We start from the raw sequence: 57,152 nt of genomic DNA on the forward strand, positions 1-57,152 counted from the left end.
GGTGTCGGCGCCAAAATAGTCCCGAATGCCCATGAATTCCAGCTCTTCCGGATCCGCCAGTCGATAGAGATCGAAGTGATAGACCTGCCAGTCGGCCAGTTCATAGGGCTCCACCAGGGTATAGGTCGGACTCTTGACCTTACCTTGATGGCCAAGCCCTTGCACCCAGCCGCGGGTCAGGGTGGTCTTGCCGGCCCCGAGGGCGCCGTGCAGAAATACGGTAGTGGCCTGCTGGCACGCCTGCGCCAGACGGCCACCCAGTGCCACAGTTGCTGCCTCGTCCGGCAGTGTCATCATCAAGGTTTTTGCCATGTTCTTCTTGTTACTTGTTACGGTGTCGGATTGACCAGACGGCGGATCCAGGGCAGCAGATCCGATGCCAACATGCCCCGCTCACCCTCGGCGGCGGCCAGGTCGGCGGCCTCTGCGTGGATCACGGCCCCCAGTCGCGCGGCCATGCCGGCAGACCAGCCCTGGGCCAGGAGGGCGGCGATTATACCAGATAACAGATCCCCCATGCCGCCACTGGCCATGCCGGGATTGCCTTCGTCGCAGAGGCTGATGCACTGGCCATCGCAGATAAGCGAGCCCGCCCCCTTGAGCAGCACGACGCCGCCGTATCGCTGCTGCAGCCGCGATACGGCGGCGAAACGATCCGCCTCGACCTCGGCGACGGCGCACCCCAGCAGGCGGGCCGCCTCCCCGGGGTGGGGCGTGAGCACCCAATTATCCTGATGACGGGGTGCCTGCGCCAGCCAATTCAATCCATCGGCGTCCAATACCAGGGGCCCGCTGGCGCTGAGGTGGTGTTCGAACTGGGCCCTTCCCCACTCATCCTGACCGAGCCCGGGCCCCAGCACGCGCACCGTGGCCCACCCCTCGTCCGTCCCGGCCGGGCATCCCATCAGCTCAGGCTGCACCAGGCTGGCGGGGGGAGAGTCCGGGTGCTGGCACAGTCGCACCAGACCCGCCCCCGCCCGCAGGCAGGCCTGTCCCGCCAGCAGTATGGCCCCCTGCATCCCCAGGTTGCCCCCCACCAGCAGCACCCTGCCGTGCTTGCCCTTGTGAGCCGAGCGGGGACGAGGGGTGAGCAGACTCTTTAGGCGGGGATAATCCAGGCGCTCGGCGGCGGGCACCAGGCCGGCCTCGGGCACCACCCCGAGGGGATCCCAGTCGAGCTGGCCGACGCCGTCCACCCCGTCGGCGGTGAGCATACCCTGCTTGATGCCGATGAAGCTGAGGGTGCGGGTGGCGTGCACCAGGGCCCCCATGGCGCGGCCGGTGTCGGCATTGAGCCCGGAGGGGAGGTCCACCGCCAGAACGGGGGCATTCAAGCCATTGATTGTTGCGACGATCTTTGTCATTGGCGAGGAGAGGGGGAGCTGGACACCGGTGCCGAGCAGTGCATCTATCACCAGATCCGGCGCAGGGAGCGACGCCCCCTCGAGCGCATCGGCCATCATCACCTCTCCTCCTGCCGCCAGCCACTCGTCGGCGGCCCGCCTGGCATCCCCTCGGAGCAGGCCTGGCGCCCGGGCGGCGATCACCAGAGGCTCGAGACCGAGTCGACGGGCGAGGCGGGCCAGCACATAGCCATCCCCCCCGTTGTTGCCCGGGCCGACGAAGATCCACCAGTGGTGACTCTGGGGCCAGTGATGGCGGGCATAGCTGCACAGGGCGGCACCGGCCCGCTCCATCAGGGCGTAGAGGGCTTGCCCCTCACGCTCGGCCCAGCGCTGCTCCATCTTGCGGATCTGTTCGGCCCGCCACAGGGGCTGTGCTAGACTGATGCCTTGTTTTTTGCCGATAGCGTCCTCGATACCCTCTACCATGACGGCTCCCCACCTTCATCATCCACTGGCCTGGCGCCTGGCCTGGCATATGGCGTGCCATGACGGCGCACGGCCCTCGTCACGCTCGGTGCCACGGGCGCCATGCCGCTGCCAGCAGGCAGGTGAGGCACAATGACGGCCGCCGAACTCGCGCAACTGGCCCACGATATCAAGCTCTGGGCACGGGAGCTAGGATTTGACCAGGCCGGCATCACGGACACGGATCTCGCCCTCGAGGAGCCCAGGTTGCAGGCCTGGCTGGATGCGGGCCATCACGGCACCATGGATTACATGGCGCGCCACGGCATGATGCGGGCCCGGCCCCACGAGCTGCTGCCGGGCACCCTGCGGGTGCTGTCGGTGCGGATGAACTATCTCCCCTTCGAGGCGGGCTTTGCCGCCACTCTGCGCGATCCGACCCTGGGCTACATCAGCCGCTATGCCCTGGGGCGCGACTACCACAAGGTGCTGCGCAACCGGCTCAAGCAGCTGGGGGAGCGCATCGAGCAGCGCTGCCAGGCGCTGTTGCCATCCACGCAGGAAACCCCGGGGGAGTGGCGCCCCTTCGTCGACTCGGCCCCCATACTGGAGCGCCCCCTGGCGGCCAAGGCGGGGCTGGGCTGGGTGGGCAAGCACTCGCTGCTGCTCAACGAGTCGGCCGGCTCCTTCTTCTTTCTCGGGGAGCTGCTGGTCAGCCTGCCGCTGCCCGTCGATGCCCCGGTGGAAAAAGAGCAGTGCGGCAAGTGCGTGGCCTGCATCAACATCTGTCCGACCGGCGCCATCATAGCCCCTTACGTGGTGGACGGGCGGCGCTGCATCTCCTACCTCACCATAGAGAATGACGGCCCCATCCCGGAAGAGTTCAGGCCGCTGATGGGCAACCGCATCTACGGCTGTGACGACTGCCAGCTCATCTGCCCCTGGAACCGCTATGCGGATGCGAGCCCAGAGCCCGACTTCAGCCCGCGCCCCAACCTGCACCGCCCCCCCCTACTCGACCTGTGGCAGTGGTCGGAGGCGGCATTTTTGAAGCACACCGAAGGCAGCCCCATTCGCCGCATCGGCTATCAGCGCTGGCGCCGCAACCTAGCGGTGGCGCTGGGCAACGGCCCGGCCAGCAGCGATGCCATGGCGGCCCTGCAGCAGGCGCTTCCCGGCGCCGAGCCCATGGTGGCCGAACACATCGAGTGGGCGCTGGCGACCCTGGCCGCGCGCCAGGAGAAGGAGAACAAGAAGACCCGTTTGCTGATCCGCTGCATCGAAAAAGGCCTGCCGGATCACGCATAAGCGATCTGGCCCTTGCCGGATGACAGCACTTTTTTCATGCTCTGCCGACCATTGACCATAGGCACAATAAAAGGAAGATTCGGATGCAGATGTTGGGAGTAGATATTGGCGGCTCCGGGATCAAGGGCTGCCTGGTGGACACCGAGACTGGCGAACTGATTGGCGAGCGCCACCGCATCGCCACGCCGCAACCGGCCACCCCGGCCGCCGTGGCGCATACCCTCAAGGCGCTGGTCGAGCATTTCCAGTGGAAGGGCCCCGTGGGGTGCGGCTTCCCCGCCACCATCCACAACGGCATCGCCAAGAATGCCTCCAACATCGACAAGAGCTGGATCGAGACCGACGCCGCCCACCTGTTCGCCGACGTGACCGGCCTGCCCTGCCACGTGCTCAACGACGCCGACGCGGCCGGGCTGGCCGAGATGCGCTTCGGCACGGGCCGGGATCGCAAGGGGGTCATCATCCTCATCACTGTGGGCACCGGCATCGGCACCGCCGTGTTCGTCAACGGCCAGCTGCTGCCGAACACCGAGCTGGGCCACCTCATCCTGGAAGGCATGGTGGCGGAGCACTACTGCTCGGATGCGGTGCGCAAGCGCGAGGATCTCTCCTGGAACCGCTGGGGCAAACGCTTCAACAAGTATCTGGCCCGCCTCGAGTTCCTCTTCTCCCCCGATCTCTTCATCCTGGGAGGCGGCAGCGCCGCCAAGCTCGACAAGTTCATCGACCGGATCGAGACCCGGGCCCCCCTGGTGGCGGCGGCCAACCTCAACCAGGCCGGCATCATAGGGGCCGCCCTCTACGGTGCGGCCCGGCAAGAGGGCTGACCCTCCCCGACAACGCCGCAAGAGGCCCGAGCCGGGCCTCTGCCATGGCGCGCTAGAGATCGTCGAGCCGATGGGCTCCGTGCACCAGCCGGGTCAGCCGGGATTGCGCCATGGACGCCAGGGAGCTCAGCAGTGCGGCCGTGTCCGGCGTGGGGCACTCCCGGGCCAGGCGCCCCAGCTCGCCAACGAGTTTCTCCTCCTGCCGCGACACCAGGGCCACTATCTCCTCGGGCTGGGCACCGGCGGGCAGCGCCAGACGCTGGCAATCGGCCAGCAGATCCACACCGAATCCCTGATCAAGCCAGGTCTCCTTGACCCCGCGCCCCATCTGCTCCCGATAGTCGTGCAGGTGGGCCGCCGCCGCGTCCTCCCGCCCTTGCAGATAGGCCAGCAACATCCGGCTGCGCTCCCCATCCACCTGGGGGATCAGGCGCCCGTAACTGCGCCCCTGCTGCTGATGCAGTTGTTCGAGGTAAAGCATCAGGTCCTTGATCTGTTGAAATCGCATCTCTGCCTCCTCCTGCCGTCCACCTCCTGCCAGTATAAAAAAACGCCGTGCCCTTCCCGGATAAAAGCGGTCATTTTTTGTTCTACATCAAAGGGATGGGAAAGAAAAAGAAGAAAACGAGGAGAAAGGGGCAAAGAGATTTCTCCCTGTCATGCCGGCAACTGGCCGCCAGCGCCCAGGGAGAGGTCGTGAAAAAAACGGGGGAATCATCGAGTTAAGGAGAATTATCCAGGTTATATTCGGAAGGGCAATCTCAAGTCAGAATCTAATATTGAGGCTGTCGGTTTCCCCCTCTTTCCTTAGTCAGCGAGCGGGAATCCTTATCCATTTTTTAGACGTCTAGACGTAGAAACATGCGTTGACACAGCCATCCGGACATCTTAGCATCATCCTCCATGATGGCAGAGCAACCCAGTGAAACCTCTGCCCAATTCACCCGCCTGTAGCGCCCTGTGCTTTAAGGCTGTTAGCACGGAAGAATCCATGATTAAGTTGATCGGTCTCAACAAAGTCTACGGTAAAGGCAGTGACGCCGTGCACGCCCTGCGTGACGTGAGCCTGCATGTGCCACAAGGCAAGATCTTCGGCGTGATCGGCGCCTCAGGTGCCGGCAAGAGCACCCTTATTCGTTGCGTCAACCTGCTGGAGCGCCCCACCGAAGGCCAGGTCATCGTCGATGGTCAGGATCTGGTGGCTCTGAGCGAGCGGGATCTGACCCAGGCTCGCCGCCAGATCGGCATGATCTTCCAGCACTTCAACCTGCTGGCCTCCCGCACCGTGTTCGCCAACATCGCCTTCCCGCTGGAGCTGGCGGGCTGGAGCAAGGCGCAGATCCAGGCCCGGGTCGACGAGCTGCTGGCCCTGGTCGGGCTGGAAGCCCGTGCCCACGCCTATCCGTCCGAGCTCTCCGGTGGTCAGAAACAGCGCGTCGCCATCGCCCGCGCCCTGGCACCGGCCCCCAAGGTGCTGCTGTGTGACGAGGCCACCTCGGCCCTCGACCCCCAGACCACCCGATCCATCCTGAGCCTGCTCAAGGAGATCAACGTCAAGCTGGGGCTCACCATACTGCTCATCACCCACGAGATGGACGTGGTGAAGGGGATCTGTGACGAAGTGGCCATCATCAGCGACGGTCGCCTGATCGAGCAGGGAGAAGTGGCCTGGTTCTTCAGCAACGCCAAGACCCAGCTGGCCCGTGACTTCATCCACTCCACCATCCACCTGGAGGTACCCCAGGAGTACCAGGACAGGATGAGCAGCGAGCGGGTGGCCAACAGCTATCCCCTGGTGAAGCTCGGCTTCACCGGTGCCACCGTCGATTCGCCGCTTATCTCCGAGGTGAGCCGCCGTTTCAACATCGACATCAGCATACTGAGCGCAGACATCGAATACGCCGGTGGCGTCAAGTTCGGCTTCCTGCTGGCGGAGCTGTTCGGGGACGAGGCCCAGTGCGAGGCCACCCAGCAGTTCTTCATCGACAACCACATTCAGCTGGAGGTAATGGGCTATGTCCGAAGCAATGACTAATCTGCTGCGCCCAATCCTCGGCGACTCAGCCATCTTATCCAGCTGGAGGTAATGACTCATGTCCGAAGCCATGATTAATCTGCTCATCACAGCCCTCGGCGACACCCTGATCATGGTGTTTGCCTCCGCCCTGTTCGGCTGCCTGCTCGGCCTGCCGCTCGGCGTGGCACTGCACGTGACCAAGGCGGGCCAGATCCTGGCCAACCCGCTGCTGAACAAGATCCTCGGCATCGTCGTCAACGTCGGCCGCTCCGTGCCCTTCATCATACTGCTGGTGGCCATCATTCCGCTGACCCGACTGATCGTCGGCACCAGCATAGGCACCATAGCCGCCATAGTGCCGCTGACCGTGGGCTGCATCCCCTTCATCGCCCGTCTGGTGGAAGGGGCCCTGATGGAAGTGCCGGACGGCCTGCTCGAAGCCGCCAAGGCCATGGGTGCCAAACCCTTGCAAATCATTGCCAAGGTGCTGCTACCCGAGGCCCTGCCCGGGATCCTCAACAGCATCATCATCACCCTCGTCACGCTGGTTAACTACTCCGCCATGGCCGGTGCCATCGGGGGGGGCGGCCTGGGCGATGTGGGTATTCGCTACGGCTACCAGCGCTTCGACCCTACCGTCATGCTGGTCACCGTGGTCATTCTGGTGGTACTGGTTCAACTCATCCAGAGCGCGGGTGAGCGCCTGGTCAAACAATGTGATCATCGTTAATCGTCGATTTCTGACAGGAGGTTTTTATGAAATTGGGCATTAAATCCGCTGCGGCTGCGCTGCTGGCAACTCTGGTACTGGTCGGCTGCGGTCAGAAGGAAGAGAGCAAGACCCTGAAAGTCGGCGCCATCGCTGGCCCCGAGACCGAACTGGTCGAGACCGCGGCCAAGGTGGCCAAGGAGAAATACGGCCTGACCGTCGAGATCGTCACCTTCTCCGACTACGTCACCCCGAACGTGGCCCTGAACGACGGCAGCGTCGACGTCAACGCCTTCCAGCACAAGCCCTACCTGGATGCCCAGATCCGTGATCGCGGCTTCAAGCTGGTGCCGGTTGGCAACACCTTCGTCTACCCGATCGCCGGTTACTCCAAGAAGATCAAGGCCCTGTCCGAGCTGAAAGACGGTGCCCAGATCGCGGTGCCGAACGATCCGACCAACTTGGGTCGCTCCCTGATCCTGCTGGAGAAGCAGGGCCTGCTGAAGCTGAAGGAAGGCGCCGGTCTGGAAGCGACCGTGCTGGACATCGCCAGCAACCCGCGCAACTTCAAGATCGTCGAGCTGGAAGCCGCTCAACTGCCCCGCTCCCTGGAAGATGTTGATCTCTCCATCATCAACAACACCTTCGCCGGTCAGATTGGCCTGACCCCGACCGAGAACGGCCTCTTCGTCGAAGACAAGGAGTCCCCCTACGTCAACCTGATCGTTGCCCGCGAAAACAACAAGGACGACGAGAAGGTCAAGGAGTTCGTCCAGGCCTTCCAGACCGACGAGGTCTACAAGAAGGGGACCGAGCTGTTCAAGGGCGGTCTGGTGAAAGGTTGGTAACCACTCACTCTGTAAAAAAGGCCACGTCAAGCGTGGCCTTTTTTTTTGCCCCCGTTATCATAGCCAGAAGCACGGCAACACGAAAAAACAGAACAACAATGAAGAAATGGTATCTGGCCTACTGCAAACCCAAGGAAGAGGCCCGCGCCCGCGCCCATCTGGCGGCTCAAGGCGTCGAATCCTATTACCCCATGGTGGAAGTGGAGAAGCTGCGGCGTGGCAAACGGGTCCCGCAGCGTGAACCCATGTTCCCCAACTACCTGTTCATCTACGTGGATCTGGAAGTGGTGACCCCGGTCACCCTGAAGTCCACCCGCGGCATCAGCCGTATCATTCACTTCGGCAAGGAGTGGAGCCCCGTCAGCAGCCAGCTGATCTACCGGCTGATGAGCCGGGACGACAGCGACGAGGCGCGCGCCAGCTATGCCCGCCTGCCGACGCAAGGGGACAAGGTATTGATCGAATCCGGCCCCCTGGCCGGGTTCGAGGCCATCTATCTGGAGCCGGATGGGGAGAAGCGGGCCATCCTGCTGGTCAGCCTGCTCAACCAGGAGACCAGCAGCAGCTTCGATAACCAGGCCTTCCGGCGGCTGGACTGACCAGGATTCCTGCGTCCGGACCGAGCCGGCAGCGAGAAGCGGCCTATGCCTGCTGGCCTGCCTGCTCAACCAGGAGACAAGCAGCAGCTTCGACAACCAGGCCTTCCGGCGTCTGGACTGAGTCGGCAGCGAGAAGCGCCCTATGCCTGCTGGTCAGCCTGCTCAACCAGGAGACCAGCATCAGCGTCGACAATCAGGCCTTCCGGCGTCTGGACTGACCCTCACCAAACGTTGCTGGCGAGAAGCGCCCTATGCCTGCTGGTCAGCCTGCTCAACCAGGAGACCAGCAGCAGCGTCGACCATCAGGCCTTCCGACGTCTGGACTGAGCCGGCAGCGAGAAGCGCCCCATACCCCTGCTGGTCAGCCCGCTCAACCAGGAGACCAGCAGCAGCGTCGACCACCAGGCCTCTCGATATCAGGCGTGAAAACAAGCGGGGCAGGCCCATAGGCCTGCCCCGCTTGGCTGTCACCCCTGCCTTGCTCAGGCATCCAGCTCGAAGCGGCTGATGGCCGCGGTCAGCTGGCCCGTCTCCCGGGTCAGCCGGGCGGCGATCAACTCCCCCTGCTGGCTGTGTTCGCTGGACTGATGGCTGAGTCCGGCGATCTCCTCCACAGTGCCCGCCACCTCCTGGGCCACCCTGGACTGCTGCTCGGTCGCGGTGGCGATGGCGGCGAGCTGGCCGCAGAGATCCTGCACTAGCGCCGACATGGCCGCCAGGGTCTCGGTGGCCGAGGCCACGGCCCCCCTGCCCTGCTCCACCAGCAGGGTGCCGCTGCCCACGGTATCCGCGGTCTGCCGGGTCTGCTGCTGTATGCTGGCGATGGTCTGGTTGATCTCCACCGTCGACTGGCTGGTGCGGCTGGCCAGCTGGCGCACCTCGTCCGCCACCACGGCGAACCCCCGCCCCTGCTCCCCGGCGCGCGCCGCCTCTATGGCGGCATTGAGCGCCAGCAGATTGGTCTGCTCGGCAATGGTGGCGATCACCTCGGTGACGCGGCCCACCTGCTCGCTCTGGCTGCTGAGCAGCGTCATCGCCTGATTGGCCTGGGTGATCATGGCGGCAATCTGCGCCATGGTGCTCCCCATGCGGGCGAGGGCCTGCTCCCCCTGCCTGGCCTGCTGCTCGGTCTGCCGCGCGGCCCCGGCCGCATCGGCGATGTTGCCCGCCACGTCCCGGGTGCTGGCGGACATCTGCTCTATGGCGGCCGCGACCGTATCCAGCCGCTGATTCTGACTCGCCAGATCGTCCACTATGGCATTGGTAGTCTGGCCCACCTCGCGGCCGGCCCCTTCCACCTGCGCCACCGCCCCCTGGATCTCCCCCACCAGCTGGCGCAGCTGGCTCGACATCCGGTTGATGGAGCCTGTCAGCCCGCCCAGCTCGTCCTGGCGCAGCACCGGCAGGGGCGCACTCGGCAGGCGGCCATCGGCGACCTGCCCGGCACGGTTCACCAGGCTGGCGATGTCGCGGGTCAGGCGGCGGCTGAACAGCAGGGCCACCAGGGTGCCGAGCAGGATGACGCTGGTGGTCGCCAGCAGCAGGGTGCGGTGAATGGCCTGACTGGCACCGGCCAGCTTGCCCGCTATCTTGTCCACTTCTCCCCGGGTCTGGGTCACCTGATTCGCCAGCTGATCGGCGAGCCGGGTCAACGCAGGTTCTATGTCGGTGGCCATCAGGTGGTTGGCCTGATCCCAGTCCGGCGCCTGCCGCCTGGCGATCACCTGCCCCACCAGCTCGGCAAAGGGCGCAGACATCTCCTCGAAGAGCGTCCACAACCCCTTCTGCGCCTCGGTGAAGTTGGCCTGCTGCTGTGTCAGCTCGGCCACCCGCTGCAGATGGAACTGGTAGTAGTCCTGGTACTTGTCGCGATACTCCTTGTCCCCCGAGATGAGGAAGTCACGCAGGGCGGAGAGGGCATTGGCCAGCCCGTTGTAGGCATCCCCCACCTGCTTGAGCAGCAGGCGGCGATCGCCGGGCAGTGCCTCCTGGGGGGTCGCCACCTCTTCGTTGGCGATGGATTGCAGCTGATCGAGGGCCGCCTCCGCCAGGGGGCCTGCCTCCAGCAGCATCAGGGTGTGGGCCGGCAGGTTGTCTTCGGTATGGGCCAGGGCCCACACCTTCTCCTGCGCCCCCTTGAAGCTCTTGAGGGACCGGGTCAGGGCGGGCGTGAATCCCTGCTGCTCTATGGCGTGCCAGGCCTGCTCCCACTCCTGCTTGATGCGCGCACCTTGCGCGGGATCCTTGCCGAGGATGAGGTAGGCCCGCAGGGAGGAGACGGTGGCGATCAGGGCCTTCTGGCTCGCCTCGTCCCGTTGCAGGGCGGGTAGGGCCTGGGCCAGCAAGGCCTCCTGGGAGGCTTCAATCCGGCCTAGCTGATGGTAGACAAGGGCGGAGGAGAGAATGATGAGCAGGTTGATAAAACAGAAGCTCAACAACAGCTTGCTTGATATTTTCATGACCATCCTTGTGTCGCAGGGGCATCCTGCCCTTGATTAGCGCCCGATCAATGCGGGCAATCGTTCGCGCCAAGTGTCATGCCAGACGAGCAACTCCTCGCGTGGCATGGGGCGTGCGGAGAAGAATCCTTGGCACTGATCGCACCCCAGCCTGGCCAGTAGCAGCCAGGTGGCCTCGTCCTCGACCCCCTCTGCCACCGATTTTAACCCCAACTTGCGCGCCAGTTCGATACTGGATTCGATGATGGCGAGGCGGGAGGGATCTTCATAGCAGCGATCGACGAAGGATCTGTCCAGCTTCAGCTCGGTGAACGGCAGCAGGGCGAGCTGCTGCATGGAGGAGTAGCCGGTGCCGAAGTCGTCGATGGAGAGGCCGAAGCCGTGCATCCGCAAGCGGGTCAGCACCTCCAGGGACTTGCCGAGATCCTTGACGAAGGCGCTCTCTGTCACCTCCAGGGTGATGAGCTCGGGGTTGATGCTCCAGCGCTGGCAGTGATTGAGCAGGGTATTGCACAGATCCCCCTCGATCAGCGACGTGGTGGAGAGGTTCATCGACAGGTTCAGGGAGAGCCCCGTCTTCTCCCACAGGTGGCCGTCGCGCAGTGACTTGCCGATGATCACCTCGGTCAGGGGATCCATGAGCCCGTTGTGCTCCGCCAGCGGGATGAAGCGGGCCGGCGAGATGAGCCCATACTCGGGGTGCTGCCAGCGGGCGAGCGCCTCCATGCCGACCCACTGACCGTTTTCAAAGCTCACCTTGGGTTGATACCAGGGCAGCAGCTGGTCCTGCTCCAGGGCCCGGCACAGCTCATCCAGACTCAGGCTGTGGCCGTCCTCCTCCTGGCTGCGCGCCTGTTGGGGCTGCCAGGCGCCGATCAACTGGGCGATCTGCTGATGGCTGGCGGGTTTGTCGATGCGCCCCAGCACCTGCAGGCCGTAGGCACGGCTCATGCGCAGCACGGCGTCGACCACATCGTCCTCCAGTGCGCTGCACAGCACTATGCCGCCGCGAAAGCCACCGAGGGAGAGGCGACGCAGCAGGGCCATGCCATCCATGCCCGGCATCCGCAGATCGCAGAACAGGATGTCGACCTGGTGGTGCTGGCACTGGGTCAGCGCCTCCTCCCCGTCCTGGGCTTCCAGCAGGTTGCCGTAGCCAAGCCCGCGGATCTGGTGCATCAGGGCCTTGCGCTGGAAGTTGTGATCCTCCACCACCATGATCGCCAACTCATGCCGTGCACTATTCATCGAGCCATAACTCCATTTCACCTCTGATAGAGTCCATCAATGCCTGTACCGTCTGGACCAGCTCGTCGAGCCTGTCCAGTTGCTTCAACCTGGCCGCCGCCTCCAGCTGGGCGGCCTCGGTCGCCAATGCCTGCTGCCCCACCATGCGGGCGGCCCCCTTGATGCGATGCGCCGTCTCCACCAGCGCCTGGGTATCCTGCCGGGCCAGGGCCTGCATCATGTCTTCGCCATCCTGGCGGTTCGCCTCCAGATATTCGCTGGCCATGCTGCGCGCCACCCCCTCGTCACCAAACAGGGTCAGCCAGCATATTCCGGGAGCCTGAACCTCTGCTTGCCGGGGGACTACTGCCTCCTGTTGCGGGCTGGCCGCCGGTAGCCAGCGAGCCAGGGTCTGGCGCAGGGTTTCCAGGCTGTAGGGCTTGAACAGCATGTCGTTCATGCCGGCCTCCAGCATCTGCTGGCTGGCCTCCTCAGAGGTGTCGGCGGTGACGCCTATGATGGGCGCCTCGTCACCGGCCGCCCGCAAGGTGCGCGCCAGGGTATAGCCATCCATCACCGGCATGTGGCAATCGGTGAGCAGCAGGGCGAACTCCTGCCCTTGCCAGGCGCGCAGCGCCTTCTCCCCATCATCCACCACCTCGGGCTCTATGCCGAGGATGGCGAGCTGGCGGGTCAGCAGCGCGCGGTTGACGGGATGATCGTCCGCCACCAGCACCCTGCCCCTGAGTCGCTCGCCCTCCATCTGCATCGGCTGGCTCGACCGCTCGCTCGACAGCTGGCGGCAGGTCTCCAGCAGCAGATCCGGGTAGATGGGGGACTGGCCGATCCGCCACCAGGCGTCACTGCCCATGCGGCCACGCAATGCCTCATGGGGGGAGAGTACTATGCCCTTGAGGGAAGATTGCTGCAAATGCTGCAACCAGCCACTGCCAAGGGCCTGCTCCAGGCGGCTCTCCTGCGCCAGCAGGTAGCCCTCAAGGGGATGACGCCACTGCTCGGCACTCATGGGGTGGAGCGTGGCGCCGAGCTGTTCCATCACGGCTTGCAGCACCTCGTCCTCCCCGAACCACCACCAGTGCTGACCCGCCAGCGGCGGGGCATCCCAGCGGCACTCGGCCAGGGGGATGGCGAAGGTCACTGTGGTGCCGACCCCCGCCTCGCTCTCCAGCACCAGGCTGCCCCCCATCTTCAGGGTCAGCTGATGGCAGATGGCGAGCCCGAGCCCGGTGCCGCCAAAACGCCGGGTGATATCTGACTCCACCTGCTTGAACGGGGTGAACAAATTGACCTGCTTATCCCGGGCTATGCCGATCCCCGTATCCCGCACCGTCAAGGTCAGCCGATGGGCCTGATAGCCCACCTGGATGGCAATCTCCCCCGCCTCGGTGAACTTCACCGCATTGTTCAGCAGATTGGAGATCACCTGACCCACGCGCACCGCGTCCAGGCTGGCCTGATCCGGCACCTCCTGTCCCCACGCCAGCGTCACGTTGAGCCCCTTGCCATAGGCCAGGGTGGCATGACCCCGGATGACGTCGCAGATGACAGAGGTCAACCGGCAGGGATGGGGATTGAGTTGCAACTGCCCCGCCTCCATCTTGGAGAAGTCCAGGATGTCGTTCACCAGATAGAGCAGGTGATTGGTGGAGGTCGAGATGTTGCGCAGCATGTAGCGCTGATCGTCATCGAGGGAGCTCATCTGCAGCAGCTCCAGCATGCCGTGCATGCCGGAGATGGGGGTGCGCAACTCGTGGCTCATGGTGGCGAGGAACCGGCTGCGCACCTGGGTCGCCTCCTCCGCCACCCGCCTGGCCTCGCGCAGCTCCAGCTCCTGGCGCTTGAGCTTGGTGATGTCCTGCACCACGCCATTCAGGATGACCCCCTCCAGCCCCCCCTGTCGCACGAAGTGGCCCCGGATCTGCAGGTAGCCCGCTTGTCCCTGACGCCTGATCTCCACCTCGAGATCCAGCGGCTGCATGGTCAGGGCATGGCGCTCCACCGTGGTCACGAAGTCATGCAGGGCTTGCCCCGTCAGCCCCAGCAGGGTGTCGTCGGCCGCCTCGGACCCCATCATCTCCTTGAGCCCCTGGGAGGTGTAGAGGAAGCTGCCGTTGCCCGGCCCCAGCCAGTGATACTGATAGACCAGTCCCGGCATGCTGTCGGTGATCTGGGTCAGCCGGGTCTGCGCCTCCTGCGCCGCGGAACGCGCCTGCCTCAGTTCGGTGACGTCGGTCAGTACGGTCAGGATCCCGAGCCGCTTGCCGTCGGGACCGACGAACAGCCGCTTGGTGTAGATCATCTGATGCTCGGCACCGTCGGCGAGCCGGATCTCGCCGCGGCCGTGCAGCTCCTCGCCGCTCTCCCAGACCCTGGCGTCCTCCTCGATCACCCTGGCCCGGATGGCCTCCGGTAGCCTGTCCTTGAGCAAGCGCTCATAGGAGCCGCTCAGGTTCTCGCCCCCCAGGAACATCTGCCGGTATGCCAGGTTGGTCATCGCGATTTCATAGTGTTCATTGGTCAGCACCACCTGGTTGGGCAGGGCATCCAGCATCATCTGGACGAACACCAGCTGCTCTTCGAGCCGGCGCTCCGCCTCCCGCCGCTGACTGATCTGGCGGCGCAGGGTCCGGTTCCAGCCCACGAACAGCAGCAGAAAGAGCAGAAAGATCCCCCCGCCCAGGGAGGACCAGAGCAGCACTTTGCGCGGATCCAGCCCCGTCTGTATGGTCAGGGAGAGCCACTTCTTCTCCAGGGCAACCAGCTCCTCCGGGGGGATGGAGAGCAGCACCTTGGTCAGGATCTGCTGCAGCATGGGATCCTGCAGGTGGGCCGCCATGGCGACGGGAACCCGCAACTCGCTGCCGGAGAAGACCACCTGATAGCGATCGCTGAAGCCCCGCTGCAACGACTGCTCCAGGGTGGTCATGCTCATCAGCACATAGTCCACCTTCTGCTGATCCAGAAGCGGCAGCAGCTCGGGATCGCTTGCGACCGTCACGGCCTCGGCTCCCACCTCGCTCAGCAGGGATTTCTCTACCGAGCCCCCCACCATGCCCACCCTGTATCCCTTCAGCTCCCTGGGACTGGTCAGCTCCGCCATGCCCTGCCTGCCCACTATCACCCGGTTGAGAGAGACGTAATTGGGCGTAAAGCGGGCAAACTGCTGGCGCTCCATGGTCGGGGTCATGGCCGGGATGAGGTCCAGCTGGCGAGCCTGAAACAGTTCCAGGGTCTGGGCCCAGCTTCGGGTCTGCACCAGGGTGAACTGCAGGCCGGCGCGCTGGTTCAACATCGCCAGCAGATCGGCTACCAGCCCCTTGAGCCGGCCCTTGTCGTCTATCTCGCTCATCCCGGGCCAGTTTGGGGCTATCCCGTACTTGAGCACAGGGTGCTGCTGCAGCCACGCCTGCTCCGGCGCGCTGAAGACGACCTCCTTGCTGCCCTTCACCAGCTCATAGTCAACTATGCCCCCCGCCTCCAGGATGCGGCGGCGCTCGCCGGGCGAGATGTCATCCAGCGCCCGCTCAAGCAGCCCCTGCAGGGGCTCGTTGCCCGGCGCCACCGCCATGGCGAGGGAGGTATCCCTCATCCAGTCCACCGTGGTCAGCGTCATGCCCGCCATGGCCTGCAGGCGGCTCAACATGGGCAGCTCGGCCAGATAGGCGTCCGCCTTCCCCTCCTTGAGCATGAAGATCGCCTCATCCCGGCTGTCCACCGTCACCAGGTTCGAGATGCCAAGGCGCAGCAGCTCATCGCAGGCGCTGACACCGAAGACGCAGACCCAGCGCACCCCGTAGGCCTCCTCCAGGGAGAGGCTCTCCCGCCCCCCGGTCAGCAGCACGGCGCGGGGCAACGCCATCAGCTCCGAGGTAAACAGCATCCGCAGCTTGCGGATCGGGCTGGGGGCCACGCCGATCACCATGTCAATCTTGCCGTCCAGCAAGGCCTGCTGGACCGCCGTATTGTTGGCATAGGTGCGATAACGCAACTCGAGACCCAGGCTGCTGGCAATCTGCGAGGCAAAGGCATCCAGAGGGCCGGTGAAGTTACCCCGGCCATCGGTATAGGTATAGGGGGGCCAGGCCGTCGCCGGCATGCCGACCACCAGCTCATGGTGGGTGAAGAGCCATTGCTGCCCGGATGGCGCGAAGGCGCTCCTGTCCAGCAGCGTCTCGACCGCCGTCGCCCCCTGGCTACAGCAGGCCAGCCAGCACAACAGGATGAGGCGATAGCAGCGGCAAAGCATAGGTGACTCCCGTATGGATAGGAGGGGGATCATAATGTGTCTGGCTCAATGTGCGACAACAAAATTGAGAGAATGCTCATCAGCAAAGAAAAATGGCAGGCCCAGGCCTGCCATCCAGGAGTCGGGGGCCAAGGCCCCTCGCCTCAGGTTATTCGATTCCCGAGTCGGAAACCGGTTTGAAACTCCCGCTCACGGACATGAGCGACCTGCACATTGTGCCCTTCCAGCCCGATGTCCTTGAGCAGGGCGGGAGAGAGATGCAGATAGCTGACGCGACGCTCCAGCCGGGTGATCCGTTTTTGAACCAGGGTTTCGACGCGGCGCAGCAGGGCGAGTTCGATAGACATAATATTCTCCAGTTGAACGTGCGGTTCTCCCGGAGAGAGGCATCACCCTGCGGGACAACCGCGGGTGATGAAAAAGCAGGTGTTACCTGTTCCCTCCACGCGGTAAATGAAGAGCACGAGTCTTCGCGCTGCCATTGCAGCGATCGAACGCAACGTTGAACATGGAATGTTGCATGATCGTCTCCTTACCGTGTGAAAGTTGAACAAGTTGCCACAGTCTAAAAAAACACCGAATTTTACGCAATATCACCCCCACCCATATGGGTGGAATGCGGCCACAACCGGCCCCGGTCAAATCCCGGACAACAGCCTGAACTCCTCAAGCGCATAGGTATCCGTCATGCCGCTGACATAGTCGAGCAGCAGCCGCACCCTGTAGTACCACTCCTGCTCGGCGCCATTGTCAAAGCGCGGATCCCGGCTGGCCACCGCCAGCCGGTAGGCCTTGAGGTGGCGGGCCGACAACCGGTGGAACAGCCGCCGGGCGAAGAAGAGCTCGCTCCCGCCGTTGCCAGCCAGCAGTCGCTCGAACTGGGCGGCGGGCAGGGCCAGCAGGCAGGCGTAGGTGGAGAGCACCCCGCGCAGGGCGGCATAGCCTTCCAGCTCCAGCGCCTCGACCTCGGGGCGCATGAAGACCTGCTCCCTCGCCACCCCCTTGAGCACATCCAGCACCCGGGCCGCCGGGGCCTGACCGTGCAGCAGCGCCCTGGGGTAGGCCCCGCTCAGTATGGCCTCGTGGTCGCTCACATAGGTGTGGGCCGCAAGCGCCACCAGATCCCGGGTCAGATGCTGGCGAAAATGGGGGAAGAAGCCCCGCCCGGAGGCGAGCGCCTCCTCGAGCAGGCTGGCCATGTAGTCCCCCTCATCGGCACTGCGCAGCGCCGCCAGCAACTCCCCCTGGGTGAGGATACGCCTGTCCACCGCGTCCTCCAGATCGGCGATGCAGTAAGAGATGTCGTCCGCCGCCTCCATGATGTAGACCAGCGGATGCCGGCATCCCGGCGCCAGTCCCAGACTCTGGCCGAGGGCGCGATAGAGGGGCTGCTCGCTGAAGAAGATGCCACGCTTGCTGGTCCAGCCATGGTGCTGGCCATAGCCCTGGGGACTGTGCAGCAGGGGCTGCTGCGGGTATTTGCACAGGGCCGCCAGCTGGCCCAGGGTGAGGTTCATCTCATGCAGGCTGTGCACCAGCCGCAGGCTCTGGGCATTGCCGTCAAACACCAGCAGGTCCTGGCGAAGCGTTGCCCACTGCGGGCTCGGCAGCTGATCATGGGCGCTGGCGAACAGCTCATCCAGCGACTGTGCCAGCCACTGGCTCATCACCTGCTCGCCGAAGTGGCCGAACGGCGGGTTGCCGACGTCGTGCAGCAGGCAGGCCATCTCCACCAGGTTGATGAAGGCCCCTTCGCAGACGGTGCCTGCTGGCAGGGCCGCCAGGATGCGCCGGCTGATCTGGCGACCCGTCTCCTGCACCTCCAGGGAGTGGGTGAGACGGCTGCGCACCGAGGCCTTCACATCGAGCGGGAAGACTTGGGTCTTCTGCTGCAGGCGGCGCACCGGCGCCGCCTGTACGATGCGGGCGCGATCCTGCTCGGTCGCCTCCAGCAGCTCCTCACTGCCCCAGGGGTGAATGCGCGCCGGGGTAATCAGACTGTCATACATGGTGCGGCTCCTTGCCTGCGACGTCCGTCAGGTTCACGACAACAACCAGCGCCGCAAGCGGGCGATGTCGCCGGGATATTCACGACGCAGCGTCTCAATCCAGTCCTCCACGTTCTCCCACCAGGCGGGGTGATCCGGGCTCTGGATAAGCTGGGCCGTCTGCTGCAGGCGGCGCAGGCCGATGGAACCCGCCGCCCCTTTTATCTTGTGCGCCTCCTCCACCACGCCGGCCTGATCCCTGGCAATCATGTTGGAGTCCAGCACCGCCATGTAGTCCGGCATCATCTTCTCGAACAGATCCACGCTGGAGATCAGCACCGGCTTGCCGACCGTGCTGGCGTAGTCGGTGAGGAAGGGCAAGTCCAGCAGCGCATCCTGGTTGCCCGCGTCCGCCTGATCAAAGGCCTCGTCGTCCGCCAGATCCGCAAACAGGTGGCCTATCACCTCCCGCACCGCCTTGGAGCCGAGCGGCTTGTTGATCACATCCTGCATGCCGTGATCCCGATAATACTGGCGATCGCCGGTGGCATTGGCGGTGAGCGCCACCATGGGGGGCAGGCTGTCGCCGTAACGGGCCAGCAGCTGGGCCGCCACGTCGAAGCCGGTCATGTCCGGCAGCTGGATGTCCAGCAGGATGAGGTCGAAGTCATCCGGGTTGGCCATGGCCAGCGCCTGGGTGCCGTCCCGCGCCACCTGCACCTGATGACCGAGCTTGTTCAGCAGGGCGCAGGCGACGGTGACGTTCAGCTCCACATCCTCCACCAGCAGGATGTCGAGGGAGGGCATCTCGGGCTCAGGCGAGGTCGCCTGCGGCTCGACGCAGTCCACCTCCAGTTCGGCGGTGAAGCAGGAGCCCTCGCCCGGATCGCTGTCCACGTAGAGCTGGCCACCCATCGCCTGCACCAGCTGGCGCGAGACCGCGAGACCGATGCCGGTGCCGGTGGCGTGCTTCTTGCCCTGCACCTGGTAGTACATGGCGAAGATCTTCTCCTGCTGGGCGCGCGGAATGCCGACCCCGGTGTCTTCCACCTCGAAGTGCAGCGCCAACTTGCCCGGTTCATCGGCGGCGTGGGCGAGGCAGCGCACCGTCACCCCCCCCTCGTCGGTGAACTTGACCGCATTGCCCACCAGGTTCCACAGCACCTGGCGCAGCCGGGTGCCGTCCGCCATCACGAACTGCGGCATGTCGCCGTCCCGGTCGAAATGCAGATAGAGCCCCTTCTGCTCCGCCTGGATGCGCGACAGCATCTCCAGCTCGTCGAGGAAGGCGGGCAGGTCCATGGGGGCAGGTGCTATCTCGAGGCGGCGGCGATCGAGCTTGTCGAGATCGATGATGTCATTGAAGATGTTGCCCAGCGTCACCGCGCTCAGGTGGATGGTCTTGAGCTGCTGCTGCCGCTTGGCATCCAGCGGCGTGTCCATCAGCATGCGGCTCAGGCCGACGATGCCGTTCAAGGGGGTGCGCAGCTCGTGGCTGATGGTGGAGATGAAGGTGGTCTTGTCCCGGCTCGCCTTCTCCAGCTTGTCCTGATACTGCTTGCGCTCTGTGATGTCGCGGCCAAAGCCGAGCAGGCCGAGCCGCTTACCGAAGCGGTCGAAGAAGGGCACCTTGCGCAGCTCGAAATAGGCCTTGCGGCCATCGGGATACTCCAGCCACTGCTCATAGGTGAGCGGCTCGTTGCTGGCAAAGACCTGCTTGTCGGTCTCCACCACCTTGTTGGCGATCTCCTGCTTGTAGACATCGAACGGGGTCAGCCCGATGAGCTCGGCCTCCACCTTGCCGGTCAGCTCCTCCATGGCGCGGTTGCAGCCGGAGAACTGCTCGTCCTCGTTGCGGTAGTAGACCAGATCCGGGGAGCAGTCGATGAAGGAGCGCAACAGGGCGGTGCGCTCCCCCAGGTGCAGCTGGGCCTTCTCCCGCTGGAACACCTCGTTCTCCAGATCCTCTATGGCTTGCTGGCGCAGGGTCTCGGCCCGGTTGGTCTCGGCGATCTGGGCATTGAGGCGGCTGATGTTCTCCTGCAGCTGGCTGTTGAGCTCGAGGTCGCGCTCGCGCATGTCCTGCAGCTTGCGCACCATGCGGGTCAGCCGCTGGCGGGAGTCCTCCAGCTGATCCACCACGATGGAGAGGAAATAGACGGCCCAGGGGGTCACCAGCAGGCCGAAGAAGACAGAGCGTACCAGGTCGACTATATCCACGGTGCCGCGCAGAAAAAGGGTCACCCCCATCTGGATGGAGACCGCCAGCACTATGATGGCGGTCGCCAGGAACATGCTGAAGCGCACCAGTCCCAGCTTGGTCATCAGGTCGACATAGTATTGCGCCCAGGATTTGATTTGCTTCATCTCGTTGTTTTCTCCCCGTTATTGCGCAAACAGAATACCAGTACGGCGCCCTGAACTCTTGCCCGTTGCACCTTAAATTATTGATTAACGTCACACTCCGACTGGGGTAGCATGCCCGCCTGAGTCAGTCAGCTCCGGTTCAGCAAAGGATCCCGAGCCGCACTGCCACCCTTGTCATCCCTTGTGTCAGGAGCACACCCCATGCGCAATCATGTCCTGTTGAGTCTTGGTCTGCTAGCCGCCAATGCCGCCCACGCCGATCTTGGCGAGATCCCCAGAGAGTCCGGCTGGTCCGGTTTCCTGCTCGGCGGGGTCAATGTGGTCAGCCACGAGTCCAACTTCTATGCCGGCGATGACAGCAACAGCCGCATCCATGATCTCGGCTCTCCCGACAGCGAGAGCGGCCTGACCCCCCTCATCAACGCCGACATCCGCTACACCTTCGCCGACACCCGCACCCAGGTGTTCCTCGGCAACCTGATCCAGGATGCGGTGCGCTTCGACTTCACCCAGCAGCTGGGCCTGCGCCAGGAGATGGGCGACAAGGGCATAGTCGCCACCTCCCTGGTGTTCAACGCCATGCCGGTGGAGCTGTGGAGCGATCCCTTCGCCACCGGGGTGGATCGCAGTGCCACCGACGTGAAGTCGAAAGGGGTGCGCTTTGCCTGGGACAAGATCTGGGGCAGCCAGTTCTACGGCAGCCTCACCACCCGGGAGGTGGATCTGGACGAGGAGCGCAGCGGTCAGCAGTATGACCAGGCCCACGGCACAAACTATGCCGCCATGCTGAATCGCAACGGCAAGGTGCACGACATGGAACTCTCCTACCAGTTCCACTTCGGCGGCAACCAGCTGCTGGAGCCGGCGATCCTCTACAAGCAGGCCAGGCTCGACGGCAGCGCCGAGAGCTTCGACAACACAGGGGTGCAGCTGACTTACGCCAAGCGGGGCCCGCAATGGTCCATCGTCAGCAACCTCTATGCCGGCAAGCGCAAGTATGACGAGGCGAATCCCCTGTTCGGCCGGCGTGCCGATGCAGACGAGTTCGCCATCAACGGCACCTTCTTCTGGCACAACCTGTTCGGGGTCAAGGCCCTGGCCGCGACCTTCACCGCCGCCTACTCTGGGGCCGACTCCGACATCGACTTCTACGATACCCAGGCCACCCGCTTCAGCACCGGCCTGCTCTACAACTTCTAAGTCGAGCCCTGTCGAAAACAGCGAGGCCACCCCAGGGGTGGCCTCGTTTTTTTCGCTTCCTGACGGCCTTAGATCCCGAGGGAGTCCAGCAGATCGTCGTGCTCGTTGCTCGCCGGGGCGACCGCCTGGGCCGGCTTGGTCGCCGCCAGCTTGGCCTGGGCGATCAGCTCGTCCGGATCGACCTCCTCCTGCACACCGCCATCGTGGATCCGGATAAACTCAGTCCTGTCCATGGCCAGCTCCAGATAGAAGATGTTGTTGCTGGCGGTGAAGAAGGTGACCCTGCGGGTCTCGGGGTTGTCGAGGTTGGTGTCGACGCTCAGCATCACCTGCTTGTTGAGGGCCAGCATCTTGGGCTGGTTCTGGGTGATGTGGGTCTGCAGCTCGCGCCCCACCTTGCCGGTGAAGCTGCCGACGATCTGGTTCATCAGCTCGCCCATGACGTTGCTCACCTCATCCGAGGTGTGGGAGATGGCGAGATCCTCCTTGGAGAGCCCCATGCTGAGCATGTAGCTCTGGTAGAGCTCCATGGCCGCGGCGGCGGAGAAGTTGATCACCACCAGCCCGGAGAAGCCCCCGTCGAACAGCACGAAGCAGCCGATGTCCGGCTTGAGGCAGGTCTTGCTGATCCGTTGCACCATGCCGGAGAAGCGCACCTGGGTCTGGGTCGCCGCACTCAATACGCTCGTCACCGAATTGCACAGGCTCAGCAGCACGTCCTCTGTGGTCAATACGGCATCATCCTCGGATCTTGTCACTATCATGGAACCTTCCTGCTGATCGAAAAAATAGGCTTGTCTGTCTCACCGCCCATGTCATCACGCGCGCGTCCGATACGCTAACAGATTGCGTGATCCCGGTGTTGAAACCGCGAGCCGCCTCTCACTTGACCGTATTGTCAGTCAGAAACGGCTGGAATCCGCCCAGGGTGGCCAACCGGGCTCGCCAGTTATCGGCCTGCTGTCGCAAATCTTGTGCCTGATAGGGGATAGCGGGGTGAGCTCCCCAGATGGGACCGGGCCAGGCGGCATCCGAGCTGAAGCGGGCGACATGGTGCAGATGCAGCTGGGGCACCAGGTTGCCGAGCGCCGCCACGTTGATCTTGTCCGGATTGAGCGCGTGCTCCATCAGGGTGGCGACGGCGCAGGACTCCTGCATCAGCTGTTGCTGCTGCGCGGGGGCCAGGTGGTGGATTTCCCGCAGTCCGGCGACCCTGGGCACCAGGATGAGCCAGGGATACTGGCTGTCTTTGGCCAGCAGCACGCGGCAAAGGGGGAGATCCCCGAGTATCTGGGTATCCGCCTGCAGGCGGGGATGCAATTCAAACATGAGGCCTCGCTGGTCAACATGGGCACGTCAGGAGATGAGTGTGCCCACGTTACTGCAACGGGGGGCAAACTTAAAGCCGGGGCACGGCCCAACCGATGAAGCGCTTGCGAAGTTCGGGGTCCGCCCGCAGGAAGAGTTGCTGCAACTGCCCCTCCAGCTCGCTGGCGGGTACTGACGGGGCCTGGACCGCTGCCGTGGTCGCTACGGCGCCGGTCGCCAGCACCGCCTTGCCCGTGCCGCGGTTGTACTCCATCAGCCTGGCGTGCCAGTCCATGCCGATCTGCATGCCGTTGACCACCAGGGCCTCCTGCTGCACCTGCAGGGGCTTGTCCCCCGCCAGCAGAGTCACGACCGGCGCCTTGGCGTAGCGCTCCATGCCTTTCTCGTCGGTGGGCACCAGGGCCTGCAGGCGTACCGACTGGCCGCTGGCCTCATAGCGGATCACCTGGGGCTCGGAGCGGATCTGGCGATCGTTGTCGCTGCTGTTGCGACTCGGGATCACCCCCTCATAGCGCACCAGCAACTGCTGCGCCCCGTCGACCAGCACCCCATGCCGCTCGTCCTGCACCTTGCCGTCGCTCACCGCAAGGATCTGGAAATCCCCGGGGACCTCGACCCTGACCTCGGCCTGCACCGAGCTGACACACAACAACATGACCCCAACCCAACCCTGATGACCCTTCATTCCCGTCTCTCTCTGCTCGCTATGATGGGCGCAGGCTAGCAGCCGAAGATGACAGAAAAATAACGCGCGCCAGCCGCTCAGAGCAGGTAGTGGGGCCGCTCGGCAAACCACTGGGCCAGCACCTGCTTGAACAGCCGGATCTTGCGCGGCACCCGGCGCTGCTGGGCATGGAGCACATGCAGCGGGTGCAGGCCGGTCTGCCACTCCGTCAGCACGGCCACCAGCTCGCCTCTAGCCAGGCTCGTCTCCACCAGCATCAGCGGGCACTTGGCAAACCCCATGCCCGAGCGGGCCAGCTGCAGCAGGGTGCTGTAGTGGTTGGCCCGCACCTTGCCCTGCACCAGGATGTGGGCCTCCTCCCCTGCCTTGCGAAAATGCCACTGCTCCCAGGCCGGGTTGTGCCCCTGGAGCAGACAGGGGCGCCCGCCCAGCTCATAGGGGGTGGCAGGGAGCCCCTCCCGGGCCAGCAGGGTCGGGCTCGCCACCACCACGTCTTTCAGCTGCCCGAGGGGCAGCGCCACCAGGTTCTCCGGCACCTGATCCATGGCGCGCAGGGCGATGTCATTCTCCCCCTGGCTCATGTCGATCATGGCGTTGGTGAAGTTGAGCTCCACCTCGACCCCGGGGCAGAGCTCGGCGAAGCGCGCCAGCAGCTCGCTCACCATGGCATCCCCCGTGCTGACCGGGCAGGTGAAGCGCAGGCGACCGCTGTCCTCCTCGGTCAGGGCCTGGATGTCCTGCTCCGCCTGGCGGGCCAGGGCGGCTATCTGCCCAGCCTGCACATAGAGGGTCCTGCCCGCCTCGGTCAGGCTGAGACGACGGGTGGTGCGCTGCAACAGTTGCGCATTGAGGGCGGACTCCAAGGCGCTGACGTGGCGGCTCAGCATCCCCTTGCTCACCCCCAATGCATCGGCGGCGGCGGAGAAACTGCCCCGCTGCACCACCTCGTAGAAACTGCTCAGATGGGCGATCTCCATCCATTAGCTCCAATATGGAAACAATGGGTTTATCTTAAGCGCTTTTTCTCCCTTTTCATCCAGCTATCATCAACACATCCCAACCAGGAGCGATAGAGATGAAGATTGTGATTGTGGGTGCCTCCGGCACCATAGGTTCCGCCGTCAGCGAGTTGCTTGCCAGAGACCACCAGGTGATCCGGGTCGGCCACAGCCGGGGGGATGCCACCGTCGACATGACGGATGGCGCCTCCATCGCCGCCCTGTTTGCGGGCATAGGCCGGTTCGATGCCCTGGTGGTCGCCAGCGGCAGCGTCGCCTTCGCCCCCTTCCCCGAGATGACCGACGAGCAGTGGCAACTGGGGATCCAGAGCAAGCTGATGGGGCAGATCAACCTGACCCGAGCCGCCATTCCCCATCTGAATGACAAAGGCTCCATCACCCTCATCAGCGGCATACTGAGCGAGGAGCCCATCAACTGGGGGGTGAGCGCGACCACCATCAATGGCGCCATAGAGCACTTCGTGAAGGGGGCCGCCTGCGAGCTGCCGAGGGGCCTGCGCATCAACGTGGTGAGCCCCACCGTACTGGAAGAGTCCATGGACAAGTACGCCGACTTCTTCCCCGGCTTCGTGCCCGTGCCCGCCGCCCGGGTGGCCCAGGCCTACAAGAAGTCGGTGCTGGGGGTGCAGAGCGGCCAGATCTTCCGGGTCAATGGCTGAGGCCACCCTCCCCCACTGCCAGACGCCAATAAAAACGGGCCCCGCCATGGGGCCCGTCTGTTTGTCTGCTTGCTGCCTTCACCACCGGCAAACGTTTGTGCGCCGGCGGCAAAAAAAGGCGGTCAGCCTCAGTCAATCAGACCGTACTGCTCGCGCAGCACCTCGATGATCTCCTGCTTGGGATTGGCACTGCGCACCAGCTTGTGACCGATGACCTTCTCGGCGATCCCCACGTAGGTATGGGAGATGTCCATCATCACCTCGGTGGGCAGCTTGTTGTCCCGGGCCAGGGCGAAGCGTTCCGGCATGCGGTTCTTGTTGAGCAGAATGTCCGGATCCGGGAAGTGGTTCAGCAGCCACTGGCGGAAGCCCTCTTTGGACTTCTCGACGATCTCGCCATTGCGCAAGGCGGCGCCGTCCCAGATGCGGGAGCTGTCGGGGGTACCCACTTCGTCCATGTAGATGAGCTTCTCGCGACCGGCGGCATCCTGGACATAGCCAAACTCGAACTTGGTGTCGACGAAAATCTGATCGAGCGCGGCCAGGGCCTCGCTGATGACGTTGAAACCTTCCTTGAGCAGCGCTTCATAGCGGTCGATGTCCGCCGGGGAGCGGAAACCGAAGGCCTGATGATGGCGCTCGATGTCGGCACGGGAGACGTTGACGTCGTCCGCTTCAGGCACGCCATCCAGCCCCTTGAGGATCCCCTTGGTGGAGGGGGTGATGAGGATCTCGGGCAGCTTCTGATCCTTCTTCAGCCCTTCCGGCAACGTGATGCCGCAGAACTCCCGCTCGCCGTCCTTGTAGGCACGCCACATGGAGCCGGTGATGTACTGGCGGGCGATGGCTTCGATCATCACCGGGCGGGCCTTTTGCACTATCCAGACGAAGGGGTGCGGTATGTCCAGGATGTGGCTGTCCGCCAACCCCTTCTCCTTGAACAGCTTGAACCAGTGGCTGGAGATGGCATTGAGTGCAGCCCCCTTGCCCGGCACGCCGTTCAAGCCATCCACACCCTGCCAGATGCAGTCGAAGGCCGAGATACGGTCGCTGATCACCATGAGGGCGAGGGGCGTATCGGCCGGCACATCATAGCCTTTCTCTCTTATGAGCCGGGCACTGTCTGCGGGGGTCAACCAGTAGACGCTGCGCACTTTGCCGGAATGGACAGGTTTATCGGTACGGATCGGCAAATCGTCATTCACCGCCAATACTTGATCTGCAAGACTCATGGCTAATAACACTTCCTGTTGTGGGACTGACAAGACAGGTGCATCAGGCTCCTGTCTACGAGGGATTCATTCAAGCGAAGCAGCGCCAGGCCTCTCTGCCGGGACAGGCTCCCAAGAGGGCCCTCTGCGCGGACTCCGCATAACAAAACAGGGGCACCAGGCCCCTGTTTCTATTCTGCTTTAGCGGCCTGATCGGCCACGCCTTTGGCAAAGGCCTCGGACAGGCTGATATACATCTGGGAGATGACACCGGATGCGACCGGCTTCTTCTCCTTGTCGAACAGGGTGATGGAGGTCTTGCCCCCGGCCATCTCGCCCAGCTGGAAGCGGTACTGGTCTTCCTCCAGCTTGAACGGCTCGGCCCCCTTGGCCTGCCAGAACTCGGCATTGGGCTCGTCATACTCGACGTCGATCCAGCCCAGGGACTGCTGGGTATCCTTGATGGTGAAACCGTAGGCCGGCAGCACCTGGTTGAGACGGCGCCAGACCTGCTCGAAGGAACCATCGGCAATCCAGGCACTCAGCTCGTTGTTGTCCAGACCCAGCTCCAGGCCCATGCCATCGGTGGACTTGTGCTGTTCGCGGGCCTTGAGCTGCTTGTCGTAGTAGAGGGAGAACTGGTTCAGCGCCCGGGTCGCATAGCGCTGGGCATCGGCCGGGGTCAGCACAGTGCTGGTCTCGCCGTCTATGGTCTCTTCATGATCCAGCACCCGCACCGACATGTTGACGGCGTGACGCTGCACATCGTTGCGCAGGGTGAACTGGTAGCGTTGACGGATGCGGAAGTCGTCGTCCTCCTCCGCCCAGCCATCGAGGGCGGCGGAGTTGTCAAACCAGCCGGTCTGCAACACGCCGGCCTGCTGATCCAGCTTCTCCGTGGTGACCTTGTGCTGGGCCAGGAAGTTCATCAGGAAGGCCCAGGTATCGCGCTCCACGCTCTGGCTGGTGCTCAGGGCATAGAAGGCCAGGGTAGGTTCGCTGGCCTTGGCCACCACCTGACTGCCAGGGACCACGGTCAGCAGCTGGGCTGGCGGACGCACGTCCACCTTGGCGCCGATGGCACCTTCGCGGCTGCTCTCCGGCAGGGCCGGAATGTCGAAATTACTGTTAAAGGCGGGGGTACTCAACCCGGCGGGCACGAGGAAGGCGCGACCTTCGAGGCGGCTCTCTTCATACTCGAAGCCACGGTTGGCCATCTTGCGATCCTGGGGTGAGCTACAGGCTGCCAACACGGCAACAGTCGCGACACTCAGCACCAGGCGCACTGCATTTCCCTTTCCATTTGCTTTAAACACTCGCCATCAACTCCGCAGTCGTCAGTGCTCGCGCCATCGCCTGTTCCCCCTCGGGGGTGAGGTCGGTCAGCGGCAGGCGCAAGGTCGCCGTCGCCATCAATCCCAGTCGGGCACAGGCCCACTTCACCGGGATGGGACTCGGTTCGCAGAACAGAGTCTGATGCAACGGCATCAATCGATTGTTGATGTCATGAGCCTGCCCGGCATCACCGGCCAGCGCAGCACGACACATGTCGGCCATCTGGGGCGCCGCAATATTGGTGGTGACCGAAATGACGCCATCGCCCCCTTGCAGCATAAAATCACATCCGCTGGCATCATCGCCACTATAAAGCGCGAAATCCGGCCCGCACAACTCGCGCAGCAGCGGGGTGCGGCTCAAATCACCCGTCGCTTCTTTCAAACCGATAATGCCGGGAACCTTGGCCAGACGAGCCACGGTCTCCGGTTTGAGATCGCAGCAGGTGCGACCGGGCACATTATAGAGAATTTGAGGCAGACCACTAGCCTCGGCGATCGCACAATAGTGACGATAGAGACCTTCCTGGGTGGGTTTGTTGTAATAAGGGGTCACCGAGAGGCCCGCCACCACGCCGGTCTGGGCGAAACGCCGGGAGAGAGCGATGGCATGAGCTGTGTTGTTGGAGCCGCAGCCCGCGATGACCGGAATGCGGCCGGCGGCGAACTCGACGGTTTTTTCCACGACGGCAATATGTTCCTGCTCGCTCAGGGTGACCGACTCTCCCGTGGTGCCCACCGCGACTATGGCACTGGTGCCGGCACCGACATGATACTCCACCAGGGCCGCCAGACTGGTCCAATCGATCTCACCCGAGGCCAGCATGGGGGTAACGAGCGCAACAATACTACCGCGTAACATGGATATTTCTCCCGATTTTCAGGGGCGTAATGGTAAAGCTGCCCCTTTTGAAAAACAAGGGAGGCAAGGGACAAGCCGTGTTACCATCCGCCACAAAACGTATGGATGCACGAGGGCAGGAGAGAGCCCGGAGCAGGGCGTCATGCCCGTCAGGCGCTCGCTCTCACCGCATTCGCTATAAATGGACGAGAGACGATTTATGACTCACTACCTGGTCGTAACGGCCATCGGCACGGACAGGCCTGGCATCGTCAATGAGGTTACCCGTCACGTCAGTGGCTGCGGTTGCAACATTGTCGACAGCCGTCTTGGCATCTTCGGCAACGAATTCACTTTCATCATGCTGTTGTCCGGTGACTGGAACAGCTTGATGCAGCTTGAGATAAGCCTCCCCCTGCGCAGCCAGGAGTGGGATCTCATCACCATGATGAAGCGCACCGAGCGCCACCACTCCCTGCAATATGACATCAGCGCCAGCGCCGAGGTGCTGATCCGGGATCAGCCGGGCATCGTAAGCCAGTGCACCCAGTTCTTCAGCGATCACGGCTGGGATATCCAGGCCATGCAGACCGTCACCCTCGAGCAGCAACCCTTCAACCTGCTGAAGGCTAATTTCCAGCTCAATCAGGCCAAGCAGGGGGAAGCAGCGGACTCGAAGACGGCCTTCGCCGATTTCTGTCGTGAACTGGGTGCCGAGTCATTCGAGTTCATCGTCAATCACAAATACGCCTGACGGCGTTTATCCGAGGAGACCCCATGCAGCCACTACAAGTTGGTACTCAGGCCCCCGATTTTTCCCTCTCCGATCAGGATGGTCAGCAGGTCAGCCTGTCCTCCCTGCGGGGCAAGAAGGTGCTCATCTATTTCTATCCCAAGGCGATGACCCCGGGCTGCACCACCCAGGCCTGCGGCCTGCGCGACGTCAATGCCGAGCTGGCCGCACTCAACGTGGTGGTGCTCGGCATCAGTCCGGATCCGGCCAAGCGCCTGAAAAAATTCGAGGAGCGCGACAGCCTGAACTTCCGGCTGCTGGCCGATGAGGATCACGCGGTCGCCGATGCCTTTGGCGTCTGGGGCCCGAAGAAGTTCATGGGCAAGGAGTACGACGGCATCCATCGGCTGAGCTTCCTCATCGATGAGGAGGGCAAGGTGGCCCATTGCTTCGACAAGTTCAAGACCAGCGATCACCACCAGGTGGTGCTCGACCTCGTCAAGGGCTGACCCCCGCAAGTTCAGACACGACAACAGGGCCTGCAGATGCAGGCCCTGGTCGTTTGCACCCGGCGCTGCCACGCAAGAGCCGGGGATGTCCTGCCAAAAGCGGCGCCCCTATTGCGCCCTCCTCCCCGTTTTTCTCGCCAACCTCCCCTATCAGATCAAAAAATTCATCCTGGATATGGGTTAACGTGACCCCAGATTCATTTTCCAGCGAGACAGCCCATGAACATGAGCCATACCGAACGCCTGATCCTGAGCAATCAGTACGAGATCCTGGCCAAACTCAATCCGGAGAAGGCGGCGTTTTACCAGCGGGCCAGCACCATAGTCGAACGTGGCTACTGCCTGCAGATCCTCGAGCTGGAGAAGAGCTTCGGCCACCTGGATCTCGCCACCTGCCAGGAGGTGCTGGACACCCTGGAGCTGCACCACGCGTTGGCCATCTCCTGGGGCAACCTCGACGCCGGTACCCGGGCCGAGGTGAACGAGAGCCGCCTGGCCTTCAACGGCTACAGCCGCAGCCAGGAGCGGGAACTGGCGGATTATGTTTGCTTCCTGCTGGAGGTGGACAAGCGCTTCCCAGAGCTGCCCTGCCCCTGTGACGAGCTCTCCAGCGACATCGCCATGCGCGACAAGTACCAGCGCATGCTGGCGGCCTGGCGTCAGTGCCCCCGTCAGTACAAGCTCTCCATCCAGGAGATCAGCAAGGTGCTGGCCGCCTGAATGTGAAAAAGGCGCCTGGTGGCGCCTTTTGCTCCCCTGCCGGGGCTATTCGTAGAGGAAGGATTTGTCCAGCAGCTTGAAGGCAGCGTTGAGAGTATCGGCCAGCTCCTCGTAACGGGGGCGGGCCACCAGCTGACGATGACCCCCCTGCTCGTTCATCTTGCCGTTGATCTCCCTGTACCAGTTGGCGAGGGAAGGGGGAAGGCGGGTATCGGCACGCTGGCCGAGCCAGTAATAGCCTTGCAGCGGCAGACTGAGCAGGAACAACACTGAGGCCATGACGGAGGGCCAGTAGTGTAGCTCGCCGAACTGGAACTGCAGCATGACGCTGAGCACGGCGAGGGCCGGGATGACCCTGAGGGCGAACTCGGTGGCCTTGATCACCCGATTCTCCGGGAACATGGAATTAAGCTCGGGACGGCGCGGCCAAAGAGTCATATAATGACGGCCTTGCTGTAATTTAGTTCCAAAAATGTTCATGCTCATACTACCTCCGAGCTCTTTTTGAACGTATTAACGGCAAAACCTCGACAATATTTGAGAGGCAATAACAAAGGTTGAGGATGACTTTGTTATTTTTCAACAATCAGGTTATCCTTTGTACGCCCAATTTTTACGCCAGTGGTTTGCTGCTGGCCTGTCAGGGACGTCAGAATTCCGGGTCTTGTATCACTATACAAGGGGCAAGCAACAGATTGCCAACCCTCATAAGGATAAGTTGATAGTTTTTGGGCGCACCGCGTCCGGCGCATCCTCCAACCCAACCCAATCTGCGATAGGATTTATTCATGAGTAAGCTGGTTCTTGTTCTTAACTGTGGCAGCTCGTCCCTGAAGTTTGCTGTCATTGACGCAACCACCGGTGATGATCTGCTGTCCGGCCTGGCCGAGTGCTTCAACCTCGACGACGCCCGCATCAAGTGGAAGCTCAACGGCGAAAAGGGCAGCGCCGATCTGGGTGCCGGTGCCGCTCACCAGGAAGCGCTGGACTACATCGTCCACAAGATCCTGCCGCTCAACCCTGAACTGTCCAAGAACCTGATTGCCATTGGCCACCGCGTGGTACACGGCGGCGAGCAATTCACTTCTTCCGTGCGGATCTGCAAAGACGTGATCGCCGGTATCGAAGCCGCCATTCCTTACGCGCCGCTGCACAACCCGGCTCACCTGATCGGCATCCGTGCCGCCCTCAAGGTCTTCCCAGAGCTGGCCGAGAAGAACGTCGCCGTGTTCGACACCGCGTTCCACCAGACCATGCCGGAAGAAGCCTTCCTGTACGCCCTGCCGTACAAGCTCTACAAAGAGAACGGCATCCGTCGCTACGGCGCCCACGGCACCAGCCACTACTACATCAGCCTGGAAGCCGCCAAGCAGCTGAACAAGCCGGTTGAAGAGCTCAACATCATCAACTGCCACCTGGGCAACGGCGGCTCCGTCTGCGCCATCAAGAACGGCAAGTCCGTCGACACCTCCATGGGTCTGACCCCGCTGGAAGGCCTGGTGATGGGTACCCGTTCCGGTGACATCGATCCGGCCATCATCTTCTTCCTGCACGACAAGCTGGGCATGAGCGTCGCCGAGATCAACACCATGCTGACCAAGGAATCCGGCCTGCAGGGTCTGACCGAAGTCACCTCCGACTGCCGTTTCGTTGAAGACAACTACGACAGCAAGGAAGAAGCCAAGCGCGCCATGGACGTGTACTGCTACCGTCTGGCCAAGTACATCGGTGCCTACGCCGCCGCCATGGACGGTCGTCTGGATGCCGTGGTCTTCACCGGTGGCATCGGCGAGAACTCCGCCCCGATCCGTGAGATCACCCTGAACAAGCTGGGCCTGCTGGGCTTTGACGTCGACCACGACGCCAACCTGAAGGCGCGCTTCGGCAAGGGTGGCGAGATCACCAAGGCTGGCTCCACCAAGGCCCTGGTTATCCCGACCAACGAAGAGTGGGTCATCGCCCACGACGCGCTGGAACTGGTCGGCGCATAAATTAGCTGTAGAGCAAGGCCGCCCCAGGGCGGCCTTTTCCTGATCCCAAAAATGAACAAGGGGTAATAAGTGGCACGCACTATTATGCTCATCCCGGTCGGCACTGGTGTCGGCGTAACTTCCGTGAGCCTTGGCGTCGTTCGCGCCATGGAACGTCACGGTGTCAATGTCAGCTTCTTCAAACCGGTTGCCCAGCCGCGTCCGGGTGAAACCGGTACCGAGCGCTCCACCGCCGTGATCCGCGCCGCCGCCAACATCAACCCGCCCGAGCCGTTCGCCCTCTCCTACGCCGAGAACATGATCACCTCCAGCAACACCGACATACTGCTGGAAGAGATCGTGGCTCGCTTCGAAGAGCACGTGAAGACCAGCGGTGCCGAAGTGGTGGTGATCGAAGGCCTGGTGCCGACCGACAAGCAACCCTTTGCCAACAAGCTGAACTACGACGTCGCCAAGGCGCTGGATGCCGACATGGTGTTCGTGACCCATCCGGGCAACGACTCCAGCCAGAAGCTCAAAGAGCGCATCGAGCTGGCCTGCTCCAACTTCGGTGGCGTCAGCAACCCGCGCATCGTGGGCTGCGTCATCAACAAGGTGGGTGCACCGGTTGACGAGCACGGCGTGACCCGCCCCGATCTGACCGAGATGTTCGAGGCCCATCACCACACCTCCGACACCGCCCACAACCTGGAAGTGCTGCAGGTGTTCGGCAAGAGCCCGCTGCGCATCCTCGGCTGCATCCCCTGGAACACCCAGCTGATCGCCCCGCGCGCCAAGGATCTCGCCAAGCACCTGGCCGCCAAGATCCTGCACAAGGGTGAGCTGGACAGCCGTCGCCTGCAGACCGTGACCTTCTGTGCCCGCTCCATCCACAACATGATCGAGCACTTCCGTCCGGGCAGCCTGCTGGTGACCTCAGGCGATCGCTCCGACGTCATCGTCTCCGCCTGCCTCTCCGCCATGAACGGCGTCAAGCTGGGTGCCCTGCTGCTGACCGGCAACTACCACCCTGAGCCGCAAGTCATCGCCCTGTGCCAACAGGCCATGGCCACCGGCCTGCCGATCATGATCACCGGCACCAACACCTGGCAGACCGCCGTCAGCCTGCAGAACTTCAACGTCGACATCCCGGAAGATGACCGCGAGCGTATCGAGCTGGTGCAGGACTATGTGGCTGGCCACATCGACAAGCACTGGATCGAGTCTCTCTCTGCCAAGTCCACCCGCTCCCGTCGCCTGAGCCCGCCTGCGTTCCGCTATCAGCTGACCGAGCTGGCCCGTCAGGCCAACAAGCGCGTCGTGCTGCCGGAAGGGGAAGAGCCGCGGACCATCAAGGCTGCCGCCATCTGTGCCGAGCGTGGCATCGCCCGTCCGGTGCTGCTGGGCAACCCGGAAGAGATCCGTCGCGTCGCCGAACAGCAGGGTGTGGTACTGACCGATCGCGTCGAGATCATCGACCCGCTGGAAGTGCGCGAGCGCTATGTGCCGCGTCTGGTCGAGCTGCGCAAGAACAAGGGCATGACCGAAGTGGTCGCCCGCGAACAGCTGGAAGACAACGTGGTGCTGGGCACCATGATGCTGGAGCGTGGCGAAGTGGACGGTCTGGTTTCCGGCGCCGTGCACACCACAGCCAACACCATTCGTCCGCCGATGCAGATCATCAAGACTGCCCCGGGTTCGTCCCTCATCTCCTCCATCTTCTTCATGCTGCTGCCTGATCAGGTGCTGGTGTACGGTGACTGCGCCATCAACCCGGATCCGAGCGCCGAACAGCTGGCCGAGATCGCCATCCAGTCCGCCGACTCCGCTGCCGCCTTCGGCATCGAGCCGCGCGTCGCCATGATCTCCTACTCCACCGGTACCTCTGGCGCCGGCGCGGACGTCGAGAAGGTGCGCGAAGCGACCGAGCTGGCCAAGGCCAAGCGCCCCGACCTCATCATCGACGGCCCGCTGCAGTACGACGCGGCCATCATGGAGAACGTGGCCAAGTCCAAGGCACCGAACTCACCGGTCGCGGGTAAAGCCACCGTGTTCGTGTTCCCGGATCTGAACACCGGCAACACCACCTACAAGGCGGTACAGCGCTCCGCCGAGCTGGTCTCCATCGGCCCCATGCTGCAAGGCATGCGCAAGCCGGTCAACGACCTGTCCCGTGGCGCCCTGGTAGACGACATCGTCTACACCATCGCCCTGACCGGTATCCAGGCAGCCCAGGCCGAGTAATATCGCCCAGTGCTGACCCTGTGAAAAACCCGCCTTCCGGCGGGTTTTTTTATGGCGGCGAGATGTTGATCCACAAGATCAAATCAGGATCCTGAGTAGATCCCACGATCTGACGCTGGGGCTCATCTGGCAAGGCGCTGGCGATAAGCAAACACTCACACCCGCGCAGGGGGATTGCACAATTGCGATCCAGTCAGGATCAAATCAGAATATCCCTTTAAGATCAGCAAACTAACGCCAGACACACCGCTAATCTACAGAGTTTTCCACAGCTTTTGTGGATAGTTTACCGATCATTTGAAAGAAAATGACAGGTGCAGGCCCTCCCTTCCCCCCTCCTCTTTCACCCCTCACGCCTCGATGGCCCCCTGAGGCTTTAGCCAGAAGCCCTACCGGCCTCCCTCAATTGCCCGCAAAGCAGTCAGGCACGAAAAAGGGCTCCGAAGAGCCCTTGAACAACCATTTCCACATCCGACCGCATCAGGGACGCAGGGACTTGTCCGCCCGGGAGATGCCGCAGACAGCTTGAGGCGCACCACCCTGCCAAATTACAAAAGGGCTCCGAAGAGCCCTTGAACAACCATGTCCACGTCCAATCGCATCAGGGACGCAGGGACTTGTCCGCACGAGAGATGCCGCAGACAGCTTGAGGCGCACCACCCGGCCAAATTACAAAAGGGCTCCGAAGAGCCCTTGAACAACCATGTCCACGTCCGGCCGCATCAGGGACGCAGGGACTTGTCCGCCCGGGAGATGCCGCAGACACCGGAGCGCACCACTTCGATGATCTCGTTGGTCTGGGCGGCAGTCTTGATGAAGGCGTCCAGCTTCTCGCTGGTGCCCACCAGCTGCACTGTGTACTGCTCGGGGGTGACATCGACGATCTGGCCACGGAAGATATCCGCCAGCCGTTTCAGCTCGTCGCGGGCACCACCGGCGGCGCGCGCCTTGACTAGGGCGATCTCCCGCTCGATGTGTTCCCCTTCGCTCAAATCGCACACCTTGAGCACGTCCACCAGCTTGTGCAGCTGCTTCTGGATCTGCTCCAGCACCCGCTCGTCACCCATGGTGACAATGGTCATGCGCGACAGGGTGGGATCCTCGGTGGGGGCCACCGTCAGGGTCTCTATGTTGTAGCCGCGCTGGGAGAAGAGGCCCACCACACGGCTCAGGGCGCCAGATTCGTTCTCCAGCAGAACGGAAATTATATGTCTCATGATGTTTCCCCCGCCTTGCTCAGCCACATCTCATCGATGGCGGGCTCCACCAGTACGACCGAAATGATATGTCCCATCGTCAGGTCCTCTCCGTCTTGCTCAGCCACATCTCGTCCATGGCTCCAAACTTGATCTGCATCGGATAGACGTGTTCGTCCGGGTCGACCGAGATATCCATGAACACCAGCCGATCCTTCATGGCGAACGCCTTCTCCATGGCGCTCTCCAGCTCGGCGGGATCGCTCACCGCGATGCCGACGTGGCCATAGGCTTCCGCCAGCTTGACGAAGTCCGGCAGGGATTCCATGTAGGAGTGGCTGTGACGGCCGCCGTAGAACATCTTCTGCCACTGCTTGACCATGCCGAGGGCGCGGTTGTTGATGGAGATGATCTTGATGGGCACCCCGTACTGCATGCAGGTGGAGAGCTCCTGGATGTTCATCTGCACAGAGCCGTCGCCGGTGACGCAGCAGACCACGGCATCCGGGTTGGCAAACTGGGCCCCCATGGCGGCCGGAATGCCGAAGCCCATGGTGCCGAGACCACCGGAGTTGATCCACTGGCGCGGCTTGGCAAACGGGTAGTAGAGGGCGGCAAACATCTGGTGCTGACCCACGTCGGAGGCGACGAAGGCCTCCCCCTTGGTCACCTTGTAGAGCGCCTCTATGACCTGCTGCGGCTTGATCAGGGTGGGGTGGGTCTCGTAGGCCAGGCAGTTGCGGGAGCGCCACTGATCGATCTGGCTCCACCAGTCCGCCAGGGCCTGCTTGTCGTTGTCGAAGCCGCACTCGCGGATCACTTCCAGCATCTGCTCCAGCACGGTTTCCACCGAGCCGACGATGGGCACATGGGCCTGCACCGTCTTGGAGATGGAGGTAGGGTCTATGTCGATGTGGACTATGGTGGCGTTGGGGCAGAACTTGCTCACGTTGTTGGTGACGCGGTCATCGAAGCGGGCACCCACGGCGAAGATGAGATCCGCGTTGTGCATGCTCTTGTTCGCTTCGAAGGTGCCGTGCATGCCGAGCATGCCGATGAATTGCGGGTGGGTGCCGCTGAAGGCCCCCAGTCCCATCAGGGTGGTGGTCACCGGCAGGTTCAGCAGCTCCGCCAGCTTGGTCACCAGATGATCCGCATTGGCGTTGATGGCGCCACCGCCCACGTACATGACAGGGCGGCTCGCCTCGGTCAGCAGCTTGGCAGCACGCTTGATCTGGCCCTTGTGTCCGGCCTTGGTCGGATTGTAGGAGCGCAGGGAAACGGACTCGGGATACTGGTAGGGGAATTTCTCTTTCGGGTTCTGCACGTCCTTGGGCAAGTCCACCACCACGGGCCCCGGGCGGCCACTGGCGGCAATGTAGTAGGCCTTCTTGATGGCGTCGGGAATGTCGCTGGCCTTCTTGCACAGGAAGCTGTGCTTCACCACAGGGCGGGAGATGCCGATCATGTCGGTCTCCTGGAACGCGTCCTCCCCTATCATGCTGGTCGGCACCTGACCGGACAGGATCACCAGGGGGATCGAGTCCATGTAGGCGGTGGCGATGCCGGTGATGCAGTTGGTGGCGCCGGGACCCGAGGTCACCAGCACAGTGCCCACCTTGCCGGTGGAGCGGGCGTAACCGTCCGCCATGTGCACCGCGGCCTGCTCGTGCCGCACCAGGACATGCTCCATCTTGCCGTTTTCGAAGAGAGCGTCATAGATGTCGAGCACTGAGCCACCAGGGTAGCCGAAAACGTGTTCCACTCCCTGATCTTCCAGCGCTCTAACCACCATCTGGGCGCCTGATAACATCTCCATGATAAAGCCCTCCAGGCTTTGCTCCGTTAAGCGAAAGCTACCGACAGTCCGCTGCTTCCCGGCAGCGCCGATCCGTCTCTTGTTGTTGTCTGCATCCAGACCAGGCGAGTTCGGAGCCGTCGATAGTAGAAAAATAGGTTTTTTCCATCATTCACCCAAAAAGCGGGTGAAAAACCAACTTAACCCGCTTGTGAACGCTTGTCCACGGCTTTGTCTGACCAGAACAGTCATAAATTTCAAACAGCTATTAACATTCAGTGACTTGGTCACCAGACCGGAAACAAAGCGGGGGGTATGGGGGGGAAACTAGCGGATCATGCTGCCAATCAGGGCAGGGATGGAAATAAATGGCCCGCTCCCAGGGGGCGGGCCGTCAAAACCATAACGTTTTAGTGCTCGTCTTCCGGCTCCGCCAGCCAGATCTGCTGATCCGGATCCGTCTCTTCACAGACCGAGATGCTGACCCCCATGTCGAGCAGCTCATGCAGGGTGAGATTGTCTGCCAGGGTCATGGTGTCGCCGTTTTCATTGGTAAAGCGCATGGTGTCCGTCCTCTCCTTGGTGGGATCAATTCAGTCTAGTCAAAGGCGCTGAGTTGCGATAACCAGGGACGGGCCAATGTCGGGTTGCCCGCCAGTTCGCTGAGGCGATCGCACACCTCCTCCGGGAAGAGGGTCCTGGCCCACAGGCGGCGGGAGAGAGACTCAATATCTTCCTCGGCACCGGCCAGCAGCCAGTCGGCCAGCGCCCCCGCCACGTCGGGGTAATGCACTCTGCCGGGTGCCGGCGCCTCCAGCCAGGCTCTCACTCCATTGGCATCCAGCGTCTCCATCAACTGGGCGAGCCCCATCAACTCCAGGGTCCTGCCGTTGGTCAGCTGCTCGAACTGGCCGCCGAGCGGCTTGACCAAGAGCTTCTTGCCCAGAGACAGCGCCTCCGAGGCCAGTTCAAACCCCGCATTGCTGATGACGCCCCGGCAACCGGCCAGCACCAGCTTGAACCCCTCCCGGGCCGCAGGCTCGAAGCGGATGTTGCGCCATTGACTGGCCTTGCTAAGACCGGGGTGAAAGCAGACGAAGCGCTGCTGGCCAAAGCGCGACAGCAGCGCAGCTATCTGCTCTGTCTGCTCGAAGGGCAGATAGACCAGGATCTGCTGGTTGTCCGGGGCCGGGGTCATGGGATCTATGATGGGGGGCAGCAGCGGCTGACCGAAGTGGAACCAGTGCAACCCCAGAGAGCGGCTCACCGGGGCGAAGTGGCGCATCAGCTGGCGGTGGAAACCACTCTCTCCCCAGCGCGGAATGGGCCAGTCGAAGCTGGCCTGATGGCTGATGGTCAGACTCGGTTTTTGCCAGCGCCGGGCGGCATGGGCACTGAGTGGCTCAAAATCGCTGATCACCAGATCGTAATCCCGGCAATCCAGCGCCCGCATGTCCTGCCAGAAGCGCAGGGGAGAGAGTCCCTTGAGGGTACGCCAGCCCGAGATGCGGCCCTGATGGCTGACGAAACTGATGCCGGGGAAGGTGCGGTACTCCCCGAACTCCCCCATCTCGAAGTAACCGTCGGCGGCGCGGCCGCTGAACAGGTAGTCGACCGCTATCCCCCTGCCCTTCAGGGCGCGCGCCAGAGTCCTGCTGCGACTGACATGACCGTTGCCGGTCCCCTGTACCCCGAACAGTATCCTCATCCCTGGCTCCAGCCGAGCGCCCACAGGGCGCAGCCGCCCCCGAGCAGGGCGCCGGCCACCAGATCGCTCAGATAGTGCACCCCGAGCAGCAGGCGCGACGCCCCGACCAGGATGGCCCAGAGAAACAGCAGCGGCGCCCAGAGCGGAAAACTTGCCGCCAGCACGGTGGCCATCAGGAAGGCGGCGGCGGTATGGCCGGAGGGCAGGCTGTAGCGATCGGAGGGGGTGATGAAGACCGGCAAGCCCACGGGGCGCTGGCGTCTCAAGGCATTCTTGAGCAGCAGATAGAGCGGCAGCTCGGCGGCAAAGGCCAGCAGGGCGACTTGCACCACGTCCCGCTGCGCCTCCCCCTGCCACCAGAGCAGGGCGGCCAGCACGGCGTAGAGGGGACCGTCACCGGTGCGGGAGACGAGCCGGCTGATCCTGGCCTGCGGCCTGTTGTAGGGATGAAGCAGGCAGACACGGCACACCCGCAGGTCCCATTGCTGGATCTTGTTCATCACGCCTCCTGCTCTTGAGTCTTGCCTGCAGACTAGGGCGGCGGAGTGACACTTGGTTGAAGGAGAAATAACAGATTTGTGACATGCACCATGCAAAAAAGGGCCATGCGGCCCTTTTTTCAGTTTTTACCCGGGAAGACTCAGTTCAGGGAACCGCGCAGGCCGTTCTCCATCAACTGGCAGTTGTGGGCCGCCAACCGGCTCATGAAGCTCTCGTCCACCGTCAGGCCGAACACCTGTTCGTAGAGATCCTTCATCACGAAGGGCTGCCACATCATGCTGAGGAAGGAGATCTTCAGCATCTCGGGATCCAGGTTGTCACCCAGCTGGCCATTGGAGCGCATGGATTCGAGCAGGGCATCGAACTGGGGCAGTTGGCGCTCCAGCAGACGATTCAATACAAAATCCCGCCCCGGACTCTTCTCGGTTGATAATGCGCTGGAGATGGCGGAAGTCAGCTCGCTGTTCGGCGCCATCACCTGATAGTAGGTATTGAGCAGATCGGTCAGGCTGCGGTTGCTGCTCTCGTCATGCCAGGCCTGATCCAGCGGCTCGGCCACATCCCCCAGCACCGCCTTGTAGAGGCCCTCTTTGCTGCCGAAGTAGTAGTGGATCATCGCCAGATTGGAGCCGGCCAGCTCGGCGATCTCGCGGGTCGTCACCTTGCTGTAGGGGGTGTTGAGAAAACGTTCGCGTGCGGCGGCGAGCAGCTTGTCACGAATGTCGGAACGTCCGACCGGACGGCCAGGTCTGCGCTTTTCCATGGAATACCTCAGATAATTCAGCAAGGGCTGATAAGTCGATCTGATTGTGCGGGTGATCGAGTACAGCAGGAACGACCAGATAATCAGGCATGAACCGAATATGGGACAAGGAAATTTGCACTCCTTTACAATCCGATTAAATAACACAGTGAATTGAACCTGTCCTTTCGAGTTGACACAGCATAAAAATCTCGATATTGGTAGTAGCGTTATCGACTGGAAGGATTGAGTCATCATGCATATTGCCGCTCCGCTACTACTGCTCTCCCTAATCGCGACTCCTCGCGCGGGATCCTTGTAGCCGGGCTAAGGCATAGCCGGAATTTACAAAAACCCGTGCACCCCGCACGGGTTTTTTTATGCCAATGCAGGATGCACGCACCGAACTTAGGAAGAGGGAAGTCACATGTCAGATCGAGTCATCATATTCGATACCACCTTGCGTGATGGCGAGCAGGCGCTGTCGGCCAGCTTGACGGTCAAGGAGAAGCTGCAGATTGCCCAGGCGCTGGAACGACTCGGTGTCGACATCATGGAAGTGGGCTTCCCTGTCTCCTCCCCCGGTGATTTTCAATCGGTGCAGACCATAGCCCGCCACATCAAGAACAGCCGTGTCTGCGCCCTCGCCCGTGCCCTGCCCAAGGACATCGATGCCGCCGGCGAAGCCTTGCGGGTCGCCGAAGCCTTCCGTATCCACACCTTTATCTCCACCTCCTCCATCCACGTCGAAAGCAAGCTGAAGAAGAGCTTCGAAGACGTGCTGGAGATGGGGGTCGGCGCCATCAAGCACGCCCTGCGCTACACAGACGACGTGGAGTTCTCCTGCGAGGATGCGGGCCGCACGCCGATTGACAACCTCTGCCGCATGGTGGAGGCCGCCATCAAGGCGGGCGCCCGCACCATCAACATCCCGGATACCGTGGGCTACACGGTGCCGACCGAATTCTCCGGCATCATCCAGACCCTGTTCAATCGGGTGCCGAACATAGACCAGGCCATCATCTCGGTGCACTGCCACGACGATCTGGGGCTCTCGGTGGCGAACTCCATCGGTGCCGTACAGATGGGGGCCCGCCAGATCGAGTGCACCATCAACGGCATCGGCGAGCGGGCGGGCAACTGCTCCTTGGAAGAGGTGGCGATGATCCTGAAAACCCGCGCCGACCTGCTCGGGGTGCACACCAACATCCGTCACAACGAGATCCACCGCACCAGCACGCTGGTCAGTCAGCTGTGCAACATGCCGGTGCAGCCGAACAAGGCCATCGTCGGGGCCAACGCCTTCTCCCACAGCTCCGGCATCCATCAGGACGGCGTGCTCAAGGCCAAGAACACCTACGAAATCATCACTCCCGAGAGCATCGGCCTCACCCAGAACAACCTCAACATGACCTCCCGCTCCGGCCGCCACGTCATCAAGCACCGCATGGAGAGCATGGGCTACGCCGAGAGCAGCTACGATCTCGACCACCTCTACGGCAAGTTCCTCACCCTGGCCGACAAGAAGGGCCAGGTGTTCGATTACGATCTCGAGGCACTGGCCTTCTTCAGCCAGATCCACGAGGAGCCCGAGCACTTCAAGCTGGAGTACCTCGGGGTGCAGAGCGGCAGCTCTGTGCTGGCCACCGCCTCGGTCAAGCTCAAGGTGGGTCAGGATCTGATCTGCGAAGCGGCCACCGGCAACGGCCCTGTGGATGCTGTCTACCAGTGCATCAACCGCATCACCGGCTACGAGATCCGCATCGACAAGTACGAGCTCAAGGGCAAGGGGGAAGGCAAGAATGCCCTCGGCCAGGTCGACATAGTCGCCGAATACAAGGGTCGCAAATTCCATGGCATGGGGCTGGCCACCGACATCATCGAATCCTCGGCCCAGGCCCTGGTCCATGTCATCAACAGCATCTGGCGCGCCGATCAGGTCGCCGAGCAGATGGAACGCAATAACAACATCAAATCGGAAACCGTCTGAACAGTGAGTGATCGGTTCACTGAGCAGATGGGACATAAAAACAACATCAAATCGGAAACTGTCTGAATAGTGAGTGATCGGTTCACTGAGCAGATGGGACATAAAAACAACACCAAATCGGAAACCGTCTGAGCAGCGAACGGCTCGCTGAACGGATGGAATGCAATCACAACATCAGGACGGAGACTATCTGAACAGGTATCGCATCGCTGGGCAGATGGAACTCAAGACAACATCAGGACGGAGACAGTCTGAACAGGCATAGGCTCGCAGTATCGAGTCACTGGGCAGATGGAACTCAAGACAACATCAGAACGGAGACAGTCTGAACAGGTATAGGATCGCAGTATCGGGTCACTGGGCAGATGGAACTCAAGACAACATCAGGACGGAGAGAGTATGAGCAGTTATCGGATCGCAGTATTGCCGGGGGACGGCATTGGCCCGGAAGTGATGGCCGAGGCCATCAAGGTACTGGAAAAGGTGCAGACCAAATTCGGCTTCGCCCTCGACTATGATCGCCACGACGTGGGTGGCATCGCCATCGACAACCACGGCACCCCGCTGCCCCAAAGCACCATAGCGGGCTGCGAAGCGGCCGATGCCGTGCTGTTCGGCTCGGTCGGCGGCCCGAAATGGGAACATCTGCCCCCCAACGATCAGCCGGAGCGCGGCGCCCTGCTGCCCCTGCGCGCCCACTTCAAACTGTTCTGCAACCTGCGTCCGGCCCGCATCTACACCGGCCTGGAGCAGTTCTCCCCCCTGCGTGCCGACATCTCGGATCGCGGCTTCGACATCGCCTGCGTGCGGGAGCTGACCGGCGGCATCTACTTCGGCCAGCCCAAGGGGCGCGAAGGGGAAGGTGCCATGGAGAAGGCATTCGACACCGAGGTGTATCACCGCTTCGAGATCGAGCGCATCGCCAAGATAGCGTTCGAATCCGCCCGGGTGCGCAAGTCCAGGGTCACCTCCATCGACAAGGCCAACGTGCTCGCCTCCTCCATCCTGTGGCGCGAGGTGGTAACGCAAGTCGCCAAGGATTATCCCGACGTCGAACTGAACCATATGTACATCGACAACGCCACCATGCAGCTCATCAAGGATCCGTCCCAGTTCGACGTGCTGCTCTGCTCCAACCTGTTCGGCGACATCCTCTCCGACGAGTGCGCCATGATCACCGGCTCCATGGGGCTGCTCCCCTCCGCCAGCCTGAACGAATCCGGCTTCGGTCTGTTCGAGCCGGCCGGTGGCTCGGCCCCGGACATCGCCGGCAAGGGCATTGCGAACCCCATCGCCCAGATCCTCTCCGCCGCCCTGATGCTGCGCTACAGCCTGGGCCAGGAAGCCGCCGCCCAGGCCATAGAGCAGGCCGTCGCCCAGGCTCTGGCCGAGGGTTACTTCACCGCCGATCTGCATCAGGGTAACGCACAGCACCCGGTGCAAAGCACCGCCGAGATGGGCAGCCAGATAGCCGCACGGATCTGAGCCACGCAGCACATAACAAGGAATACAGAGCAATGTCCAAGACCCTCTATCAGAAAGTGTTCGACGCCCACGTGGTCCGGGAAGTGGAAGGGGAAACCCCCCTCATCTACATCGACCGCCACCTGGTGCACGAAGTGACCAGCCCGCAGGCGTTCGACGGCCTGCGCGCCATGAAGCGCCCGCTGCGCCGCCCGGATCTGACCTGGGCCACCATGGATCACAACGTCTCCACTACCACCAAGGACATCGCCGCCTCCGGCGAGATGGCCCGCATCCAGATGGAAACCCTGGCAGCCAACTGCAAGGAGTTCGGGGTCCGTCTCTATGACCTGAACCACAAATACCAGGGCATAGTCCACGTGATGGGCCCCGAGCTCGGCATCACATTGCCCGGCACCACCATAGTCTGCGGTGACTCCCACACCGCTACTCACGGCGCCTTCGGGTCGCTCGCGTTCGGCATTGGCACTTCCGAAGTGGAACACGTGATGGCGACCCAGACCCTGAAGCAGGGGCGAGCCAAGACCATGCGTATCTCTGTCAACGGCAAGCTGGCCGAAGGCATCAGCGCGAAAGACGTGGTGCTGGCCATCATTGGCAAGGTCGGCGCTGCCGGCGGTACCGGTTACGTGGTGGAGTTCGCAGGCGATGCCATCACGGGTCTCTCCATGGAAGGGCGCATGACGGTGTGCAACATGGCCATCGAGCTCGGCGCCAAGGCGGGCATGATAGCCCCGGATCAGACCACCATCGACTACATCCGCGGCAAGGTATTCGCCCCCACCGGCGAGGCGCTGGAGCAGGCCATCGCCCATTGGCAGAGCCTCAAGAGCGACGAGGGCGCGACCTTCGATGCCGAAGTGGTGCTGGACGCCGCCGCCATCGCCCCTCAGGTGACCTGGGGCACCAACCCGGGCCAGGTGATCGCCGTCAATGAACCCATTCCGGCGCCGGAATCCTTCAGCGATCTGATGGAGCAGCAGTCCGCCCGCAAGGCGCTTGCCTACATGGACTTGCAGCCGGGCCAGAAGCTCTGTGACGTCACCATCGACAAGGTGTTCATCGGCTCCTGCACCAACAGCCGCATCGAGGATCTGCGTGCCGCCGCCGCCATCGCCCGTGGCCGCAAGGTGGCCGCTGGGGTACAGGCCCTGGTGGTGCCGGGCTCCGAGCAGGTGAAGGCCCAGGCCGAGGCCGAGGGGCTGGACAAGATCTTCCTCGAGGCGGGCTTTGAGTGGCGCCTGCCCGGCTGCTCCATGTGTCTGGCCATGAACAACGACCGGCTGCAACCGGGAGAGCGCTGCGCCTCCACCAGCAACCGCAACTTCGAAGGGCGCCAGGGCCGTGCCGGCCGCACCCATCTGGTGAGCCCGGCCATGGCCGCCGCCGCCGCCGTCACCGGCCGCTTCGCCGATATTCGCGCGCTGTAATTACGAGGAGAACAAGATGACAGGTTTCAAACAGCATAAAGGGATCGTCGTTCCCCTCGACAGCGCCAACGTCGACACCGACGCCATCATTCCGAAGCAGTTTTTGCAGAAGGTGAACCGCATCGGCTTTGGCAAGCACCTGTTCCACGACTGGCGCTTCCTTGACGATGCCGGGGAGCAGCCCAACCCCGAGTTCGTGCTGAACCAGCCGCAATTCGCCGGCGCCAGCATACTGCTGGCCCGGGAGAACTTCGGCTGCGGCTCGAGCCGCGAGCACGCCCCCTGGGCGCTGGCGGACTACGGCTTCAAGACCATCATTGCCCCGAGCTTTGCCGACATCTTCTACGGCAACGCCATCAACAACGGCATGGTGCCGGTACGCCTGAAAGAAGAAGAGGTCGAGGCCCTGTTCCAGCTGGTCGCGGCCAATCCGGGCATAGAAATTGAAGTGGACCTGGAGGCGAACCAGGTGCGCGCCGGCGCGCTCACGTTCGGCTTCGAGATCGACGAGTTCCGCCGCTACTGCCTGCTCAACGGGCTGGATGCCATCGGCCTGACCCTGCAACACGAAGCCGCCATCAGCGCCTTCGAGGCAAAGCAGCCGAGCTGGATTTGACGCGCCAGCGGCAAGAAAGCGAGTAGAATCCACAGGGAGCCGAGGCTCCCTGTTTTATTCTCACTCCCGCCCAGCCACCATGGGCTCACCGACAGGAAAGGATGATGAAGACGACCCGCGCCCTCTCCCTGCTGCTTGGCATGCTGCTCGTCCTCCCGGCCAGCGCCGGACAGACCTACTTCAACAGCAACGGCGGCCAGCTCAACGTCGGTTGGCAGGACAGGGAAGGCAAGGCCCAGCAACTCAGCTACCGGCTGGAGGCGGGCAAGCTGCCGCCGCTCATCGCCTATCGCCCGGCCAGGATGCAGGAGGAGGTGTTGCAGAGCTTGCTGCGGCAGGCGGAGCTTGAATTCCCCGAGGTGCAGTTCTCCCTCTCCCGCCCCAGCCTCGCCCTCAGCCTCAAGAGCCGCAACGCCGACAAGGCCAGGGAAGCCTCGCTATGGGTCAAGCCGGAGCAGGCCAGACTGGAGGCCGAGTGGCTCAAGCAGCACTACTTCCAGCCCTTCACCCCGCCCGACGGCGCCCCCGCCATCAAGCAGGATCATGTGCGCATCGCCCTGGAGAGCCGTGCCGAACTGGCGCCCCTGGCCGAGCAGCTCAAGCAGGAGGGCGCCACAGAGACAGAGGCGCGCCAGAAGACGGTGGCCCATATGCTCGACTTCATCCAGGCCATCCCCTATCAGCTGCTCGACAGCCAGTCGGGGCGCTCGGGCAAGGGCTTTCTGAGCCCGCGCCAGGTGCTGGAGCAGAACCGGGGGGATTGCGACAGCAAGGTGACCCTGATGGCGGCTCTGCTGGCCCAGCGCTTTCCCGAGCTGAAGCAGGCCATGGTGTTCGTGCCGGGCCATGCCCTGCTGGGGGTGGCGCTGCCAGCCGGCCCGGGTCAGGCGACCCTGAGCTGGCAAGGGGAAACCTATCTGCTGCTGGAACCGACCGGCCCAGCCCAGCTCCCCATGGGCCAGCTCGCCGCCACCAGCAAGACGCTGGTCGACAGCAAGCAGTTGAGCGTCCAACCCGTGCTGGCCAGCAACTGAGTCTCACCCGGAGCGGCGATCCGGGCGGGAAGGCAAGGTTGGCCCGGGCCGAAAATGCATCGACCAGCCGGTGGCTGGTCGATGGAACAGGGTGGCGTGCGGACTCAGGTCAGAGGCAGGAACTCCAACGCCAGCAAGAGCCCGCCCTCCTCCTCCAGCACCCGCACTATGCGGGCCTGGGCCTCGAAGGGGGGCAGCAGGTTGCTGCTGGTGGCCAGGCTCACCCGGATGGGTTGGGCCAGATCAAACCCGTGTTCGTTCACCTCGACCCCCATGCCATTGGCGCTGAGATCCCGGCAGACTCCCTCAAGCACCTGCTGGTGCTGGAACAGGGTGACAGGGGCGTTGATGACCATGCGCTGGAAGGCACGTCTTTCCTTGGTGCTGGTGATCACTGGGGGCATCCTCCTTGGTGGTGGCTCGCACGGCGCGGCCCGTGAAACATAGTGCTGGCCTCCCCCAAAGAAGGTCAATACAATGCGGTTCGTTGCTCAAACGGGGTGCGGTTTACCGCTGAGATTATACCCGTGAACCTGATCCAGATAATGCTGGCGGAGGAATTTGAGGCATGGCGCGCGTTTTTTGCGCCCTCATCCGCTGGCCCTCACCACAAGAGAGGTGCCATTGATGTGCAGACCGCTGCCCATGGCACCTCAGTACCCACAGGAGTGCCATTGATGAAGACCCTGCTGCTGCTCGCGACCGGCCTGCTCTCTGCCCAGGCATTTGCCGCCGACACCCTCACCGTCTACACCTACGGCTCCTTCGCCGCCGAATGGGGCCCGGGTCCCAAGATCAAGCAGGCCTTCGAGAAGGAGTGCGGCTGTACCCTCAATCTGGTGGCCCTGGAAGACGGTGTCGCCATCCTCAACCGGCTGCGGCTGGAAGGCCAGCACAGCAAGGCAGACCTGGTGCTGGGGCTGGATGATGCCCTGGTCAGCGAGGCCAAGCAGAGCGGCCTGTTCGCCCCTCATCACACCAGGCTTGACGCCCTCAAGGTGCCGGGTGGCTGGCAGGATGACACCTTCGTCCCCTATGACTACGGCTACTTCGCCTTCGTCTACGACAAGGACAAACTCAAGCAGCCCCCCAAGAGCCTGAAAGAGCTGGTGGAACGCCAGGATCTCAAGGTGATCTATCAGGATCCCCGCACCTCCACCCCGGGCCAGGGGCTGATGCTCTGGATGAAGTCTGTCTATGGCGATCAGGCCCCTGCCGCCTGGGAACAGCTGGCCAAAAAGACGGTCACCGTCACCAAGGGCTGGTCCGAGGCCTATGGCATGTTCCTCGACGGCGAGGCGGACATGGTGCTCTCCTATACCAGCTCCCCCGCCTATCACCTGATCGCCGAGAACAAGCCCCAGTACCGGGCGGCCGCCTTCGCAGAGGGGCATTACCGTCAGGTGGAAGTGGCCGCCAAGCTGAAAAGCGCTGCCCAGGACAAGCTGGCGGACCAGTTCCTGCAGTTCATGGTCAGCCCCGCCTTCCAGCAGGAGATCCCTGCCGGCAACTGGATGTACCCGGTGATCGACCAGCCGCTGCCCAAGGGCTTCGAGCAGATGATCACGGTCGCCAAGCCGCTGAGCTTCACCTCTGATGACGTGGCCGCCAATCGCAAGAACTGGATCCGCGAATGGCTGCAAGCCGTCACCCAGTGAACGCAGGCTCTCGTCCCCTCTGGTGGCTGCCGGGCAGTGCGGCCACCCTGCTGATCCTGCTGTTGTCCCTCGGGCCGCTCGCGGCCCTGCTGTGGCAGGCGGGCACCTTGTCTCCCCGCACTCTGCTGGCCGATCCCTATCTGCGCCATGTGTTGGGCTTCAGCCTGGGGCAGGCCCTGCTCTCCACCCTGCTGAGCTTAGGTGTAGCCATTCCGGTGGCAAGAGCGTTGGCGCGGCGCCGCTTCCCCGGCCGGGCCTTGCTGCTCAAGCTGTTCGGCCTCTCCCTGGTGCTGCCCGTCATCATCGCCATCTTTGGCATGGTCGCGGTGCACGGCCGCCAGGGCTGGTTGCCACAGCTGCTGCGCGGCCTGGGGCTGGATCCCGGTAACTACCTGTACGGCCTGTTCGGCATCCTGCTGGCCCATGTTTTCTTCAACATGCCGCTGGCAGCCAGACTCATCCTGCAGAGCATAGAGAGCGTCCCCGAGACCTCCTGGCGCCTCGCCAGCCAGCTCGGCATGCGCTCATCCCACATCTTCCGGCTGCTGGAGTGGCCGCTCATCCGCGGCATACTGCCGGGGCTCGCCAGCCTCATCTTCATGCTCTGCTTCACCAGCTTCACCACAGTGCTGGCGCTGGGCGGCGGCCCAAAGTCCACCACCCTGGAAGTGGCCGTCTATCAGGCACTGCGTTTCGATTTCGATCTCGCCACCGCTGGCGGGCTCGCGCTGGTGCAGCTGCTGCTGACCCTGGCCCTGCTCCTGCTGCAACACAGGCTGCAGACCACCCCGGCCAGCCGTCTCACCAGCCGCCGCCCCTGCCTGAGGCCGGATCGCCATCAGCCGGGGGCAGGCCTGGTGGATGCCGTGGCGCTCTGCACCGGGCTAGCCATCTTCCTGCCGCCCCTGCTGGCCATAGTCGTGGCCGGTTTCAACCCCGGCCTGCTGACGGCGCTGGCATCCCCCGCGCTGTGGCAGGCGGGCGGTCAATCCCTGGCCATCGCCCTGGCGGCCGGGTCGCTGGCGACCCTGCTCGGTGCCGGTCTGCTGCTCACCAGCCGCCACCTGAGGGTGCGCGGGCGCAAGCGGCGGGCCGCCGCCCTGTGGGAGGCCAGCGGCTCCATGATCCTGATGATCCCGGCTGTGGTACTGAGTACCGGGCTCTTCATCATGTTCATGCCTTTTGCCGACGTCTTTGCCCTGGGCCCCTGGCTGGTGGTACTGGTCAACGCCCTGATGGCGCTGCCCTATGTGCTGCGCACCCTCAGCGCCCCCATGCAGCTGGTGGTGCGTCAATACGACAGGCTGGCGGACAGCCTGGGGGTGCGCGGCCTGCACCGCCTGCGACTGGTGGAGTGGCCTCTGCTGCGCCGCCCGCTGGCGCTCGCCATGGCGCTCTCCATGATATTGTCCCTCGGGGATCTCGGCGCCATCGCCATGTTCGGCAGCCAGGCCCTCACCACCTTGCCCTGGCTGCTCTATCAGCAGCTCGGGAGCTACCGGCTGACCGAGGCTGCCGCCACCGCCCTGCTGCTGCTCACGCTCTGTTTCTCCCTGTTCTGGCTGGTTGAGCGGGGTCTTGGAGGAAAAAATGGCGAGCATTGAGGTACAAACCCTGCGCTACCGTTTCTGCGGCTGTTCTGGCTGGTCGAACGGACTCTTTGAGAGGAAAACATGCTGAACATCGATGAACTGGTCACCAGCTACCCGGATTGGCGCGTCAGCTTCAGCGCCACCCTGCCCAGGGGGGAAATCACCGCCCTGATAGGGCCGAGCGGTGCCGGCAAGTCCACCCTGCTCGGCATGATCGCCGGCTTCGTGCCGGTGGAGTCCGGCCGTCTCAGTTTCGATGGTGTCGATCTGCTGCCGCTCGGCCCCGCCGAGCGGCCGGTGACCACACTGTTTCAGGATCACAACCTCTTCCTGCATCTGTCGGTGTTCGACAACATCGCCATCGGCATGCACCCTGGCCTGCGCCTGAGCGAGGCCCAGCGCGAGCAGGTGAAACAGGGGGCAGAGCGGGTCGGCCTTGGGGACATGCTGAGCCGCCTGCCGGAGCAGCTCTCCGGCGGCCAGCAACAGCGGGTGGGGCTGGCCCGCGCCCTGGTGCGGGGAAAACCCCTGCTGCTGCTGGATGAGCCCTTCTCGGCCCTGGATCCCGCCCTGCGCCGGGAGATGCTGGCCGAGGTGGCCCGCCTCGCCTGCGAGCAGGGCATCACTGTGCTCATGGTGTCCCACAACCCGGAAGATGCCCAACTGATCGCCGATCAGGTGCTGTTCGTGGACGAGGGCCGCATCGCCCTGCAGGGCAAACCCGACATACTGCAGAACAGCGAGCACCCCGGGCTGCTGCGCTACCTTGGTCGCGCTCTATCTCCATAGTGGAAGGCCAACAAGTGGATGGTCTCCCCCTGGCATAACCCCGGAAGATGCCCAGCTGATCGCCGATCAGGTGCTGTTCGTGGACGAAGGCCGCATCGCCCTGCAGGGCAAACCGAACATACTGCAAGACAGCGAACACCCCGGGCTGCTGCGTTACCTTGGTCGCGCTCTATCTCCATAGTGGATGGCCAACAAGCTGATGGTCTCCCCCTGGCATAACCCCGGAAGATGCCCAGCTGATCGCCGATCAGGTGCTGTTCGTGGACGAGGGCCGCATAGCCCTGCAGGGTAAACCGAACATACTGCAAGACTGCGAACACCCCGGGCTGCTTCGTTATCTTGGCCGTACACAAGGGTAATGACGGCAACGGGATCAAAAAAGGGGAAGCCGTCCGGCTTCCCCTTTCTCATGCAGAGATTGCGTTAAATCAGAGATTTTCCTCGGCGAACGAAGCCAGCCGGCTGCGCACCACCCCGTTCAGGAAGATGTTGGCACTGCCGTCGAAGTCCTTGAAACGCTCGACTATGTAGGTCAGACCCGAGGTCACCGGGCTCAGGTAGTTGGAGTCTATCTGGGCCAGGTTGCCGGAGCAGACGATCTTGGTCCCCTCGCCGCAGCGGGTGATGATGGTCTTGATCTGGGAGGCGGTCAGGTTCTGGCACTCGTCCAGCAGCACGAAGGTGTTCTGGATGCTGCGCCCGCGCATGAAGTTGACCGATTTGAACTGGATGTTGGCCTTCTCCATGATGTAGCTGAGGGACCCGCTCATGTTCTCGTCCTGCTTGTGCAGCACCTCCAGGGTGTCGGTCACCGCCGCCAGCCAGGGCATCATCTTCTCTTCTTCGGTACCGGGCAGGAAGCCGATGCTCTCGGCGATTTCCGGGGTGTTACGGGTGACGATCACCTTCTCGTAGATCCCCTTCTCGATCACCAACTCCAGGGCCGCCGCCATGGCGAGCAGGGTCTTGCCGCAGCCCGCCGGGCCGGTCAGGATCACCAGATCGATGTGCGGATCCAGCAGGGCGTCCAGCGCCATGCCCTGATAGATGTTCTTGGGATGCACCCCCCAGGCCTTGCGTGACATCAGCCGCTCGCGGCCCAGATCCTTGAGGCGGATCTTGTTGCCGTCGTGGCTCAGCACCCTGGCTGCGAAGAAGTTCTCCTCGTCCAGCAGGTACTGGTTGACGTGCACCCCCTCCAGCAGGTTCGAGTCGATCACGTGGACTGTGTCGCGGCCATGGGTCTCGCTGTCGCACTCGCCGACCCGCTCCCAGAAGCTGCCTGGCACCACCTGGAAGCCCTTGGCCAGCAGGCGGATGTCGTCGATCAGCTGGTCGCTGCGATAATCCTCCACATGGGCAAGGCCCGCCCCCTTGGCCTTGAGGCGCATGTTGATGTCCTTGGTCACCAGCACCACCTGGCGTTTCATCTCGTGCTTTTGCAGGTAGAGGGCCGCGTTGATGATGCGGTTGTCCGCCTCCTTGTCGGTGAACACCTCGGCATCCTGGGGCAGATGGTGATCGCTGAAGATGGAGATGCGACCGCTCGCCTCGCCGGCCAGCGCCACCCCTTGCACTATCTGCTCCGGGGTCGCATCGCGGAACACGTCTTCCAGGGCTCGGATGGCGATGCGGGCATCACGGCTGACGTCCTTCTGGCGATCCTTGATGTTGTCGAGCTCTTCGAGCACCGTCATGGGGATGAGCACGTCGTGCTCTTTGAAGGAGTAGATGGCGAGGGGTTCGTGAAGCAGAACGTTGGTATCCAGGATAAACAGCTTTCGGTCCGTGTTGTCCATAAGCATCCTCCTTGGCACTGAAGGTGCCACGTGTGTGAATCTCAGATGTCATTGAAACCACACGGCCGTGACAGTTTTATTACCCCTCACGCTACGCCCGAATTTACCGGTGTGCAACATTTCCCTTGTCCGTCCTAACTGACTGTATATAAAGCAATCAATAAACAAGACCGGCCCACAGGCCGGTCTTTTAAGCTGATTTATGCCCCTGTTGGCCCCATTAGCCACACTTGGAATCGCCGCAGTTGAGGCAGGTCATGCAACCATCCTTCTGCACCAGCGCCTTGGTGTGGCACTTGTAGCAGAGCGCAGCACTGGCCGGGAAGCCGCTGCCTGACTGCTGAGCGTCAGCCTCCTGTTCGGCCTGCATCTGTGCCTGTTTCTCGGCCAGAAACGCCTGCTGATGCTCATCCAGCCCAGTGGCCTTGAGCATGCCGATCTCGGTGAGATGGGTCTCGATCACGTTGCCAATTTCGGCGATGAGCGACGGCACATACTTGCCCTTGTTCCAGTAGCCCCCCTTGGGATCGAACACGGACCTCAGCTCCTCCACCAGGAAGGTGACATCCCCGCCCTTGCGAAACACCGCAGAGATGATGCGGGTCAGCGCCACTATCCACTGGTAGTGCTCCAGGCTCTTGGAGTTGATGAAGATCTCGAACGGACGGCGCGTCTCGTGGACTGTGCCCTCGTTGAGAATGATGTCGTTGATGGTGATGAATAGCGAGTGCTCGGAGACATGCTCCGGCGTCTTCAGCTTGTAGGTGGTGCCCATCAGCCGCTCCGGACGCAGCACAGTCTCGTGCATGTGTACCACGTCATCCTGGGGAGCCGGTGCTTCTTGCGGCTCATCCCGGGTTTTCACCTTGTAGGCGACGATTTTCCTGTCGATCTTCTTGACCATAATCTGTTCTCAGAATTTGCCGTAATAGCCTTCTTTCAAGGCGTCGTAGAGGTTGGCGGCGGTGTGCAGCTCACCATCGTATTCGATCTCTTCGTTCCCCTTCACCGTGATGACGGAGCCATCCTCCAGAGTGAACTCGTACTGAGTGTTCTCCAGATCCTTCTCCTTCACCAGCACCCCCTGGAAGGCCTCGGGGTTGAAGCGGAAGGTAGTGCACCCCTTGAGGCCGGAGTCCGAGGCATACATGTAGATGTCCTTGAACTGCTCGAACGGGAAGTCGGTCGGCACGTTGGCGGTCTTGGAGATGGACGAATCTATCCAGCGCTGGGCCGCGGCCTGGATGTCCACGTGCTGGGCCGGGCTGATGTCGTCGGCTGTGATGAAGTAATCCGGTAGACGGCAGGCCTCATCCTCGGTGTAGGGCATGGCACCGGCGTTGACGAGCTCGCGATAGGCCAGCAGCTCGAAGGAGTAGACATCCACGCTCTCCTTGCTCTTCTTGCCCGCCTTGATGACGTTGCGGCTGTAGTGATGGGCGAAGCTCGGCTCTATGCCGTTGCTGGCGTTGTTGGCCAGCGACAGAGAGATGGTGCCGGTCGGCGCTATGCTACTGTGGTGGGTGAAACGCCCACCCACCTCGGCCAGCGCGGCCACCAGGGCGGGATCCACCTCGGCCACCTGCTGCATGTAGCGGCTGTAGCGTGCATGCAGCACCTTGCCCTTCACCTTGTCGCCGAGCTTGATGCCATCGGCCGCCATCTCGGGGCGCAGCCGCAGCATCTTGCCGGTCACCTCGAACTCCTGCTCCATGATGGGAGCCGGGCCCTTCTCCTTCGCCAGCGCCAGGGACTCCTGCCAGCCGGTCATGGCCAGCTCCTGGGAGACCTGCTCGGTAAACGCCACGGAGGCAGCAGAGCCATACTTTATTTGCAGCATGGTGAGGGTCGACCCCAGGCCGAGGAAGCCCATGCCGTGGCGGCGCTTGGCGGTGATCTCCTCGCGCTGCTTAGGCAATGGCAGCTGGTTGATCTCCACCACGTTGTCCAGCATGCGGGTGAAGATGGCCACCACCTTGCGAAACGCGGGCCAGTCGAAGGTGGCCCGCTCGGTGAAGGGATCGCGTACAAACTTGGTCAGGTTGACCGACCCCAGCAGGCAGGCGCCATAGGGGGGCAAGGGCTGCTCACCACAGGGGTTGGTGGCGCGGATCTCCTCGCAGAACCAGTTGTTGTTCATCTGGTTGACCTTGTCGATCAGGATGAAACCGGGCTCCGCATAGTCATAGGTGGAGGTCATGATGACGTTCCACAGCTTGCGCGCTGGCAGGGTCTTGTAGACCTTGCAGGCCACCTGCCCCAGCGCGTTGATCACCACTCCTTCCTTGTTCGGCCAGTCGGCCCAGAGCACCTGAGCGGGATCATCCAGGGCGATGCCGTCCTGCTCCACCTCTTTGGCGGTGTAGGGGAAGATGAGTCGCCAGGGCGCATCCTCTTTCACCGCCTTGACGAACTCTTCGGTGATGAGTAGGGAGAGGTTGAACTGGCGCAGGCGACCATCTTCCCGCTTGGCCTGGATGAACTCGATCACGTCGGGGTGGCGGATATCCATGGTGCCCATCTGGGCGCCGCGACGGCCACCCGCCGACGAGACGGTGAAACACATCTTGTCGTAGATATCCATGAAGGAGAGCGGGCCCGAGGTATAGGCCCCGGCGCCGGAGACGAAGGCACCGCGCGGACGCAGGGTCGAGAAGTCATAGCCGATGCCGCAGCCCGCTTTCAGGGTCAGGCCGGCCTCGTGCACCTTGCCGAGAATGTCATCCATCGAATCCTCGATGGTGCCGGAGACGGTGCAGTTGATGGTCGAGGTGGCCGGCTTGTGCTCGAAGGCCCCAGCATTGGAGGTGATACGACCCGCCGGGATGGCGCCATTGCGCAGGGCCCACAGGAAGGGCTCATACCAGGCATCGGGCTCGCTTTCCTGGGCCGCCAGCGCACGGGCAACCCGCTGATAGGTCTCGTCTATGGTGCCGTCGATGGGCGCCCCATCCTTGCTCTTGAGGCGATACTTGCTGTCCCAGATCTCGAGGGAGGTTTCCTGCATGGGGATGAGGGCAGAGTTGGGTCCACTCTCCAGAACAGGGTTGGATTTAGCCATTTTCAAGCCACCTTATGTGAATGCAACAACGTCATGACAGAGTCAAAAACACAACCAATAGGTTCAATGTCAACCATATAGCACTATATATAGTATCTCTCTCACGGGGCGCCGATTCTATCCTAAAAAAATGCCCCGGCCAGCAGATATTTGGGCCAGGGCATTTAACCGGTTCATTTCCCGATGAATTTAACGGGAGGAGGAATTTCAGGGCTTCTTGACGTACACGCTCGGCGTCTCACCCGCCATATTCAGATAGAACTCGTAGACACCGTCGGCATCCGGCGAGAACTTCATGTCCTCATACTTGGAGCAGGGGTTGACCGGCACAGGCTCTCCACCCAGCACGGCGATGCCGTCACTCGGACTCTTGTAGCCGAAGTTGGTGCCACAGCTCCAGCCGGAATCGGCGAACTTGAACTTGTAGGGCGCCCACTCTTTCTTGAGCGTTCCCTTGGCCATGTAGAGTTTGTCGGCCACCTTGACCACCTTGCTCTCATCGGTCGCCATCCAGTCGTTCATCTCCCCCCGCAGGTAGATGGACTTGCCACCGAAGTCGCTGTTGTCTGCCGCCTGCTCTGCACCGCCATTGGATGCGCAACCGCCTAATACCAGGGTTCCCGCCGCCAGCATCATCGTTACTGTTCTTTTGAACATGTGTCCATTCCTCAGATTATTGTGATTCCTTGGCCCATCGAACGTGGGCAGACGAATTAAAGCAGAGCAGGCATCACAAGAAAGGTAGAGTCATCACATTCTGTGCTTTTTATATCCAGCACGCCGCGCCAATGGATAAATATCGAACAGAAAAGGGGGAGAGGTTTTGGGAGAGGAGGGAGCTCATCGTCAAACTGCAGGAGTGTTAAAGCTCA

At 62.7% G+C, this 57,152-nt stretch carries 49 protein-coding genes, 2 pseudogenes and 1 riboswitch (1 of these 52 only partly in view); of the genes and pseudogenes, 23 read left to right on the forward strand and 28 right to left on the reverse strand.

Annotated features, from left to right (window positions below; all coding sequences use genetic code 11):
• Positions 1-312: the 5' portion of a tRNA (adenosine(37)-N6)-threonylcarbamoyltransferase complex ATPase subunit type 1 TsaE gene (gene tsaE, locus AC3WR3_RS15830; protein WP_041206351.1), read on the reverse strand. The gene continues 162 nt to the left of window position 1, outside the view; only the first 312 of its 474 coding nucleotides appear in the window; it begins with the start codon at positions 310-312; its stop codon lies beyond the left edge, outside the window.
• 17 nt (positions 313-329) lie between these two features.
• A complete protein-coding gene (locus AC3WR3_RS15835) occupies positions 330-1,832 on the reverse strand; it encodes an NAD(P)H-hydrate dehydratase (protein WP_202047102.1) in 1,503 nt (500 codons plus the stop codon).
• A gap of 132 nt (positions 1,833-1,964) precedes the next feature.
• Between AC3WR3_RS15835 and queG the strand changes: the two genes are divergently transcribed.
• Both queG and ppgK read left to right on the forward strand, forming a co-directional pair.
• Positions 1,965-3,119, forward strand: coding sequence for a tRNA epoxyqueuosine(34) reductase QueG (gene queG / locus AC3WR3_RS15840; RefSeq protein WP_247627200.1), 1,155 nt, complete (start codon positions 1,965-1,967; stop codon positions 3,117-3,119).
• An 83-nt stretch (positions 3,120-3,202) separates the two neighbouring features.
• Positions 3,203-3,946, forward strand: a complete 744-nt coding sequence (gene ppgK, locus AC3WR3_RS15845; protein ID WP_139435042.1) for a polyphosphate--glucose phosphotransferase — start codon at positions 3,203-3,205, stop codon at positions 3,944-3,946.
• Between the two features lie 52 nt (positions 3,947-3,998).
• Here ppgK and AC3WR3_RS15850 read toward each other — a convergent pair whose 3' ends face one another.
• Positions 3,999-4,454 carry a hypothetical protein gene (locus AC3WR3_RS15850; RefSeq protein WP_247627202.1) on the reverse strand — a complete coding sequence of 152 codons (456 nt, stop codon included), beginning with the start codon at positions 4,452-4,454 and terminating at the stop codon, positions 3,999-4,001.
• A gap of 483 nt (positions 4,455-4,937) precedes the next feature.
• On the opposite strand from AC3WR3_RS15850, the gene metN reads away from it, so the two are divergent.
• The 5 genes and pseudogenes from metN to AC3WR3_RS15875 all read left to right on the forward strand — a co-directional run.
• Entirely contained in the window at positions 4,938-5,981 is a 1,044-nt protein-coding gene (gene metN / locus AC3WR3_RS15855) for a methionine ABC transporter ATP-binding protein MetN (protein WP_202047106.1), read from the forward strand.
• 58 nt (positions 5,982-6,039) lie between these two features.
• Positions 6,040-6,693, forward strand: a complete 654-nt coding sequence (locus AC3WR3_RS15860) for a methionine ABC transporter permease (RefSeq protein ID WP_005327310.1) — start codon at positions 6,040-6,042, stop codon at positions 6,691-6,693.
• 26 nt (positions 6,694-6,719) lie between these two features.
• A complete protein-coding gene (metQ, locus tag AC3WR3_RS15865) occupies positions 6,720-7,520 on the forward strand; it encodes a methionine ABC transporter substrate-binding lipoprotein MetQ (RefSeq protein ID WP_005327312.1) in 801 nt (266 codons plus the stop codon).
• 98 nt (positions 7,521-7,618) lie between these two features.
• Positions 7,619-8,119, forward strand: a complete 501-nt coding sequence (gene rfaH / locus AC3WR3_RS15870) for a transcription/translation regulatory transformer protein RfaH (RefSeq protein WP_139435048.1) — start codon at positions 7,619-7,621, stop codon at positions 8,117-8,119.
• Positions 8,120-8,374: 255 nt separating this feature from the next.
• Positions 8,375-8,446: pseudogene (locus AC3WR3_RS15875) on the forward strand (transcription/translation regulatory transformer protein RfaH); the annotation flags it as partial.
• A 155-nt stretch (positions 8,447-8,601) separates the two neighbouring features.
• Here the strand turns inward: AC3WR3_RS15875 and AC3WR3_RS15880 are convergent.
• The 6 genes from AC3WR3_RS15880 to arcB all read right to left on the reverse strand — a co-directional run bounded on the left by AC3WR3_RS15880 (position 8,602) and on the right by arcB (position 20,427).
• Positions 8,602-10,578 carry a methyl-accepting chemotaxis protein gene (locus tag AC3WR3_RS15880; protein ID WP_492292279.1) on the reverse strand — a complete coding sequence of 659 codons (1,977 nt, stop codon included), beginning with the start codon at positions 10,576-10,578 and terminating at the stop codon, positions 8,602-8,604.
• Positions 10,579-10,614: 36 nt separating this feature from the next.
• A complete protein-coding gene (locus AC3WR3_RS15885; RefSeq protein WP_139435051.1) occupies positions 10,615-11,826 on the reverse strand; it encodes an EAL domain-containing response regulator in 1,212 nt (403 codons plus the stop codon).
• The gene (locus AC3WR3_RS15890; protein ID WP_492292280.1) at positions 11,819-16,072 is read right to left on the reverse strand and encodes a transporter substrate-binding domain-containing protein; all 4,254 of its coding nucleotides are present in this window, start codon (positions 16,070-16,072) and stop codon (positions 11,819-11,821) included. The genes AC3WR3_RS15885 and AC3WR3_RS15890 overlap by 8 nt, the downstream gene beginning before the upstream one ends.
• A 143-nt stretch (positions 16,073-16,215) precedes the next feature.
• Positions 16,216-16,419, reverse strand: coding sequence for a hypothetical protein (locus tag AC3WR3_RS15895; RefSeq protein WP_139435055.1), 204 nt, complete (start codon positions 16,417-16,419; stop codon positions 16,216-16,218).
• A 291-nt stretch (positions 16,420-16,710) separates the two neighbouring features.
• Complete coding sequence (gene dgt, locus AC3WR3_RS15900) at positions 16,711-18,081, reverse strand: dGTPase (protein ID WP_492292281.1); 1,371 nt, start codon at positions 18,079-18,081, stop codon at positions 16,711-16,713.
• A gap of 33 nt (positions 18,082-18,114) precedes the next feature.
• The gene (arcB, locus tag AC3WR3_RS15905) at positions 18,115-20,427 is read right to left on the reverse strand and encodes an aerobic respiration two-component sensor histidine kinase ArcB (protein WP_492292282.1); all 2,313 of its coding nucleotides are present in this window, start codon (positions 20,425-20,427) and stop codon (positions 18,115-18,117) included.
• A 201-nt stretch (positions 20,428-20,628) separates the two neighbouring features.
• Here arcB and AC3WR3_RS15910 point away from each other — a divergent pair, with 201 nt between their 5' ends.
• The gene (locus AC3WR3_RS15910; protein WP_247627209.1) at positions 20,629-21,627 is read left to right on the forward strand and encodes a DUF2860 family protein; all 999 of its coding nucleotides are present in this window, start codon (positions 20,629-20,631) and stop codon (positions 21,625-21,627) included.
• Positions 21,628-21,695: 68 nt separating this feature from the next.
• On the opposite strand, the gene AC3WR3_RS15915 is transcribed toward AC3WR3_RS15910, so the two are convergent.
• From AC3WR3_RS15915 to AC3WR3_RS15930, 4 genes are all read right to left on the reverse strand, one after another.
• The gene (locus AC3WR3_RS15915; protein WP_202047112.1) at positions 21,696-22,391 is read right to left on the reverse strand and encodes a DUF3334 family protein; all 696 of its coding nucleotides are present in this window, start codon (positions 22,389-22,391) and stop codon (positions 21,696-21,698) included.
• Between the two features lie 118 nt (positions 22,392-22,509).
• Complete coding sequence (locus AC3WR3_RS15920; RefSeq protein WP_139435065.1) at positions 22,510-22,956, reverse strand: HIT domain-containing protein; 447 nt, start codon at positions 22,954-22,956, stop codon at positions 22,510-22,512.
• Between the two features lie 70 nt (positions 22,957-23,026).
• A complete protein-coding gene (locus AC3WR3_RS15925) occupies positions 23,027-23,641 on the reverse strand; it encodes a DUF2057 domain-containing protein (protein ID WP_492292283.1) in 615 nt (204 codons plus the stop codon).
• A gap of 77 nt (positions 23,642-23,718) precedes the next feature.
• Complete coding sequence (locus AC3WR3_RS15930; protein WP_492292284.1) at positions 23,719-24,618, reverse strand: LysR family transcriptional regulator; 900 nt, start codon at positions 24,616-24,618, stop codon at positions 23,719-23,721.
• Between the two features lie 98 nt (positions 24,619-24,716).
• Here AC3WR3_RS15930 and AC3WR3_RS15935 point away from each other — a divergent pair, with 98 nt between their 5' ends.
• Positions 24,717-25,319: a short chain dehydrogenase gene (locus tag AC3WR3_RS15935; RefSeq protein ID WP_454010235.1), complete on the forward strand. Its 603-nt coding sequence runs from the start codon at positions 24,717-24,719 to the stop codon at positions 25,317-25,319.
• A gap of 128 nt (positions 25,320-25,447) precedes the next feature.
• Here the strand turns inward: AC3WR3_RS15935 and AC3WR3_RS15940 are convergent, their stop codons facing one another.
• From AC3WR3_RS15940 to dapA, 3 genes are all read right to left on the reverse strand, one after another.
• On the reverse strand, positions 25,448-26,551 hold the full coding sequence (locus AC3WR3_RS15940; protein WP_429162363.1) for a phosphoribosylaminoimidazolesuccinocarboxamide synthase: 1,104 nt from the start codon (positions 26,549-26,551) through the stop codon (positions 25,448-25,450).
• Positions 26,552-26,721: 170 nt separating this feature from the next.
• Positions 26,722-27,846, reverse strand: a complete 1,125-nt coding sequence (gene bamC / locus AC3WR3_RS15945) for an NlpB/DapX family lipoprotein (protein WP_202047118.1) — start codon at positions 27,844-27,846, stop codon at positions 26,722-26,724.
• Positions 27,839-28,726 carry a 4-hydroxy-tetrahydrodipicolinate synthase gene (gene dapA, locus AC3WR3_RS15950; RefSeq protein WP_139435074.1) on the reverse strand — a complete coding sequence of 296 codons (888 nt, stop codon included), beginning with the start codon at positions 28,724-28,726 and terminating at the stop codon, positions 27,839-27,841. The genes bamC and dapA overlap by 8 nt, the downstream gene beginning before the upstream one ends.
• A 199-nt stretch (positions 28,727-28,925) precedes the next feature.
• On the opposite strand from dapA, the gene AC3WR3_RS15955 reads away from it, so the two are divergent.
• The 3 genes from AC3WR3_RS15955 (at position 28,926) to AC3WR3_RS15965 (ending at position 30,667) form a co-directional block, all read left to right on the forward strand.
• Positions 28,926-29,459: a glycine cleavage system transcriptional repressor gene (locus tag AC3WR3_RS15955; protein WP_025328154.1), complete on the forward strand. Its 534-nt coding sequence runs from the start codon at positions 28,926-28,928 to the stop codon at positions 29,457-29,459.
• 23 nt (positions 29,460-29,482) lie between these two features.
• Positions 29,483-29,947, forward strand: a complete 465-nt coding sequence (gene bcp, locus AC3WR3_RS15960) for a thioredoxin-dependent thiol peroxidase (protein ID WP_492292285.1) — start codon at positions 29,483-29,485, stop codon at positions 29,945-29,947.
• Positions 29,948-30,166: 219 nt separating this feature from the next.
• On the forward strand, positions 30,167-30,667 hold the full coding sequence (locus tag AC3WR3_RS15965) for a YfbU family protein (protein WP_005323826.1): 501 nt from the start codon (positions 30,167-30,169) through the stop codon (positions 30,665-30,667).
• A gap of 45 nt (positions 30,668-30,712) precedes the next feature.
• Here AC3WR3_RS15965 and yfbV read toward each other — a convergent pair whose 3' ends face one another.
• Positions 30,713-31,153, reverse strand: a complete 441-nt coding sequence (gene yfbV, locus AC3WR3_RS15970; RefSeq protein WP_429090205.1) for a terminus macrodomain insulation protein YfbV — start codon at positions 31,151-31,153, stop codon at positions 30,713-30,715.
• A 302-nt stretch (positions 31,154-31,455) separates the two neighbouring features.
• Here yfbV and AC3WR3_RS15975 point away from each other — a divergent pair, with 302 nt between their 5' ends.
• A complete protein-coding gene (locus AC3WR3_RS15975; RefSeq protein ID WP_025328158.1) occupies positions 31,456-32,658 on the forward strand; it encodes an acetate kinase in 1,203 nt (400 codons plus the stop codon).
• 69 nt (positions 32,659-32,727) lie between these two features.
• Positions 32,728-34,881 carry a phosphate acetyltransferase gene (pta, locus tag AC3WR3_RS15980; RefSeq protein ID WP_025328159.1) on the forward strand — a complete coding sequence of 718 codons (2,154 nt, stop codon included), beginning with the start codon at positions 32,728-32,730 and terminating at the stop codon, positions 34,879-34,881.
• 722 nt (positions 34,882-35,603) lie between these two features.
• On the opposite strand, the gene ilvN is transcribed toward pta, so the two are convergent.
• The 6 genes from ilvN to AC3WR3_RS16010 all read right to left on the reverse strand — a co-directional run bounded on the left by ilvN (position 35,604) and on the right by AC3WR3_RS16010 (position 40,847).
• A complete protein-coding gene (gene ilvN, locus AC3WR3_RS15985; protein ID WP_025328160.1) occupies positions 35,604-36,098 on the reverse strand; it encodes an acetolactate synthase small subunit in 495 nt (164 codons plus the stop codon).
• Positions 36,099-36,177: 79 nt separating this feature from the next.
• Positions 36,178-37,896, reverse strand: coding sequence for an acetolactate synthase 3 large subunit (locus AC3WR3_RS15990; protein ID WP_202047121.1), 1,719 nt, complete (start codon positions 37,894-37,896; stop codon positions 36,178-36,180).
• 389 nt (positions 37,897-38,285) lie between these two features.
• A complete protein-coding gene (locus tag AC3WR3_RS15995) occupies positions 38,286-38,438 on the reverse strand; it encodes a hypothetical protein (RefSeq protein ID WP_005323837.1) in 153 nt (50 codons plus the stop codon).
• A 35-nt stretch (positions 38,439-38,473) separates the two neighbouring features.
• Positions 38,474-39,583 carry an MJ1255/VC2487 family glycosyltransferase gene (locus AC3WR3_RS16000; protein WP_492292286.1) on the reverse strand — a complete coding sequence of 370 codons (1,110 nt, stop codon included), beginning with the start codon at positions 39,581-39,583 and terminating at the stop codon, positions 38,474-38,476.
• Positions 39,580-40,083: a phosphatase PAP2 family protein gene (locus tag AC3WR3_RS16005; protein WP_404837098.1), complete on the reverse strand. Its 504-nt coding sequence runs from the start codon at positions 40,081-40,083 to the stop codon at positions 39,580-39,582. Before AC3WR3_RS16005 ends, AC3WR3_RS16000 begins: the two co-directional genes overlap by 4 nt.
• Positions 40,084-40,223: 140 nt before the next feature.
• Entirely contained in the window at positions 40,224-40,847 is a 624-nt protein-coding gene (locus AC3WR3_RS16010; protein ID WP_005323843.1) for a TetR/AcrR family transcriptional regulator, read from the reverse strand.
• Between the two features lie 406 nt (positions 40,848-41,253).
• On the opposite strand from AC3WR3_RS16010, the gene leuA reads away from it, so the two are divergent.
• From leuA to AC3WR3_RS16035, 5 genes are all read left to right on the forward strand, one after another.
• Entirely contained in the window at positions 41,254-42,816 is a 1,563-nt protein-coding gene (gene leuA, locus AC3WR3_RS16015) for a 2-isopropylmalate synthase (protein ID WP_139744554.1), read from the forward strand.
• Between the two features lie 399 nt (positions 42,817-43,215).
• Complete coding sequence (gene leuB, locus AC3WR3_RS16020) at positions 43,216-44,301, forward strand: 3-isopropylmalate dehydrogenase (RefSeq protein WP_265436347.1); 1,086 nt, start codon at positions 43,216-43,218, stop codon at positions 44,299-44,301.
• Between the two features lie 32 nt (positions 44,302-44,333).
• Positions 44,334-45,731: a 3-isopropylmalate dehydratase large subunit gene (gene leuC / locus AC3WR3_RS16025; protein WP_427253131.1), complete on the forward strand. Its 1,398-nt coding sequence runs from the start codon at positions 44,334-44,336 to the stop codon at positions 45,729-45,731.
• Between the two features lie 16 nt (positions 45,732-45,747).
• Positions 45,748-46,347, forward strand: a complete 600-nt coding sequence (gene leuD / locus AC3WR3_RS16030) for a 3-isopropylmalate dehydratase small subunit (protein ID WP_163149573.1) — start codon at positions 45,748-45,750, stop codon at positions 46,345-46,347.
• A 104-nt stretch (positions 46,348-46,451) separates the two neighbouring features.
• Entirely contained in the window at positions 46,452-47,381 is a 930-nt protein-coding gene (locus tag AC3WR3_RS16035) for a transglutaminase-like domain-containing protein (RefSeq protein WP_492292287.1), read from the forward strand.
• Between the two features lie 104 nt (positions 47,382-47,485).
• Here AC3WR3_RS16035 and AC3WR3_RS16040 read toward each other — a convergent pair whose 3' ends face one another.
• Positions 47,486-47,776 carry a PilZ domain-containing protein gene (locus tag AC3WR3_RS16040; protein WP_005323856.1) on the reverse strand — a complete coding sequence of 97 codons (291 nt, stop codon included), beginning with the start codon at positions 47,774-47,776 and terminating at the stop codon, positions 47,486-47,488.
• Between the two features lie 91 nt (positions 47,777-47,867).
• Positions 47,868-47,958, forward strand: a riboswitch (TPP riboswitch).
• 100 nt (positions 47,959-48,058) lie between these two features.
• On the opposite strand from AC3WR3_RS16040, the gene thiB reads away from it, so the two are divergent.
• The 4 genes and pseudogenes from thiB to AC3WR3_RS16060 all read left to right on the forward strand — a co-directional run.
• On the forward strand, positions 48,059-49,039 hold the full coding sequence (gene thiB, locus AC3WR3_RS16045) for a thiamine ABC transporter substrate binding subunit (protein WP_139435091.1): 981 nt from the start codon (positions 48,059-48,061) through the stop codon (positions 49,037-49,039).
• A complete protein-coding gene (gene thiP / locus AC3WR3_RS16050; RefSeq protein ID WP_492292289.1) occupies positions 49,015-50,643 on the forward strand; it encodes a thiamine/thiamine pyrophosphate ABC transporter permease in 1,629 nt (542 codons plus the stop codon). Before thiB ends, thiP begins: the two co-directional genes overlap by 25 nt.
• Before the next feature lie 69 nt (positions 50,644-50,712).
• A complete protein-coding gene (gene thiQ / locus AC3WR3_RS16055) occupies positions 50,713-51,420 on the forward strand; it encodes a thiamine ABC transporter ATP-binding protein (protein ID WP_454010244.1) in 708 nt (235 codons plus the stop codon).
• A 221-nt stretch (positions 51,421-51,641) separates the two neighbouring features.
• A pseudogene (locus AC3WR3_RS16060) lies at positions 51,642-51,779 on the forward strand (thiamine ABC transporter ATP-binding protein); the annotation flags it as partial.
• 69 nt (positions 51,780-51,848) lie between these two features.
• On the opposite strand, the gene AC3WR3_RS16065 reads toward AC3WR3_RS16060, so the two are convergent.
• The 4 genes from AC3WR3_RS16065 to AC3WR3_RS16080 form a co-directional block, all read right to left on the reverse strand.
• Positions 51,849-53,219 carry a PhoH family protein gene (locus AC3WR3_RS16065; RefSeq protein ID WP_139435097.1) on the reverse strand — a complete coding sequence of 457 codons (1,371 nt, stop codon included), beginning with the start codon at positions 53,217-53,219 and terminating at the stop codon, positions 51,849-51,851.
• 220 nt (positions 53,220-53,439) lie between these two features.
• On the reverse strand, positions 53,440-54,123 hold the full coding sequence (locus AC3WR3_RS16070; RefSeq protein WP_139435098.1) for a TSCPD domain-containing protein: 684 nt from the start codon (positions 54,121-54,123) through the stop codon (positions 53,440-53,442).
• A 9-nt stretch (positions 54,124-54,132) separates the two neighbouring features.
• The gene (locus AC3WR3_RS16075) at positions 54,133-56,280 is read right to left on the reverse strand and encodes an adenosylcobalamin-dependent ribonucleoside-diphosphate reductase (protein WP_492292291.1); all 2,148 of its coding nucleotides are present in this window, start codon (positions 56,278-56,280) and stop codon (positions 54,133-54,135) included.
• 207 nt (positions 56,281-56,487) lie between these two features.
• Positions 56,488-56,937: a pullulanase gene (locus AC3WR3_RS16080; protein WP_492292293.1), complete on the reverse strand. Its 450-nt coding sequence runs from the start codon at positions 56,935-56,937 to the stop codon at positions 56,488-56,490.
• Positions 56,938-57,152 lie beyond the last annotated feature (215 nt).

The organism is Aeromonas sp. EU05-FHT14A05, assembly GCF_058791175.1.

Bases quoted from the DNA above. Each gene is read 5' to 3' on its own strand.
- AC3WR3_RS15835 (WP_202047102.1), bottom strand. From the start codon at position 1,832: ATGGTAGAGGGTATCGAGGACGCTATCGGCAAAAAACAAGGCATCAGT.
- queG (WP_247627200.1), top strand. From the start codon at position 1,965: ATGACGGCCGCCGAACTCGCGCAACTGGCCCACGATATCAAGCTCTGG.
- ppgK (WP_139435042.1), top strand. From the start codon at position 3,203: ATGCAGATGTTGGGAGTAGATATTGGCGGCTCCGGGATCAAGGGCTGC.
- AC3WR3_RS15850 (WP_247627202.1), bottom strand. From the start codon at position 4,454: ATGCGATTTCAACAGATCAAGGACCTGATGCTTTACCTCGAACAACTG.
- metN (WP_202047106.1), top strand. From the start codon at position 4,938: ATGATTAAGTTGATCGGTCTCAACAAAGTCTACGGTAAAGGCAGTGAC.
- AC3WR3_RS15860 (WP_005327310.1), top strand. From the start codon at position 6,040: ATGTCCGAAGCCATGATTAATCTGCTCATCACAGCCCTCGGCGACACC.
- metQ (WP_005327312.1), top strand. From the start codon at position 6,720: ATGAAATTGGGCATTAAATCCGCTGCGGCTGCGCTGCTGGCAACTCTG.
- rfaH (WP_139435048.1), top strand. From the start codon at position 7,619: ATGAAGAAATGGTATCTGGCCTACTGCAAACCCAAGGAAGAGGCCCGC.
- AC3WR3_RS15880 (WP_492292279.1), bottom strand. From the start codon at position 10,578: ATGAAAATATCAAGCAAGCTGTTGTTGAGCTTCTGTTTTATCAACCTG.
- AC3WR3_RS15885 (WP_139435051.1), bottom strand. From the start codon at position 11,826: ATGAATAGTGCACGGCATGAGTTGGCGATCATGGTGGTGGAGGATCAC.
- AC3WR3_RS15890 (WP_492292280.1), bottom strand. From the start codon at position 16,072: ATGCTTTGCCGCTGCTATCGCCTCATCCTGTTGTGCTGGCTGGCCTGC.
- AC3WR3_RS15895 (WP_139435055.1), bottom strand. From the start codon at position 16,419: ATGTCTATCGAACTCGCCCTGCTGCGCCGCGTCGAAACCCTGGTTCAA.
- dgt (WP_492292281.1), bottom strand. From the start codon at position 18,081: ATGTATGACAGTCTGATTACCCCGGCGCGCATTCACCCCTGGGGCAGT.
- arcB (WP_492292282.1), bottom strand. From the start codon at position 20,427: ATGAAGCAAATCAAATCCTGGGCGCAATACTATGTCGACCTGATGACC.
- AC3WR3_RS15910 (WP_247627209.1), top strand. From the start codon at position 20,629: ATGCGCAATCATGTCCTGTTGAGTCTTGGTCTGCTAGCCGCCAATGCC.
- AC3WR3_RS15915 (WP_202047112.1), bottom strand. From the start codon at position 22,391: ATGATAGTGACAAGATCCGAGGATGATGCCGTATTGACCACAGAGGAC.
- AC3WR3_RS15920 (WP_139435065.1), bottom strand. From the start codon at position 22,956: ATGTTTGAATTGCATCCCCGCCTGCAGGCGGATACCCAGATACTCGGG.
- AC3WR3_RS15925 (WP_492292283.1), bottom strand. From the start codon at position 23,641: ATGAAGGGTCATCAGGGTTGGGTTGGGGTCATGTTGTTGTGTGTCAGC.
- AC3WR3_RS15930 (WP_492292284.1), bottom strand. From the start codon at position 24,618: ATGGAGATCGCCCATCTGAGCAGTTTCTACGAGGTGGTGCAGCGGGGC.
- AC3WR3_RS15935 (WP_454010235.1), top strand. From the start codon at position 24,717: ATGAAGATTGTGATTGTGGGTGCCTCCGGCACCATAGGTTCCGCCGTC.
- AC3WR3_RS15940 (WP_429162363.1), bottom strand. From the start codon at position 26,551: ATGAGTCTTGCAGATCAAGTATTGGCGGTGAATGACGATTTGCCGATC.
- dapA (WP_139435074.1), bottom strand. From the start codon at position 28,726: ATGTTACGCGGTAGTATTGTTGCGCTCGTTACCCCCATGCTGGCCTCG.
- AC3WR3_RS15955 (WP_025328154.1), top strand. From the start codon at position 28,926: ATGACTCACTACCTGGTCGTAACGGCCATCGGCACGGACAGGCCTGGC.
- bcp (WP_492292285.1), top strand. From the start codon at position 29,483: ATGCAGCCACTACAAGTTGGTACTCAGGCCCCCGATTTTTCCCTCTCC.
- AC3WR3_RS15965 (WP_005323826.1), top strand. From the start codon at position 30,167: ATGAACATGAGCCATACCGAACGCCTGATCCTGAGCAATCAGTACGAG.
- yfbV (WP_429090205.1), bottom strand. From the start codon at position 31,153: ATGAGCATGAACATTTTTGGAACTAAATTACAGCAAGGCCGTCATTAT.
- AC3WR3_RS15975 (WP_025328158.1), top strand. From the start codon at position 31,456: ATGAGTAAGCTGGTTCTTGTTCTTAACTGTGGCAGCTCGTCCCTGAAG.
- ilvN (WP_025328160.1), bottom strand. From the start codon at position 36,098: ATGAGACATATAATTTCCGTTCTGCTGGAGAACGAATCTGGCGCCCTG.
- AC3WR3_RS15990 (WP_202047121.1), bottom strand. From the start codon at position 37,896: ATGGAGATGTTATCAGGCGCCCAGATGGTGGTTAGAGCGCTGGAAGAT.
- AC3WR3_RS15995 (WP_005323837.1), bottom strand. From the start codon at position 38,438: ATGCGCTTTACCAATGAAAACGGCGACACCATGACCCTGGCAGACAAT.
- AC3WR3_RS16000 (WP_492292286.1), bottom strand. From the start codon at position 39,583: ATGAGGATACTGTTCGGGGTACAGGGGACCGGCAACGGTCATGTCAGT.
- AC3WR3_RS16005 (WP_404837098.1), bottom strand. From the start codon at position 40,083: ATGAACAAGATCCAGCAATGGGACCTGCGGGTGTGCCGTGTCTGCCTG.
- AC3WR3_RS16010 (WP_005323843.1), bottom strand. From the start codon at position 40,847: ATGGAAAAGCGCAGACCTGGCCGTCCGGTCGGACGTTCCGACATTCGT.
- leuA (WP_139744554.1), top strand. From the start codon at position 41,254: ATGTCAGATCGAGTCATCATATTCGATACCACCTTGCGTGATGGCGAG.
- leuB (WP_265436347.1), top strand. From the start codon at position 43,216: ATGAGCAGTTATCGGATCGCAGTATTGCCGGGGGACGGCATTGGCCCG.
- leuC (WP_427253131.1), top strand. From the start codon at position 44,334: ATGTCCAAGACCCTCTATCAGAAAGTGTTCGACGCCCACGTGGTCCGG.
- leuD (WP_163149573.1), top strand. From the start codon at position 45,748: ATGACAGGTTTCAAACAGCATAAAGGGATCGTCGTTCCCCTCGACAGC.
- AC3WR3_RS16035 (WP_492292287.1), top strand. From the start codon at position 46,452: ATGAAGACGACCCGCGCCCTCTCCCTGCTGCTTGGCATGCTGCTCGTC.
- thiB (WP_139435091.1), top strand. From the start codon at position 48,059: ATGAAGACCCTGCTGCTGCTCGCGACCGGCCTGCTCTCTGCCCAGGCA.
- thiP (WP_492292289.1), top strand. From the start codon at position 49,015: ATGGCTGCAAGCCGTCACCCAGTGAACGCAGGCTCTCGTCCCCTCTGG.
- thiQ (WP_454010244.1), top strand. From the start codon at position 50,713: ATGCTGAACATCGATGAACTGGTCACCAGCTACCCGGATTGGCGCGTC.
- AC3WR3_RS16065 (WP_139435097.1), bottom strand. From the start codon at position 53,219: ATGGACAACACGGACCGAAAGCTGTTTATCCTGGATACCAACGTTCTG.
- AC3WR3_RS16070 (WP_139435098.1), bottom strand. From the start codon at position 54,123: ATGGTCAAGAAGATCGACAGGAAAATCGTCGCCTACAAGGTGAAAACC.
- AC3WR3_RS16075 (WP_492292291.1), bottom strand. From the start codon at position 56,280: ATGGCTAAATCCAACCCTGTTCTGGAGAGTGGACCCAACTCTGCCCTC.
- AC3WR3_RS16080 (WP_492292293.1), bottom strand. From the start codon at position 56,937: ATGTTCAAAAGAACAGTAACGATGATGCTGGCGGCGGGAACCCTGGTA.